At 65.6% G+C, this 57,365-nt stretch carries 50 protein-coding genes (1 of these 50 cut by a window edge); 22 read left to right on the top strand and 28 right to left on the bottom strand.

Translation table 11 applies throughout. The features are described 5' to 3' along the window. Positions 1–212: 212 nt before the first annotated feature. Entirely contained in the window at positions 213–1,361 is a 1,149-nt protein-coding gene (locus NVV90_RS09830) for a magnesium and cobalt transport protein CorA (RefSeq protein ID WP_396125397.1), read from the bottom strand. 405 nt (positions 1,362–1,766) lie between these two features. Here NVV90_RS09830 and NVV90_RS09825 point away from each other — a divergent pair, with 405 nt between their 5' ends. From NVV90_RS09825 to NVV90_RS09800, 6 genes are all read left to right on the top strand, one after another. Then, positions 1,767–3,341, top strand: coding sequence for a CYTH and CHAD domain-containing protein (locus NVV90_RS09825; RefSeq protein ID WP_258440957.1), 1,575 nt, complete (start codon positions 1,767–1,769; stop codon positions 3,339–3,341). Positions 3,342–3,466: 125 nt separating this feature from the next. Then, positions 3,467–4,390, top strand: coding sequence for a LysR substrate-binding domain-containing protein (locus NVV90_RS09820; RefSeq protein WP_258440956.1), 924 nt, complete (start codon positions 3,467–3,469; stop codon positions 4,388–4,390). Positions 4,391–4,465: 75 nt separating this feature from the next. Next, positions 4,466–5,119, top strand: coding sequence for a histidine phosphatase family protein (locus NVV90_RS09815; RefSeq protein ID WP_258440955.1), 654 nt, complete (start codon positions 4,466–4,468; stop codon positions 5,117–5,119). A gap of 53 nt (positions 5,120–5,172) precedes the next feature. Continuing rightward, positions 5,173–5,931 carry an SDR family NAD(P)-dependent oxidoreductase gene (locus NVV90_RS09810; RefSeq protein ID WP_258440954.1) on the top strand — a complete coding sequence of 253 codons (759 nt, stop codon included), beginning with the start codon at positions 5,173–5,175 and terminating at the stop codon, positions 5,929–5,931. After that, positions 5,928–6,401, top strand: a complete 474-nt coding sequence (locus NVV90_RS09805; protein ID WP_258440953.1) for a MaoC family dehydratase — start codon at positions 5,928–5,930, stop codon at positions 6,399–6,401. The genes NVV90_RS09810 and NVV90_RS09805 overlap by 4 nt, the downstream gene beginning before the upstream one ends. Positions 6,402–6,471: 70 nt before the next feature. Next, positions 6,472–7,674, top strand: a complete 1,203-nt coding sequence (locus tag NVV90_RS09800; protein ID WP_258440952.1) for an acetyl-CoA C-acyltransferase — start codon at positions 6,472–6,474, stop codon at positions 7,672–7,674. Here NVV90_RS09800 and NVV90_RS09795 read toward each other — a convergent pair. The 16 genes from NVV90_RS09795 to NVV90_RS09725 all read right to left on the bottom strand — a co-directional run bounded on the left by NVV90_RS09795 (position 7,555) and on the right by NVV90_RS09725 (position 25,429). Next, positions 7,555–8,166, bottom strand: a complete 612-nt coding sequence (locus NVV90_RS09795; protein WP_258440951.1) for a hypothetical protein — start codon at positions 8,164–8,166, stop codon at positions 7,555–7,557. The two genes, NVV90_RS09800 and NVV90_RS09795, sit on opposite strands and share 120 nt — an antisense overlap. Before the next feature lie 109 nt (positions 8,167–8,275). Beyond that, complete coding sequence (locus tag NVV90_RS21065; RefSeq protein ID WP_396125373.1) at positions 8,276–8,413, bottom strand: amidase family protein; 138 nt, start codon at positions 8,411–8,413, stop codon at positions 8,276–8,278. An 83-nt stretch (positions 8,414–8,496) separates the two neighbouring features. Next, positions 8,497–9,714, bottom strand: a complete 1,218-nt coding sequence (locus NVV90_RS09790) for a cytochrome P450 (protein ID WP_258440950.1) — start codon at positions 9,712–9,714, stop codon at positions 8,497–8,499. A 13-nt stretch (positions 9,715–9,727) separates the two neighbouring features. Then, complete coding sequence (locus NVV90_RS09785; RefSeq protein WP_258440949.1) at positions 9,728–10,744, bottom strand: PDR/VanB family oxidoreductase; 1,017 nt, start codon at positions 10,742–10,744, stop codon at positions 9,728–9,730. A 218-nt stretch (positions 10,745–10,962) separates the two neighbouring features. Next, positions 10,963–12,084, bottom strand: a complete 1,122-nt coding sequence (locus NVV90_RS09780; protein ID WP_258440948.1) for an ABC transporter substrate-binding protein — start codon at positions 12,082–12,084, stop codon at positions 10,963–10,965. 255 nt (positions 12,085–12,339) lie between these two features. Beyond that, positions 12,340–13,581 (bottom strand): acyl-CoA dehydrogenase family protein, encoded by a 1,242-nt coding sequence (locus tag NVV90_RS09775; protein WP_258440947.1) that lies wholly within the window; start codon positions 13,579–13,581, stop codon positions 12,340–12,342. Continuing rightward, entirely contained in the window at positions 13,582–14,655 is a 1,074-nt protein-coding gene (locus NVV90_RS09770) for a phosphotransferase family protein (RefSeq protein ID WP_258440946.1), read from the bottom strand. A gap of 8 nt (positions 14,656–14,663) precedes the next feature. Next, positions 14,664–15,785 carry an ABC transporter substrate-binding protein gene (locus NVV90_RS09765; protein WP_258440945.1) on the bottom strand — a complete coding sequence of 374 codons (1,122 nt, stop codon included), beginning with the start codon at positions 15,783–15,785 and terminating at the stop codon, positions 14,664–14,666. 81 nt (positions 15,786–15,866) lie between these two features. Then, entirely contained in the window at positions 15,867–16,883 is a 1,017-nt protein-coding gene (locus NVV90_RS09760; protein ID WP_258440944.1) for an NADPH:quinone oxidoreductase family protein, read from the bottom strand. Positions 16,884–16,886: 3 nt separating this feature from the next. After that, on the bottom strand, positions 16,887–17,108 hold the full coding sequence (locus NVV90_RS09755; RefSeq protein WP_258440943.1) for a biotin/lipoyl-binding carrier protein: 222 nt from the start codon (positions 17,106–17,108) through the stop codon (positions 16,887–16,889). A gap of 2 nt (positions 17,109–17,110) precedes the next feature. Further along, positions 17,111–18,496, bottom strand: coding sequence for an acetyl/propionyl/methylcrotonyl-CoA carboxylase subunit alpha (locus tag NVV90_RS09750; protein WP_258440942.1), 1,386 nt, complete (start codon positions 18,494–18,496; stop codon positions 17,111–17,113). Between the two features lie 12 nt (positions 18,497–18,508). Then, positions 18,509–20,083: an acyl-CoA carboxylase subunit beta gene (locus tag NVV90_RS09745; protein WP_258440941.1), complete on the bottom strand. Its 1,575-nt coding sequence runs from the start codon at positions 20,081–20,083 to the stop codon at positions 18,509–18,511. A gap of 2 nt (positions 20,084–20,085) precedes the next feature. Beyond that, on the bottom strand, positions 20,086–22,308 hold the full coding sequence (locus NVV90_RS09740; protein ID WP_258440940.1) for an acetate--CoA ligase family protein: 2,223 nt from the start codon (positions 22,306–22,308) through the stop codon (positions 20,086–20,088). A 283-nt stretch (positions 22,309–22,591) separates the two neighbouring features. Continuing rightward, positions 22,592–23,494 (bottom strand): LysR family transcriptional regulator, encoded by a 903-nt coding sequence (locus tag NVV90_RS09735; protein WP_258440939.1) that lies wholly within the window; start codon positions 23,492–23,494, stop codon positions 22,592–22,594. A gap of 208 nt (positions 23,495–23,702) precedes the next feature. Beyond that, positions 23,703–24,554 (bottom strand): ABC transporter permease, encoded by an 852-nt coding sequence (locus NVV90_RS09730; protein ID WP_258440938.1) that lies wholly within the window; start codon positions 24,552–24,554, stop codon positions 23,703–23,705. Between the two features lie 41 nt (positions 24,555–24,595). Then, complete coding sequence (locus NVV90_RS09725) at positions 24,596–25,429, bottom strand: SDR family NAD(P)-dependent oxidoreductase (protein ID WP_258440937.1); 834 nt, start codon at positions 25,427–25,429, stop codon at positions 24,596–24,598. 397 nt (positions 25,430–25,826) lie between these two features. On the opposite strand from NVV90_RS09725, the gene NVV90_RS09720 reads away from it, so the two are divergent. The 5 genes from NVV90_RS09720 to NVV90_RS09700 are packed head-to-tail and all read left to right on the top strand — an operon-like array spanning position 25,827 to position 31,050. Further along, positions 25,827–26,666, top strand: coding sequence for an ABC transporter ATP-binding protein (locus NVV90_RS09720; protein ID WP_258440936.1), 840 nt, complete (start codon positions 25,827–25,829; stop codon positions 26,664–26,666). Beyond that, positions 26,659–27,471 carry an alpha/beta fold hydrolase gene (locus tag NVV90_RS09715; protein WP_258440935.1) on the top strand — a complete coding sequence of 271 codons (813 nt, stop codon included), beginning with the start codon at positions 26,659–26,661 and terminating at the stop codon, positions 27,469–27,471. The genes NVV90_RS09720 and NVV90_RS09715 overlap by 8 nt, the downstream gene beginning before the upstream one ends. Before the next feature lie 49 nt (positions 27,472–27,520). Then, a complete protein-coding gene (locus tag NVV90_RS09710) occupies positions 27,521–29,434 on the top strand; it encodes an NAD(P)/FAD-dependent oxidoreductase (protein ID WP_258440934.1) in 1,914 nt (637 codons plus the stop codon). 45 nt (positions 29,435–29,479) lie between these two features. Further along, the gene (locus NVV90_RS09705; RefSeq protein WP_258440933.1) at positions 29,480–30,340 is read left to right on the top strand and encodes an alpha/beta fold hydrolase; all 861 of its coding nucleotides are present in this window, start codon (positions 29,480–29,482) and stop codon (positions 30,338–30,340) included. Beyond that, positions 30,340–31,050 carry an SDR family NAD(P)-dependent oxidoreductase gene (locus NVV90_RS09700; RefSeq protein WP_258440932.1) on the top strand — a complete coding sequence of 237 codons (711 nt, stop codon included), beginning with the start codon at positions 30,340–30,342 and terminating at the stop codon, positions 31,048–31,050. Before NVV90_RS09705 ends, NVV90_RS09700 begins: the two co-directional genes overlap by 1 nt. Before the next feature lie 140 nt (positions 31,051–31,190). On the opposite strand, the gene NVV90_RS09695 is transcribed toward NVV90_RS09700, so the two are convergent. Beyond that, the gene (locus tag NVV90_RS09695) at positions 31,191–32,264 is read right to left on the bottom strand and encodes a YeiH family protein (RefSeq protein WP_258440931.1); all 1,074 of its coding nucleotides are present in this window, start codon (positions 32,262–32,264) and stop codon (positions 31,191–31,193) included. A gap of 120 nt (positions 32,265–32,384) precedes the next feature. On the opposite strand from NVV90_RS09695, the gene NVV90_RS09690 reads away from it, so the two are divergent. From NVV90_RS09690 to NVV90_RS09650, 9 genes are all read left to right on the top strand, one after another. Next, a complete protein-coding gene (locus NVV90_RS09690) occupies positions 32,385–33,266 on the top strand; it encodes a LysR family transcriptional regulator (protein ID WP_258440930.1) in 882 nt (293 codons plus the stop codon). A 154-nt stretch (positions 33,267–33,420) separates the two neighbouring features. Further along, positions 33,421–34,623, top strand: a complete 1,203-nt coding sequence (locus NVV90_RS09685) for an acyl-CoA dehydrogenase family protein (protein ID WP_258440929.1) — start codon at positions 33,421–33,423, stop codon at positions 34,621–34,623. Between the two features lie 66 nt (positions 34,624–34,689). Continuing rightward, a complete protein-coding gene (locus NVV90_RS09680) occupies positions 34,690–35,916 on the top strand; it encodes an acetyl-CoA C-acyltransferase (protein ID WP_258440928.1) in 1,227 nt (408 codons plus the stop codon). An 11-nt stretch (positions 35,917–35,927) separates the two neighbouring features. Next, positions 35,928–36,725 carry an enoyl-CoA hydratase/isomerase family protein gene (locus NVV90_RS09675; RefSeq protein WP_258441131.1) on the top strand — a complete coding sequence of 266 codons (798 nt, stop codon included), beginning with the start codon at positions 35,928–35,930 and terminating at the stop codon, positions 36,723–36,725. Beyond that, the gene (locus NVV90_RS09670) at positions 36,722–37,609 is read left to right on the top strand and encodes a 3-hydroxyacyl-CoA dehydrogenase family protein (protein WP_258440927.1); all 888 of its coding nucleotides are present in this window, start codon (positions 36,722–36,724) and stop codon (positions 37,607–37,609) included. Before NVV90_RS09675 ends, NVV90_RS09670 begins: the two co-directional genes overlap by 4 nt. Before the next feature lie 47 nt (positions 37,610–37,656). Beyond that, positions 37,657–38,817, top strand: a complete 1,161-nt coding sequence (locus NVV90_RS09665; RefSeq protein ID WP_258440926.1) for an acyl-CoA dehydrogenase family protein — start codon at positions 37,657–37,659, stop codon at positions 38,815–38,817. 31 nt (positions 38,818–38,848) lie between these two features. Beyond that, positions 38,849–39,121, top strand: coding sequence for a hypothetical protein (locus NVV90_RS09660; protein WP_258440925.1), 273 nt, complete (start codon positions 38,849–38,851; stop codon positions 39,119–39,121). A gap of 150 nt (positions 39,122–39,271) precedes the next feature. Next, on the top strand, positions 39,272–40,501 hold the full coding sequence (locus NVV90_RS09655; protein ID WP_258440924.1) for an MFS transporter: 1,230 nt from the start codon (positions 39,272–39,274) through the stop codon (positions 40,499–40,501). A 271-nt stretch (positions 40,502–40,772) separates the two neighbouring features. Continuing rightward, complete coding sequence (locus NVV90_RS09650; RefSeq protein WP_258440923.1) at positions 40,773–41,321, top strand: TOPRIM nucleotidyl transferase/hydrolase domain-containing protein; 549 nt, start codon at positions 40,773–40,775, stop codon at positions 41,319–41,321. Between the two features lie 40 nt (positions 41,322–41,361). On the opposite strand, the gene NVV90_RS09645 is transcribed toward NVV90_RS09650, so the two are convergent. The 6 genes from NVV90_RS09645 to NVV90_RS09620 all read right to left on the bottom strand — a co-directional run bounded on the left by NVV90_RS09645 (position 41,362) and on the right by NVV90_RS09620 (position 48,450). Further along, entirely contained in the window at positions 41,362–42,900 is a 1,539-nt protein-coding gene (locus NVV90_RS09645) for an FAD-dependent oxidoreductase (RefSeq protein ID WP_258440922.1), read from the bottom strand. Next, the gene (locus NVV90_RS09640; protein WP_258440921.1) at positions 42,897–44,336 is read right to left on the bottom strand and encodes an FAD-dependent oxidoreductase; all 1,440 of its coding nucleotides are present in this window, start codon (positions 44,334–44,336) and stop codon (positions 42,897–42,899) included. The genes NVV90_RS09645 and NVV90_RS09640 overlap by 4 nt, the downstream gene beginning before the upstream one ends. Positions 44,337–44,359: 23 nt before the next feature. After that, complete coding sequence (locus NVV90_RS09635) at positions 44,360–45,745, bottom strand: flavocytochrome c (protein ID WP_258440920.1); 1,386 nt, start codon at positions 45,743–45,745, stop codon at positions 44,360–44,362. A gap of 85 nt (positions 45,746–45,830) precedes the next feature. After that, positions 45,831–46,664 (bottom strand): SDR family NAD(P)-dependent oxidoreductase, encoded by an 834-nt coding sequence (locus NVV90_RS09630; protein ID WP_258441130.1) that lies wholly within the window; start codon positions 46,662–46,664, stop codon positions 45,831–45,833. Between the two features lie 10 nt (positions 46,665–46,674). Next, a complete protein-coding gene (locus tag NVV90_RS09625) occupies positions 46,675–47,040 on the bottom strand; it encodes an NIPSNAP family protein (RefSeq protein WP_258440919.1) in 366 nt (121 codons plus the stop codon). Between the two features lie 3 nt (positions 47,041–47,043). Beyond that, a complete protein-coding gene (locus NVV90_RS09620) occupies positions 47,044–48,450 on the bottom strand; it encodes an MFS transporter (protein ID WP_258440918.1) in 1,407 nt (468 codons plus the stop codon). Between the two features lie 154 nt (positions 48,451–48,604). On the opposite strand from NVV90_RS09620, the gene NVV90_RS09615 reads away from it, so the two are divergent. Beyond that, complete coding sequence (locus tag NVV90_RS09615) at positions 48,605–49,378, top strand: IclR family transcriptional regulator (protein ID WP_258440917.1); 774 nt, start codon at positions 48,605–48,607, stop codon at positions 49,376–49,378. A gap of 172 nt (positions 49,379–49,550) precedes the next feature. On the opposite strand, the gene NVV90_RS09610 is transcribed toward NVV90_RS09615, so the two are convergent. Beyond that, positions 49,551–50,138: a VOC family protein gene (locus NVV90_RS09610; RefSeq protein ID WP_258440916.1), complete on the bottom strand. Its 588-nt coding sequence runs from the start codon at positions 50,136–50,138 to the stop codon at positions 49,551–49,553. Between the two features lie 109 nt (positions 50,139–50,247). Continuing rightward, positions 50,248–51,951, bottom strand: coding sequence for a BTAD domain-containing putative transcriptional regulator (locus NVV90_RS09605; RefSeq protein ID WP_258440915.1), 1,704 nt, complete (start codon positions 51,949–51,951; stop codon positions 50,248–50,250). 131 nt (positions 51,952–52,082) lie between these two features. Between NVV90_RS09605 and NVV90_RS09600 the strand changes: the two genes are divergently transcribed. After that, entirely contained in the window at positions 52,083–52,739 is a 657-nt protein-coding gene (locus NVV90_RS09600) for a peroxiredoxin (protein WP_396125396.1), read from the top strand. Between the two features lie 83 nt (positions 52,740–52,822). Here NVV90_RS09600 and NVV90_RS09595 read toward each other — a convergent pair whose 3' ends face one another. Next, positions 52,823–56,539 (bottom strand): PKD domain-containing protein, encoded by a 3,717-nt coding sequence (locus NVV90_RS09595; protein ID WP_258440913.1) that lies wholly within the window; start codon positions 56,537–56,539, stop codon positions 52,823–52,825. 86 nt (positions 56,540–56,625) lie between these two features. After that, positions 56,626–57,365 carry the 3' portion of a DUF5605 domain-containing protein gene (locus tag NVV90_RS09590; protein ID WP_258440912.1) on the bottom strand. 1,036 nt of this gene lie beyond the right edge of the window, so only the last 740 of its 1,776 coding nucleotides appear in the window; the start codon falls outside the window, past its right edge — the gene reads right to left on this strand; the stop codon is at positions 56,626–56,628.

Here is a 57,365-nt window from a genome sequence, read left to right as displayed (position 1 = left end):
ATGGACACCACGAGAATCCCCACAACAGCCACGTCGGCCACTGGAACGTCCTTTCATCCGCGCCCCGATTGCGGGGCTGATGCCAGTCAACTCCTGGCTGGACGGCACAAACGCGTTCCTAGCGCATCCTTAACGCACCGGAAGTGGATCTTGACGCGTTCTTAACGCCTCCTTGGACTTGGGCGGTGTCCACGGGGCCGGCGGCCCCGTGTTCAGATCCAGCCTCGCTTTTTGAAGACCGTGTACAGGACGATGCTGACACCGGCCATGAGGGTGATGGAGAGCGGGTAGCCGTATTCCCAGCTGAGCTCGGGCATGTTCTCGAAGTTCATTCCGTAGACGGTCCCCACCAGGGTCGGGGCGAAGAGGATGGCAGCCCAGGCGGAGATCTTCTTGACTTCTTCGTTCTGGGCGTTGCTGGCCTCGGCCAGGTGCTTCATTTCCTCGTTCTGCCGTTGCGCGACGAGTGTGGCGTTGACGGTGAGGATGTCGCGGAGCATGAACCGGAATCCGTCAATCCGCTCGTTCGCCTGGGCCGTGTGGTCGGCGACGTCGCGAAGGTACCTCTGGAGTTCCTCGGCGATCCCGTACTTATCGAACCCTCCGGAGAGGGCTGACAGGATGCCCAGGGTGGGGTGGGTGGAACGCTGGAACTGGATGACCTCCCGCGAGAGTTCGTAGATGCGTCGCGAGACTTCGGGGTCGCCGCTGAACACCTCCGTTTCGATTTCGTCGACGTCGTTCTCCAGCCCGGAGACCACCGGGGCATAGCCGTCCACGACGGCGTCCAGGATCGCGTACAAAACCGCTTCCGGGCCAAGCCGCAGCAGCGTGGTGTCGTGCTCGAGGCGGCGGCGGACCCGGGCGAGGTCCGGTGAGCTGCCGTGGCGGACGGTGATGATGAAGTTCGGGCCGACGAAGACGTGCAGCTCGCTGAATTCGATTTCCTCCTGGGAGTCCAGGTAGCGGGCAGCGCGCAGCACGACGAAGAGGGTGTCCCCGTAGCGTTCGATTTTGGAGCGCTGGTGCGCCATCACGGCGTCCTCGATGGCGAGTTCGTGAAGGTCGAACTCGGCGGCCAGGGACTGCAGTTCGGATTCTTCAGGGCGGACCAGGCCGATCCACGCCATGGACCCTTCATGGTGGTTCAGTTCCCGGTAGGTGTCCGGCAGGCTCTGGGGGGACGTAACCCGCTTCCCGTCCAGGTAGATGCCGCTGTCAACGAGGCTCGGGCGGCGGGTTTCGGAGAGGAACGGCGCGGCAGCAGCGTCCTGGGCAGCAGGGTTCTGCAGGGCGCGGGAGGTGCGGTTGGCGAGGGTGTGCAGGCGCGCGGAAAAGCGGCGGGTGTTCATCATGGTGATCCAGACATACAGGAGGTCACGGCCTTAAATGGCCACGGACTTCTCCCGCCAAAGCGTGTGAACGTGGTGTGGAACCTGGGACGTGAGGGTTCAGGCGGGAGGGAAAAAGTCCCGGCCGATACTTGGAGGCTCGGTGTACATGGACACGTCCTCCCATCTGCTTATGTCCGTCGAATCGTGCCAATTGGACCACACCTTTGACGTGACGAGCAAGCCGAACCAACACTCCCCTCTCCTGGCTCTTGCGGATGCGGGTCCGGCTTCCGGCTGTCTCCTGCAGGAAACCGGCTCTGGTCCGGCCGTTCCCCGGCGGCCTATGATCGGGGTGGACGCACCCGGCCTAGGCACCCCGGACACGCCCACGGGGTTGCACTTGTTCCAACAGTGCCGGCAAGGACGCGGACAATGACCAACACGATGAAACCCGGACAAGGCGTCCAGGCGGAGCAGACGGTCGAAACGGAACGGAAATACGACGTCGACTCCGCATCCCCGCTGCCGGCGCTGCTGGAGATTCCCGGCGTCTGGCACGTGGCGGAGCCGGCCGAGACCCTGCTCGAGGCGGTTTACTTTGACACTTCCGTACTGGCCCTGGCCGCCCGGGGCATCACCCTGCGGCGCCGCACCGGCGGGACGGACCACGGCTGGCACCTGAAGATCCCTCTCGGACGGGACAGCCGGCGGGAAATCCACGCACCCCTGGGCCAGCCCGAAACCGTGCCCGAGGGGCTGGCCGAATACCTGCCTGCATACACACGGGGCGACGCCGTCCACCCGATCGTCCGTCTGGCCACCCGCCGCACCACGTACCGCCTGTACGGGCTCGGCGGGGAGCATCTGGCTGACTTCGTCGACGACCACGTCCACGCCGTGGCTTTGGAAGACGCCCTGGAGCAATCCCGGCCCGGCTCCGGCCGGCCCGGCACGGACTGGCGGGAATGGGAGATCGAACTCGTCCACGGAACCGGGGACCTGTTCGCGGCCGCCGCTGAAACCCTCAGCGCTGCGGGGGCCAGCCGCTCGCCGCATGCATCCAAGCTCGCCCGGGCCCTCGGAGACGGCCTCCCGCCCAGACGTGCCACAGACATGGGACAGCCGCGGAAGAAGGGCCAGGCCTTGGATGTGGCCACGGCCTACTTGGGCGGACAGATCACCGAATTGCTCACCCACGACGCCGGCGTCAGGCTGGGGACCCCGGACGCCGTCCACCGGATGCGCTCCGCAACCCGCCGGATCCGCTCCGCACTGAGCACCTACCGGCCGCTCTTCACCAAGGCCAAGTCCAGTCGGCTCGACGAAGAGCTGAGATTGCTCGCCCGGATCCTCGGCCGTCCCCGCGACGCGGAGGTCCTGCGCGAACGCCTCCGCCGGGATTTCCGGCAGTTGCCGCCCGACAGCATCCCCGGGATCGTCGCGGAGTCCATCGAACAGGAGCTCGGAACCGACTACAACGAGGGCTACAGGGAAGTCCTGGCGGCCCTCGGCTCCCGACGCTATTACCGGCTCCTGGACGATCTGGAAGACTTCCGCGACCATCCGCCGGCCATGCCCCTGGCCGCCAAACCGGCCCGCAAGGCCACCGCCATGCTGCTCGGCAAGGCGGCCAAACGCCTTCGCCGGGCACAAAAGTCCGTCGCACGCGCGGGGAAAGGCCCGGACCGGGATGCCGCGCTCCACCGGGTCCGCAAGGACGCCAAGCTGCTGAGGCACGCCGCCGAATCCGTTTCCGGAATCCACGGGAAACCGGCCACCTCGCTGGCCAAGGCGGCCCAGAGGCAGCAGATGGCCCTCGGCGAGCAGCACGACAGCGTGGTGGCACGCACGCTCCTGCGCAGGCTGGGCTCGGACCCGGCACTGCCCGCCTCCGCCTCCTCGGCCTACGGCCGGCTTGCCCGCCTGGAAAAACACCTCGGCGCCACCGCCGAAGCCCGGTACCGCAAAGCCCGAAGGAAAGCCCGCCGGATCCGCTTGCGTGACTGAGCCGCACGACTTCCCTGTCCCTGTCCCATCGACCGGTCCCCGTCACCGGCGCCGGGGCAGCAGGCCACGGGCAGGTTAACTGATACCCTGTTTGCAATAATCGGGCGAAGAAATGGCCTTCCACGATGCAAATCAACCAGCTTCAAGCGTTTCTCGCGGTAGCCCAGGAGCTCCACTTCGGCCGGGCCGCGGCCCGCCTTCATGTCGCACAGCCGCCACTGAGCCGGACCATCAAACAGCTTGAGACCGAGCTGGGAACCCTGCTTTTCGAGCGCAACACACGGTCCGTGACGCTGACTGCCAGCGGACAGGCCCTTGTGCCGGCAGCCCGCGAGGTCCTTGACGCAGTCCGCCGTGCGGAAGTTGCTGTCAGGTCGGCAGCGGACGGACGGGGCGGACTCGTCCGGATCGACTTTGCCGGCATCTCCACCCACGGGCTCGTCGCGCGGCTGGCACGCGCCATACGCCTGCTGTACCCCGGAATCCGGCTTGAACTCTCGAGCCAGCATTTTGGCCAGTCGGCCATGCGCCGCCTCTCGAACGGCGAGACCGACATCGCGCTCGGCAGATGGGACTTCGCACCCCCGGGAATTTCCACCGAGGTGGTGATGCCTGACTCCCTGCTGATGGCGCTGCCGGACACCCATCCGCTCGCCGGGGAGCCCGAACTGTCCATTGCGCAGTTCAAGGACCAGCCATTCGTCACCCTGCCGCCCCATGAAGGTGCCGTCCTGGACGACCGCTTGCGCCTCATGGCCCGCTCGGCCGGCTTTTCGCCGGACCTTGCCCAGGTTGCACCCGATACCCAGACGGCGCTGGCCCTGGTGGGTGCCGAAGTCGGCTGCCACCTAACGTTGGCCTCGGTGGCCCGCTACGCCGATTCCACCCAGGTGGCGTTCGCGCGGCTCACTGAGTCATCGCCCGACGTCGACCTCCGCGCCGCTTGGCGGGCCGGAGACAACACGCCGGCGCTGCACGCCGTTCTGGCCGAAATACTGGCCTTCACCGGTATGGAGGACGTCCAGGATCCCGGGGCGCGCCACGGGTAGTGCAAGCATCCGGCTGGCACCCCGATAGCCAGCAGAGGGTAGTTCCCGGGCGGTGTGTTGACTACCGTCGGGACTGTGAGTGTTCTCTATTTGGTCCGGCACGGACAAGCATCTTTCGGCACCGAAGACTACGACCGGTTGTCGCCCCGCGGCAAGGACCAGAGTCAAGCCCTCGGCACCCACCTGGGCCTGTGCGGAACCGTTCCGAGCCGCATCGTCAGCGGCGGCATGAAGCGCCAGCGCCAAACGGCACAGGGACTCATCGAGGGCGCCGGCTGGGACACGGCTCCCGTCGTCGATCCGGGCTGGGACGAATTCAACGCCTCCGATCTGCTGAACGCCTATCCGGAGGACGACCCCACCGCGAAGACCGATTCGCGGGCCTTCCAGCGACTGCTCGAGAAGGCCTCCGCCCGCTGGGCCTCCAACAACCACGACGCCGACTATCTGGAGTCGTTCTCCGCGTTCACACAGCGCGTCGACAGGGCCCTGGACAGCGCAGTCGAAGGGCTCGGATCGGGTCAGGACGCAGTGGTCGTCTCCAGCTCGGGAGCCATTGCCTGGGCAGCAGCCCGGCTTCTCAACGGCGGATTTCCCCAATGGCTCGCACTCAACCGGGTCACCGTGAATTCCGGCGTCACCAAGATCGTCACCGGTTCGTCCGGGAAGACGATGGTGACATTCAACGACCATGGCCATCTTCCCCGTTCCTGGGTCACTTACCGCTAAGCGGGCAGGGACAGGGATCGGCTTCACCCAAGAGAAGGAAACAGGTTTTCATCATGACTGAACAGCAGCGCACCGCACTGGTAACCGGAGCAGGACGCGGCATCGGCGCCGACATTGCCCGGCGCCTGGCGTCCGACGGATTCAACATCGCAGCGATCGACCTCGACCAGGCAGGACTCGATGCCCTCACTGCCGAGCTAACCGCCGCCGGCTACCGGGCCATCGGCATCGTCGCCGACATCTCGGACGAGGCCGCCGTCGAGGCCGCCGTCACCCGCACCGCCGACGAACTTGGCCCTCCCGTGGTGGTGGTCAACAACGCAGGCATCATCCGCGACAACCTGCTCTTCAAGATGTCGCTCTCCGACTGGGACCTGGTCATGAACGTGCACCTGCGCGGATCCTTCCTGGTGGCCCGCGCTACCCAGAAGCACATGGTCGAGGCCAAGTGGGGCCGCATCGTCAACCTCTCCAGCACTTCTGCCCTGGGCAACCGCGGCCAGGCCAACTACTCGGCGGCCAAGGCAGGACTGCAGGGCTTCACCAAGACCCTTGCCCTGGAATTGGGCCCCTTCGGCGTGACCGCCAACGCGATCGCCCCCGGCTTCATCGAAACCGAGATGACGGCCTCCACCGCCGAGCGCATGGGCATCACTTTCGAGGAATTCACCGCCAAGGCCGCCGCGGCGATCCCGGTGCGCCGCACCGGCAAGCCCGCGGACATCGCCAACGCCGTGTCCTTCTTCGCCTCCGAGGACGCCGGGTTCGTTTCCGGCCAGGTGCTGTACGTGGCGGGCGGACCGAAGGCATGAGGATCTTCAGCGGCATCGACCACTTCGCACAGTGTGTGGGTGAGGAAATCGGCGTCACCGAATGGCGCACCATCACCCAGGAAGACATCAATGCGTTCGCCAAGGTGACCAACGACTACCAGTGGATCCACGTCGACACCGAGCGTGCGGCCTCAGGCCCGTTTGGTACCACGCTGGTGCACGGCTACATGACGCTCTCGCTGGTGGCCGGGTTCATGTTCGACACCTACCGCATCGGCGGAATGTCCATGGGCGTGAACTACGGATCGAACAAGGTCCGTTACCCGGCCCCGGTCCTGGTCGGCTCAAGCGTGCGTGGCCGGGTCAAGCTGGTGTCCGTTGACCGCGAGGACACGTGGGCACAGGCAACAGTCCAGGTCACGGTCGAACAGGAACTCAATGGCGAGGCGAAGAAGCCAGGCTGTGTGGCCGAGGTGGTCTCCCGGCTCTACGAGGCCACTGCCGCCTGAACCGAGGCAAGATCGTTCGTCCTGCTCTGCCCCGCATATGCCGAAGACCCCTTCACGAAGGAGCACCACCATGCCCAGAGCCGCCATCGTGGCAACAGCCCGCACCCCCATCGGCAAGGCGCACCGCGGGGCCTTCAACAACACCTCCGCCCCTGAACTGGCCGGGCACGCGATTGCCGCGGCACTGGCCAAGACTGGCATCGACCCGTCGCTGGTCGAGGACGTCATCATGGGTGCCGCCGCGCAACAGGGAACGCAAGGCTTCAACGTCGCCCGCCAAGGCGCACTGCGCGCCGGCTTGCCGGTGACGGTTCCCGGGCAGACCATTGACAGGCAGTGCTCGTCGGGGTTGATGGCGGTCGCCACGGCGGCCAAGCAGATCCTCGCGGATTCCATGAATGTGGCAATTGGCGGCGGGGTCGAGTCCATTTCGCTGGTGCAGAACCAACACATCAACAAGTTCCGCAGCCGCGATCCCTGGATTGAGGCCAACCACCCGGGCGCCTACATGCCCATGCTGCAGACCGCCGAACTCGTGGCCGAGCGCTACGGGATCAGCCGCGAGGCGCAGGACGAAATGGGGGCCGCCTCCCAGCAACGGGCAGCGCGGGCCCAGGAAACCGGCAGCTTCGATGACGAGATTGCGCCGATCCGCGTGACCATGCTGAGGACCGACAAGGAAAGCGGTGAAGTCACGGAATTCGAGCAACTCGTCTCCCAGGACGAGGGCGTGCGCGCCGGCACCACATTCGAAACCCTTGCCGGGCTTCGCACGGTACTGATGCCCGGTGACTTCACGGCGAACCCGACCGTGACAGCCGGCAACGCCTCGCAGCTGTCCGACGGGGCCTCGGCGAACGTGTTGATGAACAGCGACTATGCCGCGTCCTTGGGCTTGTCACCTCTTGGCTACTACTGCGGCATTGCCGTGACCGGGTGCGAACCCGATGAAATGGGCATTGGACCGGTCACGGCCATTCCACGGCTCTTGAAGAACCACGGCCTCACCGTTGAGGACATCGGGATCTGGGAACTGAATGAAGCCTTCGCGTCCCAGGCGGTCTACTGCCGTGATGTCCTGGGGATCGACCCGGAAAGGATGAACGTCAACGGCGGTGCGATCGCCCTGGGCCACCCCTACGGAATGACCGGTTCACGGGCGGTTGGCACTGCACTGCTCGAGGCCCGGCGCCGGGACCAGCAATTCGCTGTCATTTCCATGTGCGTAGGTGGCGGCATGGGAGCCGCCGGTCTGTTCGAGCTCGCGCGCTGAAGGCACACCACGGATCATCCTGAGCACCTGCTGAAAAGGCGAAAACACCGACGGCGCCAGGCGCTTCACCACGGTCGATGTCGGCACCCGACCATCGATGGGCGGCATTGCCCCGGCCGCGGCGGCTTCGCGTACCCGGTGCTCGTCGTTGGGGTGCGCCCAGATCTGGACGATCCCGTTGCTCTGCCCGAACTCCATCCGCCCGGCCCTAACGAGCGAGCCATGCTGGCTGCGTTCCTTGATCGCCGTCGACCAGGCCTCATCGGCGGCGCGAAGCTCCGAGACTGTGAAGTAAGTAGTCAACCGGATTTCGAAGACCGGTCCGATGGCGCCGGGTGCCCGCTCTTCAACGATGTCGAAGGGGATGACCCGCTCCACCATCAACCGGTTGACGAGTCCACCCGGGGCCGGGGGCCGGTTCGGGTGCTGGGCGGCGCGGGCCCGCAGCTCGGTGCGCTCGGCCTGGTCCTGGTAGGGCCACACGTGGATCACTTCGATCGACTTGGTAGGTACGGATGTCGTGAATCATTGACACATCGTTCGTGTGTTTGCTGTGCAGGCCGCCATCCATGCGTCCGAAGGTCGGGAGCCGCCCTCCGGCTCACACACCGAGACGCTGATCCTGATGTCTAGTTCCCTGGCATTGTCGATGGCACGCGATCGCTGCCGCCGAACCACTTGACGAACCTCCCGTGACACGGGCCAGGTTCCAGGGATTTCGCGGTGGTGGCCAGGGCACGTCAAACGACGGTCCCCCATGGGCCGCATGCCGGCGTCGGGAGCGTGTGATCCCGACGCCGGCATGGCGTCCCTTGAACCACCCTAAACGAGCGTCAGCCTCAGCGGAACCGAATTCCAGCCGCGCAGGGTGTTGTTGTGGTGGCGTTCGATTGGCGAGGCAAGCTCGATGCTCGTGATCCGGGGAATCAGCTGTTCCAGCAAGGACGCCGCTTGGAGTCGGGCTGCGTGCTGGCCCACGCACTGGTGGATGCCCATGCCGAAGGCAAGGTGCCCGGAGGGATCGCGCGACAGGTCGAACGCGTCCGGGTTCTCCCAGCGGCGGGGATCGCGGTTCGCCGCGGCAAAGCACAGCATGACCCTGCTGCCTTCGGGGATGGTGCTGCCGCCGATGGTGACGTCGGTGGCGGTCTTGCGGAAGATCTGCTGGACCGGGGATTCCCAGCGCAGCGATTCGTCGAAGGCGACGCGCGCCAGGTTGGCGTTCCTGCGCAGCGCTTCCCACTGTTCGGGGTTGGAGGCAAGGGCATAGAGCATGCCGGAGATCCCGTAGACGGTGGTGTCCACGCCTGCCGAGAGCAGCGAGCGGGTCAGCAGCGGAGCCTGGTCGTGGAGGATGTCACCGCGGTCCGCGGCGGCCCAGATGTCGGCACCGAAGCCCCCGGGCTTCAACGCGTCGCGCTGGCATTTGGCCGTGGCCCACTCAGTGTACTCAGCGGCCTTGCATTTGCCCTGCTCCACCAACTCGTTGTCGGGACCAAGCGCATTGAAGATATGGTCCGCGTAAGGCACCAGGTTTTCGCGGCCCTCCTCGTCGATGCCGGAGGCCTCGGGGAAGAAGTTCACGGGGAGCTTTGAACCAAGTTCACGGTGCCCGTCGATCTCAACCTGCCCACCGGACGCGGTGCCCGCCAACAGCCCCTCAATCAGGCCTCCGGCCACCTCCATGCAGGTGTCCTTCATCGAGCGCAACACCCGCGAGGAAAGGATCGCCTGCAGCACCTCGCGTGGCGCATCGTGTTCCGGCGGATCCATCTGCAGCAGGCCCCGGGCACGCCATGGCTCGTTGAGGCCCACGCCGGCACCCGAGATCAGCTCCTGCCAGTTCGCGACGGCGGCGGAGAGGTCCTCGTAGCGTCCGATCGCATACGCGTTGTACTTGGAGAGGAACACCACGGGGCCGGCTTCGCGAAGGCGCTCCTGGAACGGCAGGGGGTTGTCCAGGATTTCCGGCGAAAACGGGTCCTCGTCGAGGACCGGGATGGTTCCGTGGTTAACAGGGCACTTCGTCACTGTCGACATGGGTGGGTAGCTCCTAAAGATCCAGCACAAGGCGATCGGTGATCGCGCGTGAGACACAGACAAACATTCGGTCGTTCTTGGCTCGCTCGGCGTCATTCAGCAGAGAGTCACGGTGCTCCGGGGTGCCCCGCAGGACGCTGACCTCACAGGTGCCGCACACGCCTTCGTTGCACGAGGAGAGCACGGGGACGCCGGCATCGCTTAACGCCGAAAGCACTGTTTCCTCGGTCCCGACCGTGATGCACTTCTTGGAGAGTGCCAGCTCGAGCTCGAACGGCTCGGTCCGTACGGGGGCCGGCAAGGTTGCCGGGACGAAGCGTTCGAATCGCACCGCCCAGGACGGCCACCCGGAGGCGGCGCCGGCCACTGCGTTCAGCAGCGGTTCCGGTCCGCAGCAGTAGACGCGTCCGCCGTCGAGCGGTTCATTTAGGAAGGTGAGGTTCAGGTGGCCCAGTTCGTCCTGCGGCCAGATGGTGACCTTGTCCCCGTACTGGGCCAGCTCGTCCAGGAAGGCCATCGAGGCACGCGTGCGGCCGCCGTAGTGCAGGTGCCAATCGATGCCGAGCTGCTCGGCTGCAACGATCATCGTCATGATCGGGGTGATCCCGATGCCGCCGGCAATGAACTCGTAGCGGGTCGCCTGGGACAGGTGGAAGTTGTTGCGGGGGGTTCCCACGGTGAGCCTGTCTCCGACCGCGAGCTGCTCGTGGATGTAGCGTGAGCCGCCCTTGGAGTTCGGTTCGTTCAGCACCGCGACCTCGTACGCATGTGGGTCCCAGCGGTCGCCACACAGGGAATAGTGGCGCGAGAGGGTTCCAGCGTCCGCGGTCGGGAGCATCAGTTCGATGTGTGAACCCGGCGCCCAGTCAGGGACGCGGCCGTTGCGCGGTTCCTCCAGTCGCAAGCGCACGACGCCGTCGGCGATGACTTCCTTGCGTGCGACCCGGAGGGACTGGATTCCAGGGCGAGCGGCAACGGGCCTGGAGGTCGAGGATTCGTCGACGCTGAGCGAATCGGCAGTAGTAGTCATACGACGATCATCCGGGCAAAGCATCGCTGTAATCAATCTCACAGAACGTATCAAGGCGATAGCCAGGTGGCAGCGGGCGATTGCTTGACAGCTGACCGCGGCTGCCTTTGAGACAAGAATGTCCCCGTGCCGCAGGTGCGGTGCACGGGGACGTTGGTCCTGCCCAGGCGTTTGTGGGATTGCGTTCCGGCTTACGCGCGCGCGAATTCCGTTCCGGCTTACGCGCGCGCGAATTCAGGGACGAGCTGCTCATAGGTGATGTCGCCCTTCTTGACGCTGCCAAAACGCAGCGCGAGTTCGGACATTCTTTCCACCGTGTCCTTCCTTGCCTTGAACATCGGGCTCAGCTTGGGCTGCACATCCGCAATGTAGTGCTCGACGTACTCGGTGGCGATGTCGGGCGCCTTGCCGCCAAGGCCGTTGTCGTTGAGCAGCCGGGCTGCCGCTTCCTTGTTGTCACCGATCCTTTTGCTGGCAGCTTCCTGCGCGGCCAGCCAGTTCTGCACAACTTCAGGCTGCTGCAGCGCCATCTCTTCGCGGACGGCAATAGCGACAACTGCCTGGTTGCGCAGCAACTCCGGCGCGCTGGCCTCGGCAAAGTCCAGCAGGATCGTCCCGCCGGTTTCCTTGGCAATGAACCGCGTTGCCGTCCACTGGACGCCAACATATGCGTCAATGCGCTTGGCTTTGACGTTCGGGATCGCCTGGGCGGTGGGGCCGACGGCAAGCACCGTGACGTCACTGTCCTTCATGCCCGCCAATTCAAGGGCCAACCGCAACTGCAGGTCGCCACCGGCGCCGACTGCCGTGACGCCGATCTTCTTGCCCTTCAGGGCGTGCATCTTCTCTTCGAAGCCTGCATCGGCTGCCGGCCACTGGCTGTCCGGGCCGCCAACGATCCCGTACGTGGTTTCCAGGTTGCGGAAACCAACCAACACCGGACGCTTGCCCTTGGAACTGTTCGCGTGGGTTGCCATCAGCAGCCCCGTGTCGGCTGCGTAGCCGTCCACGGCACCTGCAACCAGCAGCTGGAATGCCTGGACGCCACTTTGCGGTGTGATGTGCTTGGGAACTTCGAGTCGGTGCTGCGCGTAGATCTTGTTTTCCATGTTCATGGTGTCGAGGAAGTACGCATCGCCGGGGAACGCCGCGACGGTGAACTTGTGCGTTGCGGCTGATGCCGCGGGTCCCTGGTTGCTACCACAGGCCGCCAGCAACGAGGCAGAACCCAGTGCCGCCGCGCCAAGTCCCGCATACCTCAACAGTGATCGGCGCGCGATTCCGTTGTCCCATGCCTGCAGATCCCCACGGGGCGATCCGCCATTTTGTGACTCAAACATTCATGCTCCTGTGTGGTTGATTCGTCCTTGGTGAAACCGCTTGCATTGGGCAATCCACAGCCTGCATTCGCGGCCCAGGCATTCTCCCGGCGAATTCGAGCGCCGGTGTGACCCAAGTCTCTTGGGGGAAGGCGTGCGTTGGAAGCGCCACAACCATTGCAGGGTGATAGCGATCCCCGATCATCGGCGTAGATAAGTGCGGACACAAAAATGTCCCCCGCACCGCGGTTGCGGTGCGGGGGACATCGGACCTGCCTAGGCGTTGGCACGGGCCTCACGCCGGGCGCGCTGGCGCTTGAGCTCATTGCGGGCAAGTGCATTCTTGTGCACTTCGTCGGGGCCGTCTGCGAAGCGGAGCGTGCGCGCATAGGCGAATGCGGAGGACAGGAAGAAGTCCTGCGACAGGCCACCTGCACCGTGGACCTGGATCGCCTTGTCGAGGATCCATTCAACGGTGGACGGGGTGGCAATCTTGATGGCCTGGATCTCGGTGTGGGCTCCCTTGTTGCCCACGGTGTCCATGAGCCAGGCGGTCTTGAGCACCATCAGGCGCAGTTGCTCGACACGCACGCGGGACTCGGCGATCCAGTCGCGGATCACTCCCTGATCGCTCAGCGGCTTGCCAAAGGCAACACGGCTGTCGGCACGCTCGCACATCATGGAGATGGCGCGCTCGGCCATGCCGATCGCACGCATGCAGTGATGGATGCGGCCAGGGCCCAGACGGGCCTGGGCGATGGCGAATCCGTCCCCTTCCCCACCGATCAGGTTTGTCACGGGGACCCGCACGTTCTCGAACACGATCTCGGCGTGGCCGCCGTTGTAGGTGTCCTCGAAGCCGAGGATTTTCATGCCGCGCTTGATGTTCACGCCCGGCGTGTCGCGCGGAACCAGGACCTGGCTCTGCTGCCGGTGCCGGTCGGCCGTAGGGTCCGTCTTGCCCATGACGATCAGGATCTTGGCGTTCGGGTTCATCGCACCGGTGATGAACCACTTGCGGCCGTTGATCACGTAGTCATCGCCGTCACGCACGATGGAGGTCTCGATGTTTGTCGCATCCGAGGAGGCGACGGCGGGTTCCGTCATGGCGAAGGCGGAACGGATTTCGCCGTTGAGCAGCGGCTTGAGCCACTTTTCCTTCTGCTCTTCGGTGCCGAACTCGGCAAGCAACTCCATGTTGCCGGTGTCCGGGGCCGCGCAGTTCAGTGCCGCCGGGGCAAGGGTGCGGCTGCGGCCGGTGATTTCGGCAAGCGGGGCGTACTGCACGTTGCTCAGCCCTGCCCCCTCTTCGCCGGGCAGGAACAGGTTCCACAGGCCACGGCGGCGCGCTTCGGCGCGCAATTTCTGCAGGATCGGGGATTCTGAGAACGCGTACGGGTTCTCAAGATTGTCCAGTTCCTCCTGGTATGCGGCTTCGTTCGGGTACACATACCCGTACATGAAATCGACCAGCTCCTTCTTCAGGAGCTCGGTCCGCTCGTCGGTTGAGAATTCCATCTACTTGTACTCCTTCAGTGATTCGAGCCCGAGTCCCAGCAGCAAAGGCACCGTACTGCCGCTGTCCTCGAAGCCCTCGCCAACGGTTTGGCGGTTGATGTGTCTGTAGCGGACGCCCTCGGAAATGCCTGCCAGCTTGAAGCAGGCCAGACCCAGGTGGAATCCGAATCCGTCAAGAGAGCGGCCGCTCTCCCTCTCGTACTGCGCCATGATCTCCTCCTCGGAGGGGTAGCCAGGCGCCAGCGTCACGTCGTAAGTGGCAGGATCCATCGATTCCCGAGCTGCCACGATCCGTGCGCGGCGCTGGTAGATCAACATCAGGGCCAAGTCCAGCAGCGGGTCCCCGAGCGTGGCCAGCTCCCAGTCGATGACTGCTGCCGGCAGGTCGTCGGCGCCCATCAACACGTTGTCCAGGCGGAAATCGCCGTGAACGATGCCGGAGGCGGACTCGGAGGGCACTGCCGCAAGGAGCTCTTCGTACAGCTTGTCCGCTCCGGGAAGTTCCCGGGTGAAGGAGGCGTCGAGCTGCTGCTTCCAGCGCTTCACCTGACGGCCGAGGAAGCCCTGGGGCCTGCCGAAGTTGCCCAGGCCAACGCTGGCCGGATCGACGCTGTGCAGCTTCGCCAAGGTGCGCACCAGCTCGGTCCCGATGGCCCTGGTACGTGCCTCGCCGAGCGGTTTGATCTCGTCGGCATACCGGTACGGCAGGCCGTCGATCCGTTCCATGATGTAGAAGTCGGCACCCAGAACGTCCTTGTCCCCGCAATAGGCGAACATCCTCGCCACCGGGACGTCCGTGTTCCGAAGCGCATCGGCCATGGTGTACTCGCGGCGCATGTCGTGGGCGGTGGCCATGATGGTGCCCAGCGGCGGACGGCGCACAATCCATTGGCTGGCCCCGTCGCTGAGCTCATACGTCAGGTTCGATTTTCCGCCCTGGATCAGACTGGCCGAGAGCTCCCCCGTCACCAATCCGGGGCATTCCCGGGCCAGCCAATCCGTCAGACGGTCAAGATCGAGCCCGGTGGGCGATTCACGGCGCGTTGCCACGCCGCCGTCGTGTGTTGTCTTCATTGCGTCACTCATGCCCGGGCGAACTCCGGGACGAGCGCCTCATAGCTGATGTCGCCGTCCTTGACGCTTCCAAAGCGCAGGGCGAGTTCGGCCATGTGGTCCACGGTCTCCTTCGTTGCCTTGAACATCGGCTTGAGGTTGGGGGCCATCTGGTTCGCATAGTGCTCCACGTAGGCTGCGGCGATTTCGGGTGCCTTGCCGCCGAGGCCGGTGGTGTTCAGCAGATCGGCCGCAGCCTTCTTGTTTCCGATGATCCACTTGCTGGCATCGTCCTGGGCAGCCAGCCAGTTCTTGACGATCTCCGGGTGCTGCTGCACCATGTCCTCGCGGACGCCCATCGCAACCACGGCCTGGTTCCGCATCAGCTCGGGCACACTCGCCTCGGCGAAGTCGATCAGGATCGTCCCGCCGGTCTCCTGGGCGACGAATCGCGTTGCAGTCCATTGGACCGTGACATAGGCATCGACTCGGCCGGCATTCAAGTTGGGAATCGCCTGGGCGGTGGGGCCCACGGCAAGTGCCGTCACGTCGCTGTACTGCATGCCTGCCAGTTCAAGGGCAAGTTTCAACTGCAGGTCGCCGCCTGAACCGACGCTTGAGACGCCGATGCGCTTGCCCTTCAGGGACCTGATCTTCTCTTCGAAGCTCGTGTCGGCCCCTGGCCAGCTGTGGTCCTTGCTGCCGACGATCCCGTACGTTGTCTCGAGCGTCCGGAACCCGAGCAGCAGCGGGCGCTTGCCCCTCGAGCTGTTCGCGTGGGTTGCCATCAGCAGCAGCGTGTCCGATGCGTAGGCATCGACGGCGCCGGCAACCAGCAGCTGGTACGCCTGGACGCCGCTTTGCGGGCTGAGGTGCTTGGGGACCTCGAGCTTGTGCTTGTCGTAGTCCTTGTTGGCAAGGTTGATCGCATCAAGGAAATAGGCGTCGCCCGGGAAGGCAGCAATGGCGAGCTTCTGCGGCTGGCCGGCGGCGGCTGCGTTGCCGTCGCTCCCACAGCCGGTCAGCAAGGACGCCGAACCAATCGCCGCCGCGCCAACGCCGAAGAACTGCAACAGCGAACGTCTGGAGACTCCGCCATCCAATGCCAGCAGATTCCCGAAGGGCGATCCGCCTTTCTGTGACTCAAACATTGCTACTCCTTTGTAGTTGATTCATGCCTGGCGTACTTGGCTGTGCCACGTGCCGGAAATGATGCAGATTCCTGCTGCTTCCTACTGCCCGGCCCCGGCGTGTTCCATGACGACCCGGCCAACGGTCTTTCCGTCTGCGAGCCGCTGAAGCGCCGAGGGCACGCCGTCCAGGGTGAATCTCTCACTGACGAAAGGATCGATGGCACCCGAGTCCGCCAGCTTGCTCAGTTCACGGTGGCATTCATCGACAGCCGCAGGGTTCTTGGTGTTGTAGAGGCCCCAGTGGATGCCGATGATGGAATAGTTCTTCACCAGTGCGTGGTTCAGGGAGGCGGACTGGATTTCCCCGCCGGCGAAACCGACCACAATGATCCGGCCTTCGAACGCGATGCACTTTGTGGAGCGCTGGTAGGTCTCCCCGCCGACCGGGTCGTAGATGACGTCCGCGCCCTTGCCGCCGGTGAAGATCTTGACCTGCTCCACGAAGTCGTCCCTGCGGCGGTCGATGACCAGGTCCGCGCCGAGCTTCCTGGCGTACTCGGCCTTGGCTTCGCCGCCGACGACGCCGATGACGGTTGCCCCGGCGGCCTTGCCGAGCTGGATGGCGGCACTGCCCACGCCGCCGGCGGCGGCGTGCACCAGCAGCGTCTCGCCGGGCTGGATCCGGGCCAGCCGGTGCAGCCCGAACCAGCCGGTCTGGTAGCCGATGAACAGGCTGGCTGCCTGCGCGTCATCGAGCGAGGCCGGCGCCTGGTGCACCTTGTCCTGGTCCATCAGCGCGTACTCAGCGAAACCACCATGCGGAAGTGTGGTCAGGCCCAGCACCCTGCCGCCCACTACGGCACGGGTGACGCCCGGACCGGTGGCGACAACCTCGGCGCAGACCTCGCGGCCGGGAGTGAAGGGCAGCTCCGGCCTGACCTGGTACACGCCGCGGCACATCAGCACGTCAGGGAAGTTGGCGGCGGAGGCGAGCACGCGCACCACTACCTGGCCTTCTCCCGCTTCGGGCACCGGCCGTTCGACAAGCTGGAGGGCGTCCACCGGTTCACCAAGTTCGGTGACCGACCACGCCTTCAAAGTGCTGGGGATGGGCATGTCCTACTCCGCCTCGAACTTGATGAGCGGCTGACCGGGGGCAACCACGTCGCCTTCGGCCACGTGGACTTCCAGTACGGTGCCGGAGTCCTCGGCCGTGACCGGAATTTCCATCTTCATGGCTTCGAGGATCATGAAGACGTCGTCTTCCTCCACGCGGTCACCCGGCGCAACGAGGATCTTCCACACGTTGGCGCCCATGTCTGCCTGAATTGTCTCTGCCATCTTCATGCACTCCTTTTGGCCAGCTTGGCCTGTTCTTTGAGTCGTTGCTGGATTCGCTCCACCAGTCCGGTGTCGTAGCGTCCATCAGTGAATTCTTCGTCGGAGAGGATCTCCTCGAGGAAGGGCTGGTTGGTGACCAGTCCCTCGATCTCGAACTCCTCGCAGGCCTTGATGGCCCGTGCCAGTGCTTCCTCGCGGGTTTCCCCGTACGCGCAGACCTTGGCGATCAGCGAGTCGAAGTGCGGGGTAACCTCGGTCCCGGCCGCGTAGCCGGAATCCACGCGGATTCCCTCGCCGCGTGGTTCGGTCCAGCCGTCGATCGGGCCGGGGCGCGGGAAGAACTTCTTCGGGTCCTCGGCGCAGATGCGCAGTTCGATCGCGTGTCCACGGAACACCGGGTTGAAGTCCGCCGTGGTGGTGCCGGAGGCGGCGATGCTCAGCTGCTGCTCGATCAGGTCGATGCCGTGGGTGAGCTCGGTGATGGGGTGCTCGACCTGGATACGGGTGTTCATCTCGAGGAAGACGAAGTCGCCGGTGCGGGTGTCGAGCAGGAACTCGACGGTGCCCGCGTTGCGGTAGCCGACCGAGCCTGCGGCCGCGATGGCCGATTCGATGAGCCGTGCGCGGGTCTCCGGGGCCAGGTACGGCGCCGGGGATTCCTCGATCAGCTTCTGGTGACGGCGCTGCGTGGAGCAGTCGCGCTCCCCCAGGGCCACGATGGTGCCGTCGTCCAGGCCCAGGACCTGGATCTCCACGTGGCGTGCGGACTCGACGAAGCGCTCCACGAAGACGCGGTCGGATCCGAAGCTGCGCTCGGACATCGACTTGGTGTTCTCGAAGGCCTTGCGCAGCTCGTCGGCGCCGTGGGCCACGGCCATGCCGATGCCGCCGCCGCCGGCGGAGGCCTTGACCATGACCGGGTAGCCGACGCGTTCCGCTTCCTCGACGGCCTCATCGCCGGTCTTCAGGGCTGCGCCTGCGTCGCCGCTGATCGGCACGCCTGCAGCCGCGACGGCGCGGCGGGACTCGACCTTGTCGCCCATGACGTCAATGACGTCGGCCGAGGGGCCTACCCAGGTCAGGCCGGCGTCGGCGACCTCGCGGGCGAACCCGGCGTTTTCGGCCAGGAACCCGTAGCCTGGGTGGATGGCGGTGGCGCCTGCTTCCTTGGCGATCGCGATGATCTGAGCGCGGTCAAGGTAGGACTGCACCGGCACGTCGCCCTTGAGTTCGATGGCCACGGAGGCCTCGGAGACGTACGGCAGGCCTGCATCGACCTTGTGGTAGACGGCGACGGTGCGGACACCGAGGCGGTTTGCCGTCTTGATGATGCGCCGTGCGATTTCGCCGCGGTTGGCGATCAGCAGGCTTTCCGGAAATGCATTCACGGTGGTCTCTCCTTAGAAGCTCGTCGGCCAGGTGCGCAGCAGGTGTTCGCCCACGCCGTTGCTCCGGGCCCGGTAGTGGTCCTTCAAGGCACCGAGGATGAACTCGCGCGTTTCCGACGGATCGATGACCTGCTCGAAGCCGAAGACCTGGGCCACGTCATAGGCGGTGGTGCCTTTGTTCATCTCCGCGAGGCGCAGCTCGTACATCTCGGGGTCGCTTTCGGGGGTGATGCCGTGGACCACGGAGACAGCCGAGGTCGGATCCATGAAGCTGACCTCGGAAGACCACCAACCGGCGGTGGCGTCGGCGGTGCCGCCGCCACCCATGTTGATCAGGGCCTGGCCGTAGTTCTTGCGCATGGTGACAGCGATCTTCGGCACGGTGACCAGTGAAAGGGCGTTCATCCAGTTGATGATCTTGCCGGCAACCTTGCTTCGCTCGGCCTCGAGGCCGATCAGGAAGCCCGGCTGGTCAACGAGGTGGATGATCGGGATGTTGTAGGAGTCGCACAGGACCAGGAAACTGGTCGCCTTGTCGCAGGCGGCCCCGTCCAGCGCGCCGCCCTTGAACATCGGGTTGTTGGCGATGATGCCGACGGACTGGCCGCCGATGCGGGCCAGCGAAGTCACCAGCGACTTGCCGTAGCGGGCCTTGATCGGGAAGACGGAGCCGGTGTCGGCGACGATGTCGATGACCTTGCGCACGTCGTAGGTCTGGGTGCGGGACTCGGGGACGATCGACTTGATCTCCTCCGCACGCTCGCCGGATCCGTGGGGAACCGGCGCGAGCGGCGGGGTCTCGCCATTGTGCGAGGGCAGGTAGGAGAGGAAGCGGCGGATCAGTTCGATCGCTTCCTCGTCGGTGTCGGCAACGGCATCGGCGAAGCCGGTGACCTCGGCGTGCATCTTCCAGCCGCCGAGGTCCTGGGCGTCCACCTGCTGGCCGGTGGCGCGTGCCACCAAGTTGGGGCTGGACACAGCGAGCACAGCCCCCTTGCGGAAGACCGCGAAGTCGGAAGCCATGGTGTGCCAGGCGGCCGAACCGAAGCAGTAGCCGAAGGCCGCGGAGACCCACGGGCTTTCACGCTGGCGCAGGAACCGGGTCTTGCCGCTGGCGCTGCCCATGCCGGTGCCGCCCATGGCGTCGGGCATGCGGACGCCGGTGGATTCCGAGAGGTAAACCAGCGGCTGGCCGGTCTTGACCACCAGCTCCTTGAAATGGGCCATCTTCTTGTTGCTGATCGGCGAAGAGGATGATCCCTTGACGGTGAAGTCGTAGGCGACAACGCTCGCGCGTCGGCCGTCAACCTCGCCCGTGCCGGTGATCTTGCCGTCGGCAGGGGTCTTGTCGCGGTCCGCCGGAACGGCCGAGGTCACGAACAGCCCGCTTTCGCGGAACGTCCCCGGGTCCAGCAGCAGCGCGATGCGCTCGCGTGCGTTAAGTTCGCCCTTGGCCGCGCGGGCCTCAAGCTTCCTGCTGCCGCCCATGGCCAGCGCCGCTGCACGCTTCTTCTCGTGCTCCTGCTCGCGGGTCAGCTTGGCTTCCTCGATCTCGACCACGTCGGTCTTGATTGCTTCGGTTGTCATCTCTACTGCCTTCCGTCTGCGCCGAGCGACGCCTGGTGGATCTGCTTGCTCTGTTCAAGCACTGCCCGTGAGGCCAGTGCCGCGTCTTCGAAGGCCCCGAAGACCGGGATGCCGATCCGGCGTGCGCGCCGGGCGTAGCCCGCGATCATGTCGCCGGTTCCCTCGCTGCCGTCGGACTTCAGCACCAGGAGCTGGTGGGTGTTCGACTGTGATTCGTCGCGGGCCGCGGCGATCGAGTCGATGATGGTTCCGGTCACGTCGCCGTGGGTGGCCCCGAGGTTGCGCTGGATGATGCCCACGTTCAGGTGAGTGATGAGCACCGCGGGTTCGCTGCCTGCCAGGACGACCTTGAGGATGTCCGCTGCAACGCCGCCGCTCTTGACGGCCAGTGTTCCGGCCGGAACGTCGATCGGGTTGTGGAAGCCGTTGCCCGGCGGAACCTCAAGGGATTCCAGTTCGGCGATGACCGATTCCGGCAGCGGCCGGGTGGAGATGCCCTGGCGGTCCAGTGCGTCGGCGCCGAGCACGCTGGCCCCGCCGCCGTTGCCGAAGAGGACGGCCTCGTTGCCGTTCGGCTTGACGCTGAGGTCAACGGTCGAGAGTGCGTGAAGCGCGGTTGCGAAGTCGGCGAGCGAATCGACCAGGGTGATTCCGGCCTGCCGGGCCATGGCCGGCCACAGGCGGTGGTTGCCCGCCAGGGCGCCGGTGTGGCTGGTGGCGGCGCGGGAGCCGCCGCTGGTGCGTCCGCCCGCAAGCAGCACTACGGGCTTGCGGGTTTCGGCCGCGTCGAGCACGTCCAGGACCTCGCGGGCAATGCTGAGGGATTCCAGGTACAGGCCGATGACGTTGACCTCGTCGTTGCCCAGGTGGGATGAGACGAGTTCGGCGGCGCTGACATCGGCGCTGTTGCCGATGCTGACCACCGAGTGGAAGTCGATGCCGCTGGCGGCGCCGACGCGCAGGATGTCCACGCTCAGCCCGCCGCTCTGGGAGACCACTGCCGTGGTTCCCGGGGTCAGCGGGGCCTCCGGGACGAAGGAAAGCTTTCCTGCCGAGGCGTGGGTGCCGAGGCAGTTCGGGCCGATCAGGCGGATGCCGGCCTCGCGCACCGTTGCGACGAGCGTGGCTTCAAGTTCCTTGCCTTCTTCGACCTCACCGAAACCGCTGGAAACGACCTGGGCGAAACGCACTTTGCCCGCGCCCTGGCCCAGGGCTTCGGCGACGCGCGCCCCGGGCAGTGCCACGAAGGCGTAGTCAATGGATTCATCCACGTCGGCGAGCGAGGCGACGGTGGGCAGGCCCTCGATCTCGTCGGCGGCCGGATGGACCGGGACGATGACGCCGTCGAAGCCGCCGGCGCGGAGGTTGCGGATGAACCGGTTGGCGAGGTTGGGGCGCTTGCCGCTGGCACCGAGCACCGCGATGCGGCGGGGGTGGAAGAGCGGGGAGAAGTCGGTGGCCTCGGCGTTGCCTGCTGCGGAACCTTCCGTTTCAGCGGCTTCGGAGCCGCCGACGACGAAGCGTGCGTCGACTGCCACGGCGCGGGTGTCGGAGACGATGATCGGGTTCAGGTCGATTTCGACCACGTCCGCTGGCAGCGAGGCCAGCAGGCCTCCGGGGCCGGCGAGGCGGGAGATCAGGGTAACGAGCGCCGGGATGTCGGCCTTCACGCCGCCGCGTGCGCCGTTGAGCACTTTCATGCCGCGCAGCTCCTGCAGCATGTCAAGGATCTGGGTTTCGGAAAGGGGCGCCAGGCCGAACGCAACGTCTTCGAAGACCTCCACGAGAACGCCGCCGAGGCCGACCATGACGGTCCAGCCCAGTCCAGGTGCACGGACCGCACCAACGATGATTTCGTGGCCTGCGGGCACCATTTCCTCGACGAGCAGGCCATCGAGTTCGTGCCCGAAGGCGGCCAGGCTCCCGCGCATCTGCAGTGCGACGTCGTCGAGCTCGGGGCGGGTTACTCCGACCCGGACCCCGCCGGCGTCGGACTTGTGCACGAGCGTCGTCGAGATCGCCTTGACGACCAGGGGTTCGCGAAGGTGGCCAGGAAGTTCCTGGCCAACTTCGATCTCAACACCCTGGGGGGTGTCGATCCCGAAGGCCGAAAGCAGGGATTTCCCTTCGGCTTCGGTGAACATGGCCGATTCTCTGTTCTTGGCCTGGGCGATGAACTCGACGATGGTGTCGGGGCTACTCGTCTGGGCTGTCTCAACTAACAACTGGGGGCACCTCACTGGACGTCGGATCCGGGCGGCAAGCGGTCGCCCGGCGTGATTTCAGTCTCGTGAGTGAACCCGACCCCTGGGAAGGCCGCCAGCGCTGGCAGGGTGATACCACTGCGCTATCGGAGGTTGTCCACAGGGCGCGGCGGCAGGGCAAAAGCAGGGGTGAGGGGTACCGCAGAAGGCGTCAGCCGCCGTCGTGGGGGCACACGAAATGGCCCCGACGACGGCGGCATCACCGCCCATTGAAAAGCCGCCCTTTTCGGGGCGGCCCCGGCGGCTAGAAGGTCTTGGCGGCTTCGCGCAGGAGGCGCAGGAATGCCTGGACGGCCGAGGACCTGGCTTCGTCCTTCCTGACGATGGCCGAGGTGCTGGCATGGGCCCACTCGAAGGGAAGCGGAACGAGCGACACACCGTTCCCGCTCACGGTCGAATCGAGGAGCGTGTTCGCCATGCAGATGCCGACTCCGGCGCGCACCATGGCTTGGGAGGCCTCCGCGTTGGGGGTGGTGTAGACGATCCTCGCCTCGACGCCCTCAAGCAGCCGTTCCCACGCCACACGCAGGATGCTTGACTCCGCGGGGAAGATCAGCGGCTCCCCCTCCAGGTCGGACGGCTCGAAGTCATCCTTCTCGGCGAGCCGGTGGCCCTCCGGGACCGCCAGCACCAGCCTGCCCTGGATCAGGTCGATGTGGTGCAGCAAGGCGTCTTCGGCCGGGGTCAATTCGATGCCGGGCAGGCGGGTCACCAGGCCAACGTCGAGGTGGCCGCTGAGGACGCCGCGGACCACCTGCTTGGACGGGCCCTCGTCAACCTCGAAACGTACGTTGGGAAATTCGGTCAAGAGTCGTTTAACCGTCCGGGGAAGGATGGTCTGTGATCCAGCAGGCACCGTGCCGAGCCGCACGGTTCCCAGTTTCAGGCCGCCGATGGCGCTGGCTTCGGCGCGCAGCATTTTCTCGGCCTGGACCGCTGCGACGACGTGCGGCAGGATCCTGTCTGCCGCATAGGTCGGCCGGACCCCCTTGGCGCCGCGGGTCACCAGTATGACGCCCAAATCCTCTTCGAGCCGCTGCACTTGGTTGGTGATGGTCGGCTGCGAGATATCAAGTTCCTTGGCGGCTTGCCGGAACGAACCGGTTCGAAGCGCCGCCTCCAGGTAGCGCAACTGCGCAAATCTCATGGTGCCCTTTCTTGTTCCATTGCGGCCAAAGACCGCTGGTGGCCCACGTTACTCTGATCGCGTTCCCTTGCGAGGGGACTCGACAGTCACATTGGCGTTTGAACTGCCAGGTTCGGAGTACCGGTTAACCGACGCCGGCCAGGGCAGCGCCAATGCGTGCCCCGGCCGATGCCGCCCTACATTTGGTTGTTGCCGAGCCGAGGTCCCGCTACCGCGTCCACTTCGTCACGAGCTTCTGCAGGACCGAGATGGAAAGGTCCAGGACCATCGAGAGCAGGCCCATGGCGAGCAGGATGGCAAAGGTCTCCGAAACCTGGAAGTTGTTGGTCACCACCACCAGCCGCTGGCCCAGGCCGGTGTACGCGCCGACCATTTCCGAGACCACTGCACCGAGCACCGAGTACACCGCACCAAGCCGCAGGCCGCCAACGATGGACGGCAGCGCCGACGGCAGTTCGATCTTGAAGAAGCGCTGCTTGCGCGTCATACCCAGCGACTGGGTCAGCTGCTTGATGTCGTGGTCAATGCTCTGCAAGGCACCCATCGTGCTGGTCATCAGCACGAAGAACACGACGCTGAAGGCAACGAGGGCCTTCGGGCCGAACCCCAGACCGAACCAGAGGATGAAGATCGGCGCCAATGCCGGGCGCGGAAGGCTGTTCATCAGGGTCAGGAAGGGCCTGGCCGCGACATGCAGAACCTCGACGCGGGCGAAGATGACGCCGGCCAGGATGCCGAGGGCCGCACCGGAGACCAAGCCGGCCATGGCGCCGCTAAAGGTCGCGGTCACATCAACCCAGAAGGTCCCATCCCCCAATTGCTTGACGAAGGAGGTCCCGACCTCCCCCGGAGTGGAAACCAGCGTCGGATCCATGATCCCCTGACCCGTCACAAAGGACCAGCTGAAGACGAAGACGGCGAGCGCACCGATCCTCAGGGCCCAGACGGTCAGCTCCCGCTTGATCTTTGATCGGCGACGTTCCGCGAGGATCGTGTTGTCGTTGTAGGCCGGCGAGCCTGCGGAGGCGAGCAGAGTGTCCGCCTTGGCGATCGTTGCCATGTCAAACCCTTCCGTTGCGGTCTTCGGTAGTGCTGGATGAATCACGCATTGCGCGGTGCCCGGACGAGCTTTGAATCCAACGGCGAAGAGGTGTGCGGTCCGCCGGTGACCTGCAGGACCGTTCCGGTGATGAAGCTGGAGGCGTCGGAACACAGGTACAGGCAGGCGTCCGCGACTTCCTCCGGCAGGCCCACACGGCCCAGGGCCAGGAACTCACCGAAGGACTTCTCGACGTCCGCGTTGGCGAAGCGCGAGGACGGGGTCAGGGTGGCGCCCGGCTCGACGCAGTTGGCGCGCACGCCGCGGTCGGCCCATTCCCAGGACATGGTCTTGGTCAACGAGGCTAGCCCCGCCTTGGCGGCGGCATAGGCGCCCCGCATCGGGTGGGCATAGTTCGCCGAGCCCGAGCCAACGTTGATGATGTTTCCGCCACCCTGCTTCTCGAAGACGGGAAGGCAGGCGACGGAGACGTGGAAGGCGCCGCTGAGGTTGGTGCCGATCGTCGCGTTCCAGGCGTTGGCGGACAGGTCCTCGAGGCGTGCAGCGAAGTTGCCGCCGGCGTTGTTGATGAGGACATCGATGCGGCCGAACTCCTCAAGGGCGGCGCGGACCAGCGCATCGGCGGTCTCTGGTTCCTTGATGTTGCCGGTGACCACGATGGCCTTGCGTCCGAGTTCGCGGATCTGCCCGGCCTTCGCTTCGAGTGCCTCGGCCTTGCGTCCGTGCAGGACCAGATCGGCGCCGGCCTGGGCGAACTTGTCGGCAAGCGCCGAGCCGATGCCGCCGGAAGCGCCCGTCACAATGACGACCTGGCCGGTGAAATCGAATATGGTCTGGCCCGACTTCTTGCGGGTGTTGGTGGCTGTGTTCGTCATCTGACGTCCTCCTGGTTGATGCGCGCAACTGTGCGTGCGGCTGATCTCCCGCATGGCGGGCCCTCGTGGCAATGGTGCGTTTGAGAAAGCTTCCTTCCATTCGTGACCGGGAGCAATGTCCTAATCGCTATCGAGGCGATAGCCATGGATCAGGCCTGTCTTGGTTGACTCTTTTGCCGAGGTGTTCAACGATTCATGGACCAGTGGGTGACGTGCACCACAGGATCAGCCTTCCGGTTTCCTCGTGTTCATTGCTGTTCCAGCGTGATCATCCTTGGTGCCGGCTCAGCACAACGTCAGCCAACGAAGACTGCCAACCGGGTCGGCCCCGCAAATAACGACTGGAGCGACAATGCCCAATTCAACCCTCCGCTCAACCGGCGATAGTGAGACTCTCGTGACTGCAAGGGCAGCGCAGCCCACTGCAGCCAAAGGTGTTTCTGTCGAGTTCGAGAATGTGAACCACAGCTTCCTGCACGGCAACCGGCCGGTACGGGTCTTGGACAACTTCAACCTGCGGATCGAGCCTTCCGAGTTCGTCAGCATTGTGGGCCCGTCGGGCTGCGGCAAGACGACGGCTCTCGGCATGGTGGGCAACCTCTTGAAGCCCCGCAGCGGCACGGTCCGCATCGATGGCCACGATGTGCGCCCCGGAAGCAACGACGCCGCTTTCCTCTTCGCCCGCGACGCCCTTCTTCCCTGGCGCCGGGTCCGCAGCAACGTCGAGCTCGGGATGGAAATCCGCGGAGTGCCCAAGGAAGAGCGGCGCGAACGCGCCGAGGCCTGGCTCCGCCGCGTCCGCCTGCACGAGTTTGCCGACTCCGATGTCCTGCACCTCTCCCAAGGCATGCGGCAGCGCGTTGCCATCGCACGCACCCTGGTGCAGAACCCCAAGGTCCTGCTGATGGACGAGCCGTTCGCAGCCCTTGATGCACAGACCCGCGCGATCCAGCAGGAGGAGTTCACCCAGCTCTGGGAAGCTGAGCGGCCCACGGTCATATTCGTTACGCACGACCTCGAGGAAGCCATCCTCCTCAGCGACCGCGTTATCCTGATGGCCAGCCGGCCGGGCCGCATGGTGGTGGACATGAAGATCGAGCTCGAACGGCCGCGACGCCAGGAGATGCGCCGGGACTCCGATCTGTTCAAGTCCTATTTCCACGACATGTCCGATCGCCTTCGGAGCGAAGTCGAACTCGCCGAACAGCGCATCAGGGAGGAAAACCAGCATGGCTGAGACCCTGCAGAAGGTAGCGGGTGCCGATGGCACTTCGGTGGCCTATCGCCAGCACGGCAACGGCCCGCGCCTGATCACCTGCCTGCACTCCTTGGCGTTGGACGGATCGTGGTATGCACCCTTGGCCGAGGCGCTTGGCGGCGATTATCGGCTGCTCGCACCGGACTTCCGCGGACATGGCGAAAGCGCGCGCGGAGAATCCGCCCCCACGCTGGGACTCGTTGCACAGGACATCGCCGCCATGTGGGACGCCGAAAGCGTCGAGAGCTCGGTCATCCTGGGCATCTCGCTGGGCGGCATGGTGGCCCAGGCCGTCACCGGCAGCTTCCCCCACCGCGTCGACGCACAGATCCTGGTGGCAACGCGGGGGGCCTACGACGAAGCAGCGACCCGCGGAACCCTGGCACGCGCTGCCGAGGTCCGGGCCCCGAACGGGCTTGAACAGGCCGAAGAAATGACCATGCACCGCTGGTTCGGCGAAGGTTCGGGGAACGCCGCTGACCCGCTGGTGCGGCAGGCCCGCGCACAGTTCCTCGGGGCAGGCGGCAACACCATCGCCGAGTTTTTCGAAGCCATGACCCAGGTAGGCGAATTCCATACGGACTCGCCGCCGCCAACCCTGGTCATCGGCGGCGATGACGACCAGAGCATCCCCGGTGCGGTGATCGAACAGCTCGCCACCTCAATCAGAGGTGCCGAGTTGCGCTTTGCGAAGGGCGGACATCTGCTCGCCTTCGAGAACCCGCAGGAGGTCGCCGCAACGGTGCGGCCGTTCCTCGACAGCCTGGACTGCTGGACACGCTAACGGCCAACGAGCCCGCCGTCCTTTTTGACAACTGCCTTACGGAGAAGAAATGAACAAGACCCTGGAACGCAACTCGACGCAGGTCACCGAAGAAGGACTCGCCGCCCACCTCGCATCTGCCCAGGTGCCGGCGCTGGTCATGCTCACGGCCCACGTCACAGGAGACGCCTCGGTGCTGCGCGATGAATGGCGGCCGAACCTGAAGACGCTTCCGCTCAGCGGCCTGGATCCGGAAACCGAGGCGGAAGCCCGCTCTCGTTGCTTCGAACTGCTCGCACCTTTCCTGGCCACCCAGAACGACTGGGCAGCGGTCCCTGGCGAGCCGATGCGCCGGAAGATCGTCACCTGGCTGATGGGTGGGGAGAACGAGGACGCCCAGGTCATGGCCCAGGTCGCGTTCACCCCCAACAAGGTGGACCCGCGCCGGCCGGACTGGACACTGGACTCGGTTGCCCCGGACAGCGCCTTGAATGCGGTGGTGATCGGTGCAGGGTTCTCCGGCCTGTTGGCCGGCCTCCGGCTGAAGCAGGCCGGCGTTCCGTTCAAGATCATCGAGAAGAGCGTCGGAGTCGGCGGTACCTGGTGGGAAAACACCTACCCCGACTGCCGCACGGACGTCCGCAGCCACATCTACACGTACTCCTTCGTACAGCACGACTGGGAGACCCACTACGGCCGCCAGGACAGGATCCACGGCTACCTGCACCAGTTCGCTTCCGACAACGGCCTGCTCGAGCACATGGTCTTCGGCACCGAGGTCACAGCCACCCGCTGGGATCAGGAAACCGGAACCTGGTCCCTTGAAACCAAGACCGCCCAGGGCGTCGGGGAAACCATCGAATCCAACATCGTGGTCAGTGCCGTGGGCCAGCTCAACCGTCCTTCGATCCCCAACCTCCCGGGCTTGGATAGCTTCAACGGCCCGGTGGTGCACTCCGCGCAGTGGGACCACGGGATCGACTTCGCCAACAAGCGCGTGGTGGTCATCGGCACCGGCGCCAGCGCCCTTCAGTTCGCACCCGCCGTCGCGAAGGTCGCCGAGCAGGTCACCATCTTCCAGCGCAGCGCCCCCTGGCTGCGCCCCACGCCCGTGCTGCGCCAGGAAATCGAAAGCGGCGAACGCTGGCTGCTGATCAACCTGAACCAGTACCGGGCCTACTACCGCTTCTCCATCTTCCTGCCGCGCTTGATCGGCAACCTGCCGGCCGCCACGGTGGACCCTGATTTCCCGCCGACGGAGCTCTCGGTCTCTGCCGCCAACGAGGCGCTGCGCCAGGAGCTGACCGCCTATCTGGAGGAGCAGGCCGGGGACGATGACGAACTGCGCCAGCAGATCATTCCCAACTACCCGCCGGCGGCCAAGCGCATCATCTGCGACGACGGCACCTGGGTGAAGACACTCAAGCGGGACAACGTACGCCTGGTCAGCCAGGGCGTGAACCGCATCGACAAGGACGGTGTGTGGCTCGGCGACGAGCACGTCCCGGCCGACATCATCCTGCTCGGCACCGGATTCAAGGCCTCCGACTTCCTGCTGCCCATGTCCGTGGCGGGCATCGACGGCAAGGACCTGCATCAGACCTGGGGCATCGACGCCAGCGCCTATCTGGGCGTGACGCTTCCCGGCTACCCGAACTTCTTCTGCATGTACGGCCCCAACACCAACACGGTGGTGCACGGCAATCTGGTCTTCTTCCTCGAATGCCAGGCCAACTACATCATCGACGCCGTCAAGACGCTGGCCACCGGCGGACACCGCTCCCTCGCCCTGCGCGATGACGTGTTCGCCGTGTATGACAAGCAAATCACCACCGAAAGTGCCAAGCGCACCTGGGGCTGGTCCAAGACCCACTCCTGGTACATGAACGCCGAGGGCCGCTCCACCATCATGTGGCCGCTGCCTGCCCGCGAGTACTTCGAACGCACCAGCCGCGTGCGCGCCGAAGACTACAAACTCGGCTGACTCCCCATGACTTCCACCATCCGATCCTTTCCAACGGAGGCTGCTTTGCTCACCGAGACACCCTTGATCACCGAGACGACCGCGCTCGTCGCCAACCTGGAAACCCGTTTCCTTTCGGGAGGCCCCGACGACGGGGTTCCCGTCGTGTTCCTGCACGACGGTGCCTGGGGCGGCAGCTCCGACGTCACCTGGAGCCACGTCCTTCCCCTCGCGGCGGAGACGTTCCGCGTCATCGCCCCCGACTTCCTCGGCTACGGCGGCTCGGCCAAGTCGATCCGCGTGGACGTCTCTCCGTTCGCCTTCCGCATCCGCCACCTCTTCTCGCTGCTCGATTCCCTGGGCATCACCGAGCCCGTGCACATCGTCGGCAACTCGTTCGGCGGCTCGATCGGCCTGCGTGCACTGGCCGATGAGGGCTATCGGGACCGGATTGCCTCGGTCACCACAATCAACGGCACCGGCGGCCCGTGGAAGGCCCCGGACATGGCCAGGATCGGCGACTTCGACGGCACCCGCGAACGCCTCGAGGAAATCGTCGACATCCTGTGTGACCCCTCCGAGGACAAGGAAGCCCAGCTCGATGCGCGCATGCGCTGGGCCACCGCGCCCGGACACTTCACCGCCATGCGCGGACCGCACATGCCGGTTCCCGAGGCACTGAAGGTCGTGCGCCCGGCCGATCCGTTCCCCGCACCGCTGCAGGGCGTGGCCACCCCGGCCCTGCTCGTGGAGTGCACCGGCGACACGCTGCTGGAAAGCGGCTGGGCCATGAACCTCCAGGCCGAGCTCCCGAACGCCCGCGCCGTGCTCCTGCCTTATAAGCACTGCCCGAACATCACCCACCCACAGGAAACCTGGAACGTCATCGGCGCCTTCCTCGAATCGACCATTGAAGGCGGCAAGTAATGGCGGAAAGCGGCTCCTCCCCGGCACTGGTCCTCAGCGGCGGCTCCTCGGGCATCGGCGAGGCGCTGGCCGCGGATCTGAGAAACGGCTGGGACGTCACGTCAGTCTCCCGTTCCCTACCGGCCAACCCGCTGGACGGGGTCAATTATGTCAGCGGCGATGTCGCCGGTGACGCCCCGGCCAACGTGCGCGCGGCCCTGGCGGCGCAGGGCCGCACCAGCATCCACTCGCTGGTCCACTGTGCAGGCATCGGCGTTTTCGGTCCGTTCATGGACATGCCCAAAGCCGAGTGGGAACGTGCGCTGATCCTTAACCTGCACGGCACGCTGAACTTCATCCAGGGTGTCGCCGACCTCGTGGAGGATGGCGGCCGGATCGTACTGTTCTCCTCCGGCACCGTGTTCAAGGCCCCCGCGGGCGCCGCAGCCTACGCTGCGTCCAAGGCCGGCATCATCGGCTTCTCGCGCAGCCTCGCCGCGGAGATGGGTGAGCGGAACATCACCGTGAACGTGGTGGCCCCCGGGCTAGTGATCACCCCGCTGGCGGCCAAGCTGGCAGGCGGCGAGGAAGCGAACATCAGCACCCGTGCCATCAAGCGGGCGGCAGTGGTGGAGGACTTCGTGGGTCCCACCCGTTTCTTCCTCTCCCCTGGCGCCTCGTTCGTGACCGGGCAGACCCTGGTGGTCGACGGCGGTTCCATCCGCCGCTGACCCCTCAAGGCTTCGCACCAAAGGACTCCACGCCCCTCACGGGGCGTGGAGTCCTTTCGTTTCGGGCAAGGGGGCCCGTACCCTGGGCGCAAATATCCCCGGGCGATGGTTCGCCCGGGGATATTCTGCCTTCGACAGCGCTAGCCTGCCGGCGGGAAGAGGAGGGTCCCGGCCACCGCAACCACCAGGATCACCAGGGTCGCCACCGCCGCGAGCACCAGCGAGCGGCTGCCGGAGCGCATCAGCCCGCGGATGTGGACTCCGAGGCCGAGCCCGAACATTGCGGCGGCAAGCAGGAACGTCTGCGCCATCTGGGCCGCTTCGAGCAGCGGTACCGGCACCGTCCCCGTGGTGCGCAGCAGCATCGCCGCCATGAAGCCGACCACGAACAACGGAACGATCGGCGGCTTCTTGCTTTCCGCCACGGCGTGCTTCTTCCGCATGTAGATGCTCAGCCCGGCCACAATGGGGGCGAGGGTCACGACGCGGGCCAGTTTGACGGTCACAGCCACGGCCAGTGCGCTCGAACTGACCGCTCCCCCGGCAGCCACCACCTGGGCCACCTCGTGGATCGAGGCCCCGATGAGCATCCCGATGGCTTCATCGTCCATGCCGAAGAGCGCACCCACCGCGGGGGCGGCCGGGATCATCAAGGTGCCGAAGAGCACCACCAGGCCGATCGCCGTCGCCACTTGCTCCTGCTTGGCCCGGGTGGCGTTTTCCGTGGCGGCCACTGCCGCGGCACCGCAGATCGAAAATCCGGCCGCGATCAGCAGCCGTTGCGGCAATTCGATGCCCAGCCAACCGCCGATGATGAGCGTGGCCCCGAACGTCAAGCCGACGCAGAGCACCACCACCAGCAGCACGCCTGGGCCGAGCGCCAGGATCGTGGAGAGCGAAAGCTGAAGCCCCAGAAGCACGATGCCCAAACGCAGCAGCGCCTTGGAGGAGAACCCGACACCGGGGTGGAACGCCGCGGGGACCGGCAGCGCATTGCGCCAGAGAGCACCGAGCAGGATGGCAATCAGCAGCGGGCTGGCTCCGGGCAGCAGCCTGGTGCCGGCCATCGAGGCCGCCCCGCCAATGATGCATGCGGCGAGGCCGGGCAACAGTTGGCGGAATTGCTGAGCGTGCCCCACATCAGGACCCGGTTCGACCGCCTTGGGCGCGGTGATTTTCCCCGTGAAGTCGAGTGAGACGTCATTGTTTCGCATATTACGAAACATTTCATGCCCCGCATTTCCCCGGTAGGCACAGCCCGACCATCACGGACATATGATGTTGATATGGATGGCGCATCGGAGCGGAAGCCCGGGATAGAACATTGGATACAAATGTCTTCGCTCGCCCTCCTGGTGGGCATCGCCGACCACGGCAGCCTCAGTGCCGGTGCACGCGCCGTGGGCATGGCCCAATCGAATGCGACGCGGGCCGTGAAGACCCTGGAGCGGCGACTGGGTTACCCGCTGCTGTCCCGGGCAACCACCGGCTCGAAGCTCACCCCGGAGGGTGCGCTGACCGTCGAATGGGCGCGCGAAGTGCTCCAGGGCCTCAACACCCTGTGGACCGGCGCGCAGGCGCTGGCCGCCCCAGCGGACCGGGAGTTCACCTTCGCCGCGAGCATGACGGTTGCCGAGCATCTGGCACCGACGTGGATCGGCCGGCTGCATGAGGCCGATCCACGCATCAAGACCAGGCTGCGGGTCATGAATTCCAGCGAGGTCATTGCCGCCGTACAGAACCGCGACGTCGCCCTCGGCTTCGTCGAGACCCCGGACATACCCCCGCAGCTATCGTCCTTGACGGTGTGGAGCGACGAACTGGTGCTCATCGCCCCTCCCGGCCACCCCTGGGCCACGCGCCGGGAACCTGTCACCCTGAAGGAATTGGCGGCAACGCACTTGCTGGAGCGGGAAGCCGGATCCGGGACCAGGGCCTTCCTCGACGAGCGCGTCGGCGCAAACAGGGCCACGCCGATTGTGGAATTCAACAGCAATTCCGCCATCTGCCAGTCGGTCTCGGCCGGCATGGGGCCGGCAATGCTGAGCCGCCTGGCCGTGGAAGGATCCCTGCGAATGGGCAGTTTCACCGAGGTGCCCCTGCGCGAGGGAAACCTGGCCCGGAACCTGCAGGCCATCTGGAGCGGACCGGCCCCGTCGGACGGACCGGCGGCCATGCTGCTGGGCATCTGCGCACAGGCACGCACCGGCCTCTGAGAGGGCGACGCCCCGTTAACGCACTGTCCAGGCACACCATCGGACTATTGCATTTTTCGCAATAATGAGCACCCCAATAGGTATTGGACTGAAAGTAATCGCGATGGGATCGTTAGCAGCAGTTCAGTCAAGCTCAAGAACGGAAGCTGCCATCATGACCACCACAGTCGATCAGCACACTGCGACGTCGGACTACTTCCGCCTCGACGACGACCTCACCGCCGAGGAAATCACCATCCGGGACAAGGTCCGCGGCTTCGCCGAGCAGCGTGTCCTGCCGGTCATCAACGCCTATTGGGAGAAGGCCGAGTTCCCTGAGGAGCTCCTGCCGCCCCTGGCGGAGCTGGGCATCATCGGCACCACCATCCAGGGCTACGGATGCCCGGGAATGAGCCGCAAGGCCGCCGGCATGGTGGCCCGCGAGATGGCCCGTGCGGACGGCAGCCTCAACACCTTCCTGGGCGTCCACTCCAATCTGTGCATGGGCGCCCTGAACATCCTGGGCAGCGACGAGCAGAAGCAGCGCTGGCTCCCGGCACTGGCCCGGATTGAGAAGACCGGCGCCTTCGCCCTGACCGAGCCGGACCACGGCTCGGACTCCGTTGCCTTGGAGACCAGCGCCCGGCGCGACGGCGAGCACTGGGTCCTGAACGGCCACAAGCGCTGGATCGGCAACGGGCACGCGGCGGACGTCATCGTCCTGTTTGCCCGTAACACCGAAGATGGGAACGTCAACGCCTTCGTGGTCGAAAAGGACAGCGACGGCCGCTACCCCGCGGGCTACGCCCCCACCGTCATCACCGGCAAGGTGGGCAAGCGCGCCATCCTCCAGGCCGGCATCGTCATCGAGGAGATGCGGCTTCCCGCGTCCAACCGGCTGGAAGGCTGCCACTCGTTCCGCGACGTGGCCCGGGTCCTGCAGGCCACCCGTGGCGGCGCCGCCTGGGAGGCCGTAGGACATGCCATGGCTGTCTTCGAAATCGCCTCGGACTACGCCCAGACCCGCATCCAGTTCGGCAAGCCCATTGCCTCATTCCAGCTGGTGCAGTCCCGGCTGGCGAACATGCTCAGCGAACTCACCACCATGCAGCTGCTGTGCACCCGCATGGCCGAACTCGCGGACCGGGGCCAGCTCACCAACGCCCAGGCATCCATGGTCAAGATGGCCACCGCCCAGAAGGGCAAGTGGATCTGCAACGAAGCACGCGATCTGCTCGGCGGCAACGGACTGCTCCTGGAGAACCACGTCATCCGCCACATGACCGACATGGAAGTGGTCTCCACCTATGAGGGCACCGACTCCATGCAGGCACTCATCGTGGGCCGCGACATCACCGGCATCTCCGCCTTCAACTGAACGTCCTGATCCGCTGCCGCGGATCGCGACAGATCGACAGCGACACGAACTTAAGGAACCAAAACCATGGCTGAAGCATTTCTGATCGGCGGCGCCCGCACGCCCGTGGGCCGCTACGGCGGCGCCCTCTCGTCCGTCCGGGCTGACGACCTCGCGGCACTGACCGTGAGGGCCGCCGTCGAACGCGCCGGCATTGATCCCGCACTGGTGGACGAGGTCATCCTCGGCAACGCCAACGGCGCCGGTGAGGAAAACCGCAACGTTGCACGGATGGCCTGGCTGCTCGCCGGGTTCCCGGACACCGTTCCCGGCATCACCGTCAACCGCCTGTGCGCCTCCGGACTGTCCGCCATCATCATGGCGAGCCACATGGTCAAAGCCGGCGCCGCTGACATCGTGGTCGCGGGCGGCGTTGAGTCGATGAGCCGCGCCCCCTGGGTCATGGAGAAGCCCACCACGGCGTTCGCCAAGCCGGGGGCCGTGTTCGACACCTCCATCGGATGGCGCTTCACCAACCCCGCCTTCCTTTCCGGCGAGCTCTCCCGCGACGGCAAGGCCGCGTTCTCCATGCCGGAGACTGCCGAGGAAGTGGCACGGGTCTTCGGCACGTCCCGGGACGACTGTGACGCCTTTGCCGTCCGCTCCCACGAACGGGCACTCGCCGCTATCCAGGCCGGCCGCTTTGCGGACGAAATCGTGCCCGTCAGCGTGGCAGGGCGCAAGGGCGCCGTGACCGTCATGGACACCGACGAAGGACCCCGGGCCGGAACCACCACGGACGTCCTCTCCGGCCTCCGGCCCGTGGTCAAGGGCGGCTCCGTGGTCACCGCCGGCAACGCCTCCACGCTCAACGACGGCGCGTCGGCCATTGTGGTCGCCTCCGAAGCCGCGGTCAGGAAGTACGGCCTGGCGCCGCGGGCACGGATCCTTGAGGGCGGCTCCGCGGGCGTGGCCCCGGAGATCATGGGCATCGGCCCCGTCCCTGCCACGCGAAAGGTCCTCGGGCGCGCCGGCCTCTCGGTCGGCGACCTGGGCGCCGTCGAACTGAACGAGGCCTTCGCCTCGCAGTCGCTGGCCGTCATGCGGGAGCTGAAGCTGGAAGAAGACATCGTAAATTCCGACGGCGGTGCCATCGCCCTCGGCCACCCGCTCGGCTCCTCGGGGTCCCGCCTGGTGGTGACCCTGCTCGGGCGTATGGAACGCGAACTGGCCCGGGAAGGACGCAAGCTCGGCCTCGCCACGATGTGCGTCGGCGTGGGCCAGGGCACCGCCCTCCTGCTGGAAGGCGTGTAGTGACAGCGGTGATGAACGACGCCGGGACGGCGTTGGATGCCTCGGCTTTCGTAACGTTGCTGCTCGAGGAGCGCGGGGACCGGGTGGCGGTCCGGCTGGACCGCCCCGAGGTGCGCAACGCCATCGACCAGACCATGGTGGACGAGCTGCACGCTGTATGCGCCTACCTTGAGCGCGCGCCGAAAATCCTCATCCTGTCGGGAACTCCAGCGGACCCGGAGACGGGCGAGAAGGCCATATTCGCCTCCGGCGCGGACATCGCCCAACTTCGCGAACGCCGTCGGGATGATGCCCTGGCCGGCATCAACTCCTCACTGTTCGACCGGATCGCGAACCTTCCCCTGCCCGTGATCGCCGCCCTGGACGGCTACGCCCTCGGCGGGGGCGCCGAGCTCGCCTACGCCGCCGATTTCCGGATCGGGACCTCCGGCCTGCGCATGGGCAACCCGGAAACCGGGCTGGGCATCATGGCAGCAGCAGGTGCCACCTGGCGTCTTCGTGAGCTTGTCGGGGAACCCCTGGCCAAAGAGATCCTCCTCGCGGGACGCACCCTGACCGGCGAGGAATGCCTGGCCGCGGGACTGGTCACCGAACTCGTGGAACCCGGGGCCCTCCTCGACGCGGCCCACGCCCTGGCAGGGCGCATCGCACGCCAGGATCCCCTCGCGGTCCGCCTGACGAAGACCGTGTTCCACAGCCCGCGCGAAGTCCACCCACTCATCGACAACCTCACCCAGGGCCTGCTCTTCGAATCCGCGGCGAAATTCGACCGCATGCAGCAGTTCCTGGACAGGAAGAAGCAGTCATGACAAACAGCAACGAAGCAAGCCAGAACAGCCCCGCAGGTCTGCTCCCCGCCACCGTCGGCGTACTGGGCGGCGGCCGCATGGGCGCCGGCATCGCCCACGCCTTCCTCGTGAACGGCTCACGCGTCATCGTCGTCGAGCGGGACGAGGAAGCTGCCCGCGGCGCCCACCAGCGCGTCGCCGCATCCGTCGCGGCGTCGTTTGACCGCGGCCTCCTGTCCGGGGACCAGGCCGAGGTCCTCGCGAGGTTCGACACGGGCACCGACTACGCCGCCTTCGCCTCCTGCGAGCTCGTCGTCGAGGCGGTTCCCGAAGACGCAAAACTGAAGGCGACCGCACTCAGCGACGTGGCGGAACACCTCTCCCCGCACGCCTGTCTGGCGACCAACACCTCGTCCCTGTCGGTCAGCAGGCTCGCCGAAGCGCTGCCCACGCCCGAGCAGTTCATCGGCCTGCACTTCTTCAACCCCGTCCCCGCCTCCACCCTCATCGAGGTGGTTGTCGCGGAGAAGACCTCCGAAGAGACCCTCGCCGCCGCACGGCAGTGGGTAACGGCGCTGGGCAAGACCGCAGTCGTTGTCCGTGACGCGCCCGGCTTCGCGTCGTCCCGCCTCGGCGTCGCCATCGCATTGGAGGCAATGCGGATGGTCGACGAGGGAGTTGCCAGCGCCGAAGACATCGACAACGCCATGGTCCTGGGCTACAAACACCCGATGGGGCCGTTGAAGACCACCGACATCGTCGGGCTCGACGTTCGCCTGGGCATCGCCGAATACCTGCGCTCGACCCTCGGTGAGCGCTTCGCACCCCCGCAGATCCTCCGCGACAAGGTTGCGGCCGGGGAACTGGGCCGCAAAACGGGCAAGGGCTTCTACGACTGGAGCTGAACGCCCGCCCCGAGTACTCGACCACCCCCAGTGAAAGGCCCACACCCATGTCTGATCCCAGCGATCTGATTGATTTTGATGCCCTGCTCACCGCAGAAGAACGTTCATTGCGCGATTCCGTACGGTCCTTCGTTGACAGCGAGATCAAGCCCAACATCGCCGGCTGGTACGAAAAGGCCCACCTCCCGGTGGAGATCTTCCCGGAACTGGCCAGGCTGGGCCTGCTGGGCATGCACCTGAAAAGCTACGGCTGCGCCGGCCGCTCCGCCGTGGACTACGGGCTGGCAGGCGCGGAACTTGAAGCCGGGGACTCGGGTGTGCGGACGTTCGTTTCCGTGCAGGGATCCCTGGCCATGAGCGCCATCTACAAGCACGGCTCCGAGGAACAGAAGCAGGAGTGGCTGCCCCAAATGGCTGCCGGCGAGGCCATCGGCTGCTTCGCCTTGACCGAGCCTGCTGCCGGCTCGGACCCGGGCAGCATGACTACGTTCGCCCGCCGAGACGGGAGTGACTGGGTCCTCAACGGCTCCAAGCGATGGATTGGGCTGGCGTCCGTCGCCCGGTTGGCGATCATCTGGGCTCAGACCGACGACGGCGTGCGGGGCTTCGTGGTGCCCACGAAGACGCCGGGATTCACGGCCACCCCGATCGGACCGAAGCTGTCCATGCGGTCCTCCATCCAGTGCGATGTCGAACTCACCGATGTGCGCCTGCCCGAATCCGCGGTGCTGCCGAACGTCGTCGGACTCAAGGGTCCCCTCAGCTGCCTGAACGAGGCCCGCTACGGGATCATCTGGGGCGCCATGGGCGCCGCCCGTGACGCCTTCGAGGCCGCCCTGGACTATTCCAAGGGACGGCTGCCCTTCGGCAAACCACTGGCCGGATACCAGCTGACCCAACAGAAGCTCGTGGACATGGCACTGGAGATCAACAAGGGCTTCCTCCTCGCCCTGCACCTGGGCCGCAAGAAGGACGCCGGCACGCTGCAGCCGGAGCAGATCTCGTTCGGCAAGTTGAACAATTGCCGCGAGGCCATCAAGATCGCCCGCGAGGCCCGCACCATCCTCGGCGGCAACGGCATCACCCTCGACTACTCGCCGCTGCGCCACGCGAACAACCTGGAATCCGTGCGGACCTACGAAGGCACCGACGAAGTCCACACCCTCATCCTGGGCCACCGGCTCACCGGCGTCCCGGCGTTCCGCTGACCCGGAAGCCCCACTCGAAGGAGCCCGATTCATGCACACATTGAGGCGACGTGAACCCTATCTGATGACCCGGTGGAAGTACCTCTGGCGCAACGAGTTCGTCGAGCTGCGCCGGGAGCAACGGGTAACCGGCGCCGGCTGGGTGGACGATGTCAGCCCTGATGGCACCATCCTGTGGATCCACCTGGCAGGAGGAAGCGGCCGCGTCATGATCCACGTCGGCGACGGACTCGATATCTGGCGCGTGGATACGCGGATATTGCAAGACCGAAGGGCCCCAAATCCGGCAAGGCTTGCGAGCTAGGCCGGTCCGTGCTGTTGGGCGACGATGCGCAACAATAGAAGGGTAATGACAATGTCCAAAGCCACCATACGGCAAGCACCACCGGAGACAACGACGCCGCCGGGTCGAGAGTCACGCGCGAGGGCCTGGGGCCTGACGTCTGTTTTGGTATTGCTCTACACCGTTAACTACAGCGACAAGATCCTGCTCGGACTTGTCGCCCAACCCCTCAAGGACGAATTCGGCCTCACCTCGGCCCAAATCGGGCTGACCGCCAGCGTGTTCTTCTTCGCGTTCTCGGCCGGCGGATTCTTTGCCGGACTGATCAACAAGTGGGCCTCCCTCAAATGGTCGCTGATGGCGTTGGCCGTCATTTGGGCGGCCTGCATGGTGCCCATGATCGTCGCCGGCAGTTTCATGGTCCTCCTGGCCAGCCGCTTCCTGCTCGGTCTGACAGAGGGTCCTTCCGGTGCTCTCATCCACACGGCCGTGTATTCATGGCACCCAGTGGAAAGGCGTTCGATGCCCGGGGCGTTCATCGCATCCTCAAGTTCGCTGGCAAAGATCGCCGTTGCACCGGCATTGGCGTTACTCATTGTGCAGTTCGGCTGGCATTCCGCCTTCGTGGCCATGCTGGTGGTGGGCCTGGGCTGGTGTGCACTGTGGTACTTCACCTGGCGGCCGGGGCCCTATGGCGAAGTCCGGATCCCAGCCGTCAAGGGTTCGGCCACGGATTCATCTCCCTCTGTTCCGTGGATGTCGATCTTCCGCACGCCGACCTTCCTGGGTGCGGTTGCGGCCGTGGTCCCCATGTACGCGCTGCTGACCGTTGTCCTCACGTGGTTGCCGTCATACTTCGAGGTCGGATTGGGTTTCACCCGCCTACAGGCTGGAGCGATGTTCGGCTTCCCCAGCATGGCCGCCATGCTCGCAATGTTCGCCAGCACGTACTTCAGCGACAGGTTCATGAGCCGGGGCGTGAGTTCAAGGATCATGAGGGGAATCGTCCCGGCGTCAGGACTCCTTGTCTGTGGCCTGTCCATGGCCGTGCTGCCCTATATCGGCACTCCCATCGTGGTCGTGGCAGTTGTCTCCATCGGCTACGGAATCGGCTGCATCCTCGCTCCCATCATGAACGCTGCCATTTCGCAGATCTGTCCCAAGCATCAGGTGGCGGGTTCGCTGGGCATGTTCCTTGCCCTGATGGCCCTCGGAGGCATCGTGGCTCCGCCCTTGACGGGACTGATCGTGGACCAGGCAGTTTCAGCGGCCGTCGGATACGCACAATCCTTCCAAGTATTCGGCATTGCTGCGATTGTCGGCGCGGTTCTGGCCATGATCCTGGTGAACCCCGCCCGTGACGCGGTACGGGTGATGGCACAGCTTAGGAGTGCTGACTGAGTCGTTGGCGAGCGTCCCGCGTTGACGCAGGCCCCGGCTCAGGCGGATCGGTTGGGCGGCGGTAGATCCGGATTTCCTTGCCGGGGGTGTTCGATTCAACGATGCGTCCGTGCACACGGTTGGGAAAGGACGATGCTGCGGCCCATGCAACCGGAACCAGTCGCTTTGTTCCACGATCCGCTTGCCGACCAGCCGCTGCCAAGAGACCATGCACCCGCCGACAAACGGCCGAAGCCGGAAAGCCGTCCTGCACGTCCGCCATACTGGTTCCATGCAGGCGACTACGGTGTTGGTTGAGGGCGAGAGTGACCGGCTGGCGGTCGAGACGCTGGCCGTTCGCCTTGGCCATGACCTGGCAGCCGAGCGGGTATCGGTCGTACCGATGGGAGGTGCCACCAGCATCGTCCATTTCCTCGACCGCTACGGCCCGAATGGTGGGGGCGAGCGGTTGCTTGGTCTGTGTGATGCAGGTGAGGCCCGTGGCATCGCCCGTGCGCTCGACCGGGCAGGCATAGGGTCCGGTCCGCTGGACGGGCTGGGGTTCCACGTCTGTGACGCCGACCTGGAGGACGAACTCATCCGCTGCCTTGGGATCGATGCCGTGCTCGAAGTCATCGCGGCTCAAGGCGAGCTCGCGTCGTTCCGGCTGCTCCAACGCCAGCCGTCACAGCGAGAGCGGCCCACAACGGCGCAATTGCGCCGTTTCTTCGGAGGACGCAGCGGTAACAAGGTCCGATACGCGCCACTGCTGGTCGACGCCTTGCCGGCCGGACATGCGCCCCCGCCGCTCGCCCGCCTCGTTGCATCATTCTCACAGTGATCCACCTGTCCAAGAGCGGTCATCCACCACCTCGCCGAATTCAGCCGACTGCGACGCTCTCAACGGCCTCAAGATCGAGGCGGTTTTGGGCCTGGGCCACGTTGCGGCCGGCGAGGCGGCCGGAGACCATCGCCCATCCGATATGCAGGCCGTGGTTGAGGAGCTGGAGGCCGCCCTGGCCTGTGGATCCTGCGGCCCAGAGCCCCGGTATTGCCTCGCCGCCGGCCTGTGTCACACGCAGATGGGTGTCCACGGCGAGACCGCCGTCGGCAAGGGTGATGAAAGCGTTCATCGGGCCCAGAGCGTAGAACGGCCCCTGCCCGACGCCGTCCCCCAGGTGCTGCCGGTCGAACCTGCTGTCTTTCCCGTTGGCGACATCGGCGTTCCATTCCTCGACCGTGGATTTCAGAACTGAGGGCGTGACCCCGATGCTCGTAGCGAGTTCCTCGATGGTTTCAGCCCGGTGGTAGACGTCAGGCCGGAAACGCTTGTAGTCGTCGACATAGGCGTAGGCCACCCCGGGGAAGGTGGAGACGGGGTTGGGCCAGCTGGAGAATTTCCTGGCCACGCGCTCGTCAAAGATCATGAATGCTGTGTTCTTCCCATCAGCCGCCGCGGCGCGCGCCATGAGCTTGTCTGAGTCTTCGTTGGCAATCCGATTCCCGGAATGCCCCACCAGGATGGCTCCTGCCTGGTACATCGTGTTGTTCGGTCCCACCCAGCTGGTCAGGGCGCCACGAATGACGTAGGCGAGCAGGTTTTTTGGCAGCCGCTCGACGACGATGCGCATGGCCTTGGAGAGCCAAGGATGCGAGGGCAGGATCTTGATGGGGTCGGGCCGCTTTGAGGGAGCGAACCGCAGTCCTTCGTAGAGGCGGTCCATCTGGATCATGACTCCACCGACGTCGGTGCCCAGCTTGAACCCGTCCCCGGTGCTGTTTTGGTTCACCGGCGGCACCTTGGAGGCAGCCTCTCCGACGAACTCGGCCTTCATCTCGGTCGAGGCGGAGTAGTCACCGGTGGCCAGGATGACGCCGCGGCGCCCAAAGAATTCGGTTCCGTTGGCGTGTGCTCCGATGATCTCGCCCGCGGCGTTGCGGAGGAGTTTCTCCACGCGCATGGAGGTGCGCACTTCAACGCCGCGCTTCCTGCATTCGCGGAGCAGAGCCGAAGCGTAGGCGGAGGAGTTCGGCAGGACGTTGTGCATCCGTGGCTTCTCGTACGGAGGCTCGGGGGTCGGTCCGAGGAACTGTACGCCGATGCTGGAGAGCCATTCCACGGTCGGTCCGGCGTTCTCGGCCAGGATGCGGCGCAGCTCCTTGTTCTCCCGGTCCTCGAAGTGGCCGTTGGCCACCTTCATGTCCTCGACGAACAGCTCGATGCTGTCGTTGACGCCGGCGCGGTACTGGTAAGAGGTGTTTGCCGCCGTGAATGACCCGACCGACATTGCGGTGCTGCCCCCGACCTTGGGGCACTTTTCGAGCAGGATCACAGTGGCCCCGCTGGTCGCTGCGGAGATGGCCGCACTCATTCCTGAGCCGCCTCCACCGATGACGAGGACATCCGCGGTGGTTCTCATGCTGTTTCTCCGTTTGTCGTCGCGTACGCGGGGCTGATGGAGGCCGTGCCGCGGTTGATTTCGACGGCGGAGGCCTGTTGGGATGCGGATCGACCGGCCCAGCGTCCGGTGATGTATCCCGGTGCCAGCCCTCCAGCGTAGCCGTAGTTGGACAGCCCGCCGATGTCGGCTCCTGCGGCGTAGAGGCCGGGGATGGGCCGGCCGTCATGGTCAAGGGCCTCGCCGTCGGTGTTGGTGCGCACTCCCCCGAAGGTGAAGGTGATGGATGGCTGGACCATCAGGGCGTAGAAAGGTCCCTGTTGCGGGGCGCGGGCCGTGCCGGAGACCTTGATGCCGCGCGCGACTCCTCCGCCGGAGGCCACCGCATCGGTGTAGGATTCCAGGCTAAGGCCCAGGGCTTCGCGGTCGATTCCCCATGCCGCGACCTGGTCCAGCAGCTCGGGCAGACTGCCGGCCACCGCGTGGAAGCCGCCGGCTTCCACTGCCGTAGCGAACCGGTCAGTGGCTCCAAGACCTGGGAACGGTTCCTCGATCGCTTCGGTGCTGCGCACGTGCTCGTCGAAAATCAGCACCCCCCGGGCCTGTGGTTGGAAGGTGACGGCCTGGTTGAGCAGTTCGTCACCGTTCGTCTCATCCGTGAACCGCTCTCCAAGCAGGTTCACCAGCACGGTGGAGCCGGAGTAGTACTGCGAGTACGGCAGGTAGTCCTGCGCCTGGAACCGGCCAACGGGATAGGGAAGCAGGTGCCCGTAGAAGGTGCTCATCGCCGTCGTGCCCCCTGCTCCGGCAGAGCGGGCCAGGCGCAGCCCGTCGCCGACGCTGCCGGGATTGGAACGCAGCATCAGCCGATCGGCGTTTGGACCAATGTGGCGGGTGAGTTCATCGCGGGCGCCTTGGAAGCCGCCGGTGGCCACAATGACCGCCTTTGCTTCGTAGCGCACCAGGCGCTTCCCATCCTCACGGGCAATCACCCCCGTGACGCGGCGGCCGTCGTGAAGCAGCTCGATCACCGGCGCATTGGTGTGTACCTGGCCTCCCGCTGCGATGATTTCCGCCCTGCACCAGGCAAGGGTTGCGTGAATGTCGGTCGAGTAGCCGATGCCGAACGTCATGATGTCCTGCTTGGGCTCATCGGCCACTCTCACGCCCGAGGCGCGCAGCTCGGCGAGCGCCTCTTGGTAGTCCCCCACCACTCGTGCGCCGAGCTCCAGGTTTCCCAGGGGGATGCGGGCTTGGTAGGCCTCGACGGTGGGCGCGGTCCAGAACATGCCTGCCGACAGGGCGGCTGACCCGCCGAAGGTGTCCGACTTCTCCAGCAGCGCCACGTTCGCCCCGGACCGGGCCGCCGTCATGGCCGCGGCTGAGCCGCTGACCCCGGACCCGACGACGACGACGTCCACCTGGCGTGTCTCGTCAACGTTTTCATGATGTGACATGGAAATACTCCTCTGTGGTGATCTCATCGGACGCCGACGCCAAGCCTTGAGGCGGCGTGCTCGGCCGCAATGCGGCCGAACACGGCGCCCTTGCCCAGGGACGTGCCCGTGATGTAAGCCGCACCGTGGAATCCGCCGGTGACTTCTCCGATGGCGTAGAGCCCGTCGATGACCTCGCCGTTGACGTCGCGGACCTGCCCTCGATCGGTGATCGTCACGCCGCAGTACGTGGTGGTCATCAGTGACTTGGCGGGGTAGGCGTAGAAGGGAGCCTCGTCGATGGGCAGCAGTTCACCGACCCCGTTACACAGGTTGCTCCGACCGACCTCGTCCGGTTGCCCACCGACAACGGCGGCGTTGTAGAGACGGATCGTCTCGGCCAGGGCGCCAGGGTCAATGCCGGCAATTTCGGCGAGTTCCTCGAGGGTGTCGGCTTTGTGCACGTGTCCGATGTCCTCGAGGGTATCGATGTCCTTCAGCGGGATGCCCCTGTGGGACTTCGCCCGTACTTTCGCATCGAAGATTTCGAAGCCGAGTCCCTCGGGCTGGTCCAGGACCACTCGGCCAAGTGTCTTGTAATCCTGGGACTCGTCGACGAAGCGCCGGCCGTGCTTGTTCACGATGACGGCCCCCATGTAGTAGGCCGTCAGCAGTTCGTGGAAGTCCTCGCCGGTGTCCGGGTGGGAGCCGTACGTTCCGCTGACGAATGACATGTCGGCCATGCCGGCACCGAGCTTCCACGCCATCCGCAATCCGTCCCCGGTATTGCCCTTTCCCCCGTAAGGGATGGCGGCCAACTGCTCGGGAGCGAAGGTCTTCAGCAGCTCAGTCCCTCGGCTGAATCCGCCGGTGGCCAGGATGACACCAGCTGTTGCCGTGAACTTTTCCTCGGACTGTTCTGACCGGGTGATCACCCCCGTGACCCGTCCCGAGTCGTCCTGCACCAGCCGCACGGCCCGGTAGTTGAGGAGCGTCCGTCCTCCGGCGGCGGTGAAGTCGCGGTGGAGTGAGGCCAGGACTTCCGTTATCACCGAGTTGTGGCTGCGGCGTGCCGACTGCCCGGAACTGATCTCCACCTCGCGGAACTCCACTCCGTGATGCTTGAGCCACCGGTAGGTCTCCTGCTGGTGGGTGAGGTAGGCCTGCAGCAAGGCGGTGTCGTTGAGGTACTGTCCGACCTCGAGCATGTCCTGCAGGAACAGTTCGGGAGAGTCCTCGATGCCCTCCGCTTCCTGCTCTTCGGTGCCGGTGAACGCGAACCAGCCGCCGCTCATCGCGGAAGACCCGCCAAGGCTTGCGGTTTTTTCCAGCAGGACCACGTTCAGGCCCGCCTCAGCAGCTGAGGTTGCGGCCGTCTGCCCGGCGATGCCGGAGCCGACGACAATCAGATCGTATGTATGTTCGCGCATGGTAGTAGTGCACGCTCGCTTTCGGATGTATTGCGGAAGACTGGAACGGTGACCCCGGGGTTCGGCGCGGCGTGTCCGTGGGCGATCAGCAGGTAAGCCAGCCGCCGTTGATGTCGAGGCTTATGCCGGTGATGTAGCTGGCCTGCTCGCTGATGAGGAAGGCGACCGCGTCGGCGATCTCTTCGGGCCTCGCGAAGCGCTTCATCGGCACCTGACCCAGGAGCCTCTCATCCACGGGAACCTCTCCCATCATCGGCGTCTGAACGAAGCCCGGGGCAATTCCATTGACGCGGATCCGCCGGCCGGCCAGCTCGTGCGAGAGGCTGGCGGTCAGGTTTTGCAGCGCAGCCTTTGACGCCCCGTAGGCCGCAGTGCTGGGCAGGAACGGACCGAATCCGGCATCGGCCGGGCCACCGGTGCCCAGCTTCGCCGTGATGGAGAGCAGGTTCACGATGCTCGCGCTGCCGTCTGTGGGCATGTACCGGAATGCCTCCCGGATGAGGAAGAAGGGGGCGCTGACGTTGACCGCCATCACCTGGTTCCATTCCTCATCGCTGAGCTCGAAGAACGGGATCTTCCGGCCGTTGCGCTTCGGGGAAATGCCGACGGCGTTGACCAGGACACCGATGGGAGCAATCTCGGCAGCGAGCACGGCCAGCTCACGGTTGACCGCGCTGTCAGTGAGGTCGCCGCCGAAACCGCGGTGATCCGCGCCGTCGATCTCCGGAAGGCCGGCCGCGGCCTGATCGGCAGCGTCCTGGTTAATGTCGGCCACAACAACGGCATAGCCCTCGGCTGCGAGGCGTCGGCTGATCGTCCTGCCCATGCCGCCGGCCCCGCCGGTCACAATGGCTGTCCGGGTGACCGTGTTGATTTCCGGGACTGCCCGGTCGGTGGATTCGGGGAGCGTGATTTCCATGGTGGGCACCTCAGTTCCTGGTGAAGGCAGTGTTGGCGTCATCGACAGTAACGGGCAGGGAACGAATGGGTGAGAAAGAGGTGGGATACATGATTTTGTTCTCCATGGTCATGATCATGGGGCGGATGATGGCCAGGCATTCCTGCCACCGAGTGTTCTTAGCCAGATCGGCCCGGCGTGTTCGCCGGTCCTCGAGGTCCGTGTAGGCCCAAAAGTGGTTCAGCTCGTTTTGGCGGCCGAACTCCGTCACGAAGTATCCGAGGAAGCCCCCGAGGATTGGCTTTTGCGCGGGCAGCCCGATCTGTTCGTACGCCTCGAGGTACTCCTTGAGACTGGCCCCGGTGTGCAGGATGTAGGTGCGCTGCTCGACGATCATCGGTTACTTCATCATGGCGTTGGTCGAGACCTGAAAGTCCGAATCACCGGTTTCGGCGGCCGGTACGTAGCGTCCGAACCGATGCGACTTCCCTTCAAGGGTCTTGCCGTCACCCATCAGGAGCATGTTGATCAACGCGGCGACAATGATGACGACCCAGAAGATGGTGATCGAGACGGTGTTGCCGTCGCTGATGGTCATCAGCCATGAGGCGAGGAAAGGGGCAGGGGCCGCGAAGATCAGGTTCGACCCCGTGAGTGCCAATGCAGATCCCGTGTACCGCATGTGGGTGGGGAAGGCCTCGGCGAAGAGGGCCCCCTGACCGGCGTTGCCGAACTGTGCCGAGACGAGGGCGAAGGCGACCACGGCAAGTGCCAGCGGGAAGCTGCCCAGATTTGCGACCGGGAAGAAGATGAAGGCCGCAAGCAGGGTTCCGGCCGAGCCGATCATGAGAATCTTGCGACGACCGTAGACGTCGGACATCCGGCCGCCCCACCAGATCGCGATCACGGACAGGAAATTGGAGATCATGATGATGGTGAACGTCTCGCTTTGGGTGAATCCGTGGCTGGTCAGGTAGCTGATGCCGAAGACGGAAACGATGTAGAACGTGATGACGATCGGGGCGAAAGCCAGGATCAGCCGCAGAATGGTCGCGCCTTGCGTCTTCATCACAATCGCCGGATTGCTCTGCTCGGTCGCAAGCTCCTTAACGCCCTCCCTGAACACCGGAGTCTCTTCAACCTTAAGACGGATATAGATGCCCACTGCCACAAGGAAGATACTCAGCAGGAACGGCACCCGCCAGCCCCAGGCAAGGAATGCCTCCCCGCTCAGCACTCCGGAGAGGACTGCCAGCATGAGATTGGCCAGCACCTGGCTGATGGGCGATCCCATTGCCATGAGGGCCCCGTAAAACGACCGCCGGTCTGCCGGAGCATGCTCCATCGTCATGAGTTGGGCTCCGGTGGCCTCACCGCCCAGGGCAATGCCCTGGATGAAACGCATGAGGACCAGCGCCAGCGGCGCGATGAACCCGATTGCGGAGTAGGGCGGCAGCAGTCCGATGATCATTGACGCCGCGCCCATGAGGACGAAAGTGGTCAACAGGATCTTTCGGCGGCCGAACCGGTCTCCCAGATAGCCGAAGACGATGCCTCCCAGCGGACGGGCGAAGAAGCCGACGCCGAAGGCAGCGAATGAGGCCAGCAAACCGATTGCGGGGTCCAACTTGTTGAAGAACACGGCGGGAAAGACGGTTGCTGACATCGCTCCGTAGATGGCGAAGTCGAACCATTCGAGTGCGGAGCCGAAGGTTCCGCTAACGACGGCGCGCCTGGCCTGGGGTGGGGCCGGCGTGCGGGTTCGCAGCGGGCGCTTCACGGACGGGACGGGGGTGGGCTGACTCATCAAGACTCCTTTGTCGGGTGAGCGGATTATTGGGGATGCCAGGCGTGGCGATCGGTCAAGGAATCTTGATCCGTACTGCGCCGTGTCGTACCTGGAACTGATGCAACCGTAGCCCCGCTATTGTTTGTGGCGCAATAGATGTTAGAGTTATTGCGTGATACGCAATGAAGACTCTTCCCGTGTGGAGGCCGTACATCGGGCCTTGGTCCTGTTAAAGCTGATGGCCGAGAAAGGCTCCCTCAGCGTCACCGAGGCCGCAAAGGAACTTGACGTCAACCCGTCCACGGCGCAACGCCTGCTCGCCACCCTGGTGGGAGACGGCTTCGCGCGGCAGGGAAATCAAAAACGCTACTCCCCCGGCCCGGAGTTCCTGCGGCCTGGCATGATGCAACCGATTCCGCCCCTGCGCCTCCGCGTTCGGCCATACCTGGAGCGCCTCTCTGAACGAGTAGGCGAGACAGTCCATCTGGCGACGCTCGTCGGCACCGAGATTCACCATCTCGATGGCATCGAGGCCACCACCCATGCCTTGCGCTTCGGCCTAAGGACAGGCGTCGTACTTCCAGCCCACGTCACCTCGGCGGGCAAGGCAATGCTCGCCGATCTGACTCCGCAAGAGGTTGATGCCCGATACAAGATCGCGTCAGCGGGCTCCGGGCGACGCGACATGAAAATCGATCCCGCCCGAATCCATGCGGATCTGGAAAAAACCCGCAGGGCGGGCGTGGGCGCAAACTACGAGGAAAGCGAAGGCGGGGTCGCCGCCCTCGCTGTCTCCCTGGGAGTGATTGATGGCGAACATGCGGCACTCAGCGTTGCCCTGCCCATAGCTCGGTTCACCCGGGAAGACGCAAGACGCCTTGCCAGCTGCCTTGTGCAGACCGCCAAGGAGTTCAAGGAGCACGAAACCTCTGCTGCGATTTCATGACCTGATGACGAGCGCCTTGGCCCGATCAGGCGCCTTCTGCGAGTTTGGCGAGCTCGCTCCGGGCGGCCTGGACGAGTTCGGCGTTCGTGTGGGCATGGCCCCAGAGACCCCGGCCACCCTCGGGCGCCTCGGTCAGCGCCTCGGTCAGGAGGACCCATGTGGCGCGCTCCGCTCAGCGCGGCAGTGGGTTCGGGCCAGTCGCGGTGACCAGACGCTGCGGGACCCAGCCGTCGACATGGTGGACGCCGTCGAACGTCCCGCCCTGCAGCTCGATCACCGCGCGCAGCGGACGGCGGTGGAACTTCACGTGAGTGAAGTCCTCGAACAGGACGTAATACGGCTCGTTCCACTGGTTCTGGAACTGCTGGCCGGTCAGCGCCGCCCGATGCCGGCGGGAGAACGCGTCGACCTCCTCGCCGACGACCACGCCGACGTGCTCCATGCCCATCTTGTAGACGCGCTGGTGGACGGGCGGGATGAGCTCGATGAGCGGGATCGCCTGGCCGTCGAGGACGCGGAGCGGCTCAGCGAGGAGGATCATGGACATCGGCCGCCCGTTCCAGACGTTCTCCACATTGGCGATGGCGTGGCGTTCGAGCAGCGTCCGCAGGTGGACATACTGGTCCCACTCCGGCACGCGGACGGCGAGATGGCTCAGCTCGTAGGGCGCGATGTCGATGCCTCGGGCGAGCAGGCGGTCGCGCTGCTGCGCGGCGAACGCCCGATAGTCTCCGATGATGTCGCCGACCGGATCGGCCATCGCCATCCTCCTCTCAGCCGTCATCTTACGACGGGGTATGCGGCGAACGTATCAGACCACCCCACGCCGGGCAACGGAGCGGCCTGCACCGGCGGGCCCGAAATCCCACTTAGCCGGCAAGAGGCGTTCCGCTCGTCATTGGCGATCCTTGTGCTGCTCGGGTCAGGCAGCGTTGCTCGTCTTGGCGCCTGCCCAGCTCGCCAAAACCAGCCGCCGCTTCCCGAAACAGGGCGATGGCTTGATCCTCATGACCCTCTGCGCGGCGCAGGACCGCCCGCGCTTCCCAGACGGCAGCGTGCCATGGCCCCCCAGGCCACATGCCAGCGAGCTGTTCAGCGTTGGCGAGCCGGCGGCGGGCGGCGTCCAGCTTCCCCGCCAGTGCGTAGTTCGTCGCGGCGGCGACTTGATATCCCATCGAGCACGGCAGGCAGACGTTCCTAGCGGCGAGAGCGGCGTCGGCTCGCTCGATGATGCGGACCGCTTGCGCCGGAGATCTCGCTGCCTCGGCGAGCACCCCATACAGCCGTACTCGGAGGTGCGGCTCAAGCCACGTGGACGCGGCGGTAGCCAAGGCGCGACTGGCTGCCGCCGCGGCCTCCTCGGGCCGATCCTGCGCGAGGTCGACCTCAGCCAGTCGTTGCAATGTCACGATCTCGCCAGCCGGGGCCCCGGCCCGGCGGTGCAGTTCGAGCGCGGACTGGAGCAGGCTGCGCGCGTCGCCGAGTTCACCGGAGAACAGTGCTGCCTCCCCCAGCAACAGCTCGGCGATAGCCTGGCCGCGCACCGAGCCTGCCCGCTCGGCGATCGTCCGCAGACGCGCTACTCGGCGCGCAATGTTCCGGTGCCCGTCCGGTCCGCACAGGCAGAACTCGGCGAGGCACAACTGTGCGTCGAGAATGTAGCCGGAGCGCTCGGAGTCGTGTCGCGTGAACTCCACGAACTCGGCCTCGAACGACTCGGGCCAGCGGTCCTGCATGTTCGCCGCGATCGCCAACACCGCGCTGGCCTCACCGATCTCCCGGCCCAGGTTCGCTTCCATGGCCAGCTCGCGTGCATGCCGGGCGTATAACGTGGCTTCGATGAGGTCGCCGCTATTGAGGGCGATGAGTGCACGCGCCAACGTGGCCCGCATGCGATTCTCAGTGCGCCGGCTGTCCTCGGCGATGGCCTCCTCGTAAACCGCGACCGTCGCCGCCCCTGGGCCGACGCCCAAGTCGGCCCGCAACCGCCGACAGAGTCGCTCGAACTGGCGGATCGCGCCCTGGCGATCGCCGGCGTCGAGCGCGCGAACCATGATCGCGCGGTGGGCGTCCTCGTCCGCTGGCTCGACCTTGACCACGTCGTCCCACCTGGCCGCAGACTTGAGCAGACGCAGGTACAGCGTGCGCAGCCGCTCGCGGGGATCCTCGGCCCACACGGCGAATCGATCATCAGGAAGCAGCTCGCCTCCATACAGGGCCAGTGCCTCGGCCACCCCTGCCGCTGCGGCGAGCGCGGCGCGCCCGTCCGCTTCGAACCGCTCCGCGTCTATGGAGACCTCGGCGTCGGGCAGCAACACCAGGAGGTCGCCGCTCGCCTGCACGGCGTCGGGCGAGCCAAAGGCGGCGCGCGCGAAATGCATTGCCTTGCGCAGGTTCGAAGCGGCAGCTTGTGCGCTGAGATCGGGCCAGAGCAGATCCGCGACTACTTCCCTATGCAGCCGGCGCCCCTCCGCGAGGGCAAGGATCTTGACGAGACCGGCCGCCTTGGTCCGTTTCCACACGTCGCCCGGAACCGTCCGGCCGTCAATCACGACGCGGAACGCGCCCAGCATGACGACGGCGCACCTCTCCACGCCCTCATGGTAGCTGGGGGAACGGTCGGGGAACAGAGTCGCCCTACCGTCAGAAGTGACGGCGAGCCAATTGGCTCCGTCTTCACATCACAACGCCCCAGGAGGACATGATGGGACTGCAACTCGGGGAGATCGCACCCGATTTCTCCGCCAAGACGACCACCGGCGACATCCGCTTCCATGACTGGCTCGGAGACTCATGGGGAGTGTTGTTCTCGCACCCGAAAGACTTCACCCCCGTCTGCACCACCGAGCTCGGTTACATGGCCAAGATCAAGCCCGAGTTCGACCGACGCAGAGTCAAGATCATCGGCTTGTCCGTGGACTCGACAGCCGATCACGAGCGGTGGGCCGCCGATATCGAAGCGACACAGGGGGCCCGCCCCAATTACCCCGTGATCGGTGACGACGACTACACCGTGGCGAAGCTTTACGGCATGCTCCCGGCGGTCACGTCCGGGGACGCCAAGAGCCGCACGCCCGCGGACAACCAGACCGTCCGCAACGTGTTCGTCATCGGGCCGGACAAGAAGGTCAAGCTGATCCTCGTCTACCCCATGACGACAGGACGCAACTTCGACGAGGTGCTTCGCGTCATCGACTCGCTTCAGCTCACCGCGAAGCACCGGGTGGCGACGCCGGTCAACTGGAAGCAAGGCGAGGACGTCATCATCGCCGGCTCCGTCGCAAACGGCGAGGCCCGCGAGATCTTTGGCGATTGGAAGGAGCCCATGCCGTACATTCGTATCGTCCCGCAGCCGGTGTGATCGCGCGTGAGTCACAACCGTCTCGACGGCGGGAACCTCCCGCCGTCGTTCGCTTGATGACTGCGAATTTCAGGCGCAGGACACTAGCTGGCCGGTTTGAGGGCGGTCCGCCAGACTGCGACGGCTTTGGCTGTGCTGAAGGTCCAGGTGGCGGTGCCGGTGGCACCGGCGAACGGTTGCGTCTTGTCGGCCAGCTCGGCGATTTGGCCGCCGGCTGCCTCCCATCGCTCGGTCCACCCACTGGGCGGGGAAGCGGCGGGCGTTGACGCGTCAAAGCCGATGCCGCCAATCAGCATCGCGCCGTTGCTGGTTGTGGTGATGCTGGGCGCGGTGATGCTGGTGGCCGTGTAGCTCGTGTTGACGGCCGTGGCGACAGGGCTGTCCAGCGGCGTTGTGTTGTTGACGCCCCGGTAGGCAGTGACTCCGGCGCCCCACTTCACGGCTGGGCTCAAGGTCCAGATGTAACTCGCCGGGTCGGACGAGCCCACGACGTGGTAGAAGACGAACACTCGTGCCCCGGAGTTTGACGAGCTGTTGATCGGCAATGCATTCACGATGGGGAACCAGCCGGTGGGGACGGAGGCCATTGAGGGGTTCAGATCCGCGGTGATCGATGCGACAAGCACATCTTGGGCGGAGGTACCGGACGGCGCGGTCAGTGAGACCATGGTGGTGGCCGTCGCCGAATAGGTGGTGGTTGAACCGACGGCGGTCACCCCGGATGCCTGCGGAGCCGGGTTGACGGTGATCGTCACCGCCGCAGTGGTCGAGCCGGCCCCGTTGCTCGCGGTCAGTTGGGCAGTGTAGCTGCCGGCCGCGGTGTAGGTGTGGGACGGGTTCTGGACCGTGGACGTGCCCCCGTCGCCGAAACTCCACGACCAGGACGTCGGTGCGCCCGTCGACGTGTCCGTGAAGCCCACCGCCAGCGGCGCCGTGCCCGACGTCGGCGTGGCCGTGAACCCCGCCACAGGCGCCTGCGGAGCCGGGCTGACGGTGATCGTCACCGCCGCAGTGGTCGAGCCGGCCCCGTTGCTCGCGGTCAGTTGGGCGGTGTAGCTGCCGGCCGCGGCATAGGTATGGGACGGGTTCTGGACCGTGGACGTGCCCCCGTCGCCGAAACTCCACGACCAGGACGTCGGTGCGCCCGTCGACGTGTCCGTGAAGCCCACCGGCAGCGGCGCCGTGCCCGACGTCGGCGTGGCCGTGAACGCCGCCACAGGCGCCTGCGGAGCCGGGTTGACGGTGATCGTCGCCGTCGCCGTCGTCGAGCCCGCCCCGTTGCTCGCGGTCAGTTGGGCGGTGTAGCTGCCGGCCGCGGCATAGGTGTGGGACGGATTCTGAACCGTGGACGTGTCCCCGTCACCGAAACTCCAGGACCAGGACGTCGGCGCACCGGTCGAGGTGTCGGTGAAGCCCACCGCCAGCGGCGCCGCGCCCGACGTCGGCGTGGCCGTGAACCCCGCCTCAGGCGCCGGCGGGGCCGGGCTCACGGTGATCGTCGCCGTCGCCGTCGTCGAGCCCGCCCCGTTGCTCGCGGTCAGTTCCGCCGTGTAGCTGCCGGCCGCGGCATAGGTGTGGGACGGATTCTGAACCGTGGACGTGTCCCCGTCACCGAAACTCCAGGACCAGGACGTCGGCGCACCCGTCGACGTGTCGGTGAAGCCCACCGCCAGCGGCGCCGTGCCCGACGTCGGCGTGGCCGTGAACCCCGCCACAGGCGCCGGCGGGGCCGGGCTGACGGTGATCGTCGCCGTCGCCGTCGTCGAGCCCGCCCCGTTGCTCGCGGTCAGTTGGGCGGTGTAGCTGCCGGCCGCGGTGTAGGTGTGGGACGGGTTCTGGACCGTGGACGTGCCCCCGTCGCCGAAACTCCACGACCAGGACGTCGGTGCGCCCGTCGACGTGTCCGTGAAGCCCACCGGCAGCGGCGCCGTGCCCGACGTCGGCGTGGCCGTGAACCCCGCCTCAGGCGCCGGCGGGGCCGGGCTCACGGTGATCGTCGCCGTCGCCGTCGTCGAGCCCGCCCCGTTGCTCGCGGTCAGTTCCGCCGTGTAGCTGCCGGCCGCGGCATAGGTGTGGGACGGATTCTGAACCGTGGACGTGTCCCCGTCACCGAAACTCCAGGACCAGGACGTCGGCGCACCCGTCGACGTGTCGGTGAAGCCCACCGCCAGCGGCGCCGTGCCCGACGTCGGCGTGGCCGTGAACCCCGCCACAGGCGCCGGCGGAGCCGGGCTGACGGTGATCGTCACCGCCGCCGTCGTCGAGCCCGCCCCGTTGCTCGCGGTCAGTTGGGCGGTGTAGCTGCCGGCCGCGGTGTAGGTGTGGGACGGGTTCTGGACCGTGGACGTGCCCCCGTCGCCGAAACTCCACGACCAGGACGTCGGTGCGCCCGTCGACGTGTCCGTGAAGCCCACCGGCAGCGGCGCCGTGCCCGACGTCGGCGTGGCCGTGAACGCCGCCACAGGCGCCTGCGGAGCAGCACCCAGGCTCTTGTCAGCGAACCAATAGCGCTTGGCTACGTTGTCGCTGGCCATTACGACAAGGCCGGTGGAGCCGTTGACGCTCTGCTTGGTGGTGGTTACATTGTTCATGTTTGCGGAGGCAGCGTCCTGGATCACAGGGGTGCCACGTCCGGATCCAAAGACGGGGTTGTCCATGGATGCGGTCTTTTCATAGATGCTGCCTGCCACGCCGGAGTAGGCGCAGCCGCTGACCGACGTTGACGGTGCGGTTTGGAATGCGTGCACGAGGTTGTTCTGGGTGTCCAGCACAATCTGCGGGCGCGTGACACAATCGCCGGCCGTGGAAATAGTCGACTGCGAGAAGGACCCCGTGCCGGGTTTGAACACCAGCAGCAGCAACTGCGGCAGCGTCGGGTCGGAGGAGGTTTCATTAAGGCTGGTCTTCACCGCAGCGAACACCCGGCCGGAGTTGTCGGCCATCAGGGCTTTGAGGTTCAGGTGATCATCGGCCTGCTTATTGCCCTTGATCGCCGGCTGATCATGCCACGATGAGGACGCCGTAGGGTTGGTGCCATCGGTGCGGGTCGCCCAGTACACGGTCCCGCTGAGTTGGTCGCTCCACATCACTCCGATCTTGTTCGGTCCGAAGGCTACGACGGCCGAGATGTCATCCGGCGCGGGGTGCGGATCGGTTGCCGGAATGACGAACGGGGTCGCCCAGCTGCTGCCGCCCGGCGCGGAGTAGTTGACGTAGACAGTGTTGGTAAACCCGCCGGACGAGTTGCGTGCGACCTGCGTCCAAGTGGCCCAGATGGCGCCCGTGGAGTCCTGGTCGATGGTCATCGTTTCACTGCTGTTGTCCGTGATGATGGTGGGGAAACCGCCGTCCAGCGTATACGTGCCCCCGGAGTAGCTGTATCGGTACAGCTTGGCCGGCCTGCCGGACTTCGACGCCGCGGGCGCCGTATCGCTGGACACCGTGACGACGTGGGAGGCGATGTACAGATGGGTGCCGTCCCAGAGTGTGTCCGCCAAGGTGGTGCCGCGGCTGTCATTCAGCAGCCCGGTGTCCACCCAGGTCTTCGTGCTGCGGTCCAGCCGGTAGATGTGCCATCCACTGCCTGTTGTCCACATGTCCGCCCACCACGAGCCGTCGTTCCACCACAGCTTGCTCTGGGGCTTGTCCGACGTCGGCGGATTACTGACACCGGAATAGCCGACACTTGGATAGCCGTAGTTATTGGTAGCGGATGCAGCGGTGGTAGTCCCAACCAGCACGCTGGAAACCAAGGCGCCCACTACGAGCACCCTGCTAAGCCAGCGGAGAGTGCTGCTCATCTCCATCGCCGTTTCATTGGGGCGTTTCGGCCGAATCCAATGTTTGTTTGAGCTTAGGACGACGCCGGGCGATGCGCAAGCAATTCCTAGATCGAAGCCGCGCGGATCCTGACGGCGACGAACTGCCGCCCGGGCAGCTCCACCCGGAACCGTCCCTCCACCGTGCCCGGCAGGGTATCAATGGTCATGTTCCAGGTGTCGATGATGTCCACCACGTACTTCCGCCCTGCGGGCATCACGAAGTTCCGGTACGTGGGCTGGTTGAAGCCGAAGTAGCTGAGTTCGTACTCGTACCGGATGCCGGCGGTGGGGACGTCCCAGGCGCTGGGCAACGGCTCCAGGAACCCTCCGGGAGTCTCTGCCACGATGCGGCGCAGGAACGCGATGCGCTCCGGGCTGCTGCCGTGGAACTCCCCGCCCTTGGCCCACCACAGGATGTCCTGGGCGTGCATGTACGTTTCGCCGTGACCCACATAGCCGCCGCGGACTGCGCCTTCCCAGAACCGCCGGGTCATCTCCTCGCCGGTGATGTTGCCCCAACCCTGGTCGATGTTGCCCTCGTAGGCGCACTCGTCGATGACCACCGGCTTCTGCCAGCGGTCCCGCCACTCCCCCGTGAACTCGGCGGTCTTGTGCACGTCCTGGCGCTGGATGCTGCTGTGCGTGATCCACGGACGGCTGTAGTCGTAGAAGGCATGGCAGTTGTGGATGGACAGCAGGTGCCCGCTGGGGTCGTTGGCCTGCACAATGCCGGCGAAGCGCTCCCAGTCCTCGGTGGTTTTGCGGAACAGCAGGTCGTATTCATTGGCCAGGGACCACCAGATGT

The organism is Arthrobacter sp. CJ23, assembly GCF_024741795.1.
Taxonomy (GTDB): Bacteria; Actinomycetota; Actinomycetes; order Actinomycetales; family Micrococcaceae; genus Arthrobacter.
This window is presented reverse-complemented; position numbering and strand designations above follow the sequence as displayed.

Coding starts and splice junctions, on each gene's coding strand:
- NVV90_RS09645 (WP_258440922.1), bottom strand. CDS start 42,900: ATGAGAACCACCGCGGATGTCCTCGTCATCGGTGGAGGCGGCTCAGGA.
- NVV90_RS09790 (WP_258440950.1), bottom strand. CDS start 9,714: ATGTCGACAGTGACGAAGTGCCCTGTTAACCACGGAACCATCCCGGTC.
- NVV90_RS09805 (WP_258440953.1), top strand. CDS start 5,928: ATGAGGATCTTCAGCGGCATCGACCACTTCGCACAGTGTGTGGGTGAG.
- NVV90_RS09800 (WP_258440952.1), top strand. CDS start 6,472: ATGCCCAGAGCCGCCATCGTGGCAACAGCCCGCACCCCCATCGGCAAG.
- NVV90_RS09625 (WP_258440919.1), bottom strand. CDS start 47,040: ATGATCGTCGAGCAGCGCACCTACATCCTGCACACCGGGGCCAGTCTC.
- NVV90_RS09595 (WP_258440913.1), bottom strand. CDS start 56,539: ATGAGCAGCACTCTCCGCTGGCTTAGCAGGGTGCTCGTAGTGGGCGCC.
- NVV90_RS09820 (WP_258440956.1), top strand. CDS start 3,467: ATGCAAATCAACCAGCTTCAAGCGTTTCTCGCGGTAGCCCAGGAGCTC.
- NVV90_RS09775 (WP_258440947.1), bottom strand. CDS start 13,581: ATGGAATTCTCAACCGACGAGCGGACCGAGCTCCTGAAGAAGGAGCTG.
- NVV90_RS09760 (WP_258440944.1), bottom strand. CDS start 16,883: ATGCCCATCCCCAGCACTTTGAAGGCGTGGTCGGTCACCGAACTTGGT.
- NVV90_RS09695 (WP_258440931.1), bottom strand. CDS start 32,264: ATGCGAAACAATGACGTCTCACTCGACTTCACGGGGAAAATCACCGCG.
- NVV90_RS09635 (WP_258440920.1), bottom strand. CDS start 45,745: ATGCGCGAACATACATACGATCTGATTGTCGTCGGCTCCGGCATCGCC.
- NVV90_RS09725 (WP_258440937.1), bottom strand. CDS start 25,429: ATGACGAACACAGCCACCAACACCCGCAAGAAGTCGGGCCAGACCATA.
- NVV90_RS09710 (WP_258440934.1), top strand. CDS start 27,521: ATGAACAAGACCCTGGAACGCAACTCGACGCAGGTCACCGAAGAAGGA.
- NVV90_RS09825 (WP_258440957.1), top strand. CDS start 1,767: ATGACCAACACGATGAAACCCGGACAAGGCGTCCAGGCGGAGCAGACG.
- NVV90_RS09610 (WP_258440916.1), bottom strand. CDS start 50,138: ATGGCCGATCCGGTCGGCGACATCATCGGAGACTATCGGGCGTTCGCC.
- NVV90_RS09700 (WP_258440932.1), top strand. CDS start 30,340: ATGGCGGAAAGCGGCTCCTCCCCGGCACTGGTCCTCAGCGGCGGCTCC.
- NVV90_RS09600 (WP_396125396.1), top strand. CDS start 52,083: ATGGGACTGCAACTCGGGGAGATCGCACCCGATTTCTCCGCCAAGACG.
- NVV90_RS09755 (WP_258440943.1), bottom strand. CDS start 17,108: ATGGCAGAGACAATTCAGGCAGACATGGGCGCCAACGTGTGGAAGATC.
- NVV90_RS09690 (WP_258440930.1), top strand. CDS start 32,385: ATGTCTTCGCTCGCCCTCCTGGTGGGCATCGCCGACCACGGCAGCCTC.
- NVV90_RS09675 (WP_258441131.1), top strand. CDS start 35,928: ATGAACGACGCCGGGACGGCGTTGGATGCCTCGGCTTTCGTAACGTTG.
- NVV90_RS09735 (WP_258440939.1), bottom strand. CDS start 23,494: ATGAGATTTGCGCAGTTGCGCTACCTGGAGGCGGCGCTTCGAACCGGT.
- NVV90_RS09660 (WP_258440925.1), top strand. CDS start 38,849: ATGCACACATTGAGGCGACGTGAACCCTATCTGATGACCCGGTGGAAG.
- NVV90_RS09640 (WP_258440921.1), bottom strand. CDS start 44,336: ATGTCACATCATGAAAACGTTGACGAGACACGCCAGGTGGACGTCGTC.
- NVV90_RS09770 (WP_258440946.1), bottom strand. CDS start 14,655: ATGAAGACAACACACGACGGCGGCGTGGCAACGCGCCGTGAATCGCCC.
- NVV90_RS09745 (WP_258440941.1), bottom strand. CDS start 20,083: ATGACAACCGAAGCAATCAAGACCGACGTGGTCGAGATCGAGGAAGCC.
- NVV90_RS09785 (WP_258440949.1), bottom strand. CDS start 10,744: ATGACTACTACTGCCGATTCGCTCAGCGTCGACGAATCCTCGACCTCC.
- NVV90_RS09665 (WP_258440926.1), top strand. CDS start 37,657: ATGTCTGATCCCAGCGATCTGATTGATTTTGATGCCCTGCTCACCGCA.
- NVV90_RS09730 (WP_258440938.1), bottom strand. CDS start 24,554: ATGGCAACGATCGCCAAGGCGGACACTCTGCTCGCCTCCGCAGGCTCG.
- NVV90_RS09765 (WP_258440945.1), bottom strand. CDS start 15,785: ATGTTTGAGTCACAGAAAGGCGGATCGCCCTTCGGGAATCTGCTGGCA.
- NVV90_RS09680 (WP_258440928.1), top strand. CDS start 34,690: ATGGCTGAAGCATTTCTGATCGGCGGCGCCCGCACGCCCGTGGGCCGC.
- NVV90_RS09685 (WP_258440929.1), top strand. CDS start 33,421: ATGACCACCACAGTCGATCAGCACACTGCGACGTCGGACTACTTCCGC.
- NVV90_RS09670 (WP_258440927.1), top strand. CDS start 36,722: ATGACAAACAGCAACGAAGCAAGCCAGAACAGCCCCGCAGGTCTGCTC.
- NVV90_RS09650 (WP_258440923.1), top strand. CDS start 40,773: ATGCAGGCGACTACGGTGTTGGTTGAGGGCGAGAGTGACCGGCTGGCG.
- NVV90_RS09715 (WP_258440935.1), top strand. CDS start 26,659: ATGGCTGAGACCCTGCAGAAGGTAGCGGGTGCCGATGGCACTTCGGTG.
- NVV90_RS09630 (WP_258441130.1), bottom strand. CDS start 46,664: ATGGAAATCACGCTCCCCGAATCCACCGACCGGGCAGTCCCGGAAATC.
- NVV90_RS09810 (WP_258440954.1), top strand. CDS start 5,173: ATGACTGAACAGCAGCGCACCGCACTGGTAACCGGAGCAGGACGCGGC.
- NVV90_RS09780 (WP_258440948.1), bottom strand. CDS start 12,084: ATGTTTGAGTCACAAAATGGCGGATCGCCCCGTGGGGATCTGCAGGCA.
- NVV90_RS09620 (WP_258440918.1), bottom strand. CDS start 48,450: ATGAGTCAGCCCACCCCCGTCCCGTCCGTGAAGCGCCCGCTGCGAACC.
- NVV90_RS09605 (WP_258440915.1), bottom strand. CDS start 51,951: ATGCTGGGCGCGTTCCGCGTCGTGATTGACGGCCGGACGGTTCCGGGC.